We start from the raw sequence: 57,671 nt of genomic DNA, 5'->3' as shown, positions 1-57,671 counted from the left end.
CTGACCGACTCACGGGTCCGCCAGGCAATGGCATGGATGGTCGACATGATGTTGCGCACCCGGTGCTGCAGTTCGGCCAGCAGCACCGATTGGCGCTCGGTGGCACGCTTGAGATCGTCGATGTCCACAGCGATGGCGAATACGCCCGTCACCTCCCCGTCTGCATCGCGCAGCGGCGCGGCGGCCACACGGGTCCAACGCGCGCGCCCGTCGTCATGCTTGAACTGGAACTCCAGCCCGGGCACTACCGTCTCACCACGCAAGGCCCTGGCTATGGCGAAATCCCTGGGTTCGATGCGCGAGCCGTCGGGGTGCCATCCCTGCCAGCGGTGGTGGTTGGGCAGATCCGTGGAGGGCACCTTGCCGGTGGGAAGGTAGGTGCGCATCTGGTCGTTGGAGAGCTGCAGGCACCCCTCGGCATCGACGATGCAGACGCCCACCGGCAGTACCTTGAAGGCCAATGCCAGGCGGCGGTCCGCCTCCCGCCGCTTCTGCTCTTCGCGTTCGCGGGCCGACTGGGCCACATGCGCCGCCGTCGTCTCGAACATGGTAACCAGCACGCCGCTGACGCGCCCCTCCTCGCCACGGATGGGGCTGTAGGTAATGGTGAACCACACATCCTCCAACCGCCCGCGGCGCGCGAGGGGATAGAGTTTGTCCTCGTAAGTGATGGTTTCGCCCTGCCAGACGCGCTGGTAGATCGGCCCGTTGATATGCCACACCTCGGGCCAGCATTCACGGGTCGGCTGGCCGAGTCCGCCGGGATGCTTGTCGGCCAGGATCTCGGCATAGCCATCGTTGTAGAGCTGCACCAGCTGCTCGCCCCACAGCACGATCATCGGGAAACCATGGGCCAGCATCAGGTCGACGGTGGCGCGCAGGTGTGGCGGCCACCGCTCATACGCTCCCAGCGGCGTGGATGACCAGTCATGGCGGGCGATGCGCGCAGCCATGCCATCGTGGCGCCCGTGCGGGTGCGCCGCAGGTGGCATGCCGCCACGAAGCTCGGTGGCGCGGATGCCTTCAGGACGGCGCGACATGCCGCGCGATCAGGCGATGCCCGCAGAGACCTGCGGCGTCGCCACCAGCCCGGCCAGCTGCTGCACCAGGGCTTCAATGTGATACGGCTTGGTACAGCGCGGCGCGCTGGCGAAGCGGCTTGGCAGGTTGTCGTCGTAGCCGGAGGTCAGCAGGAACGGGGTGCCGGCCTCGGCCAGGCGGTCGGCCAATGGATAGACCTGTTCGCCGCCCAGATTGATGTCCAGCAACGCCACATCGATGGGATGGGTATCGACCAACCGCCCCAGCGCCTGCAGGTCGCCAGCAGGGCCCACTACCTGCGCGCCCTTCAGCTCGAGGTAATCGACCAGGAACATCGCGATGGCGAATTCATCCTCTGCCACCAGTACGCGCAGCCCCTTCAAGCCCTCCGTCTTGTTGCCCACTTCCAGCACGCCCTACGCTCCTCGATGCACGCGACCTGCCTGCGGTCGCAACGCGGTCAGAATGCGCGATCCGGCCTGCAAGAACGCGTGACGATCGATGAAGGCCCTGGGTGGGCGGCCGTACCCCGGCCGCCCGACCACATCAGCTGGCCATCAGGTCAGAGCGCGCGTTCCCACTTGAGACTGAGCAGGCTGCGATCGTGGCTGTACAGCCAGCCGACGTTGCTGTCGATGCGCGCGTAGCGCAGGCTCAGGCTGGGTACCAGTCCCACCACGGCCAGGCGCTCGCTGCGGACGATGGCGATCAGGTTCTGTTCGTCGTCCTGCCTGCGCGCCTCCAGCAACGGACTCCAGGCGTCGTAGTCGCGATGGCGCAGCGACACGAACACGGTGGCGGTGGTGCCCGTCCACTGGCGCGCCGCCCCCAGGCGCAGGCCATGCTGGCGGTAACCGTTGGCCGGGTCGGCGGCGCTGCTGTCGGTGGCATCCAGCCCTGCGAAGACCGTCCAGCGCGGGTTGAGCGCGCGGAACCAGGTGGCATACGCCGATGCCAGCTCGCCGTCGTAGTTGCTGGCCAGGCCCTGCTGGCGATAGTGCTGGCGCTTCCAGTCGGCCTCCAGCTTGAGCAGGCTGCGCGCGTCCAGGGCGTACTGCCATTCCGCGTGCACGCCACTGCCGCCCTGCAGCGCGTGATTGCCCAGGCCCTGGTAGTCATGGCTGGGGGCGAGCAGCACGGTCTGCCGCGCACTGCGCCAGCTGTAACCCGCCTGTACGTTGGCATTGAGCTCGTTGTACGCACTGTGCCCGCGCCATGTCTGACCAAAGGCGAGACCGCGCACGTACAGCCCATGATGCCCGCTGAGCACCCAGCGCCGTTCCAGGCTGGCGTCGTAGTCAAGACCCGCCGCGCGCTGGGTGTCGGGCAGCTTCCGTTCGATGATGCAGGCGTCGCCCACGCCGAACAGGCAGGTGCGGCTGGCCGAGCTGCGGTTGATGTTGTCACTCCATGCCGGGCCGGCGGACAGCGCGCCTTTCCAGCGCTGGCGCGCCTGCAGGGCACCCAGGTAGCCGTCCACGCGCGCGCGGACGCCGGCCGTGGCCGGATCATCGGCATTGATGCCTGCAGCGATGGCCGTGAACAGCGCGACCGCATCGCGATCGCGCTGGTCTTCTGCATAGACACGCGCCAGCTCGAGGCGGGCCGGCAGAAAATCCGGCTGCGCAGCCAGCAGGGCTTCGTACTCCTTCGCCGCGCGACGATGGTTGCCGGCCACCCGTGCCAGCGCTCCCTGCGCATGGTGGCGCAGCAGGGGATCATGCCCCGGCAGTTCGATGTACTCGTCGAGAAACGCAGCGGCGGCCTGCCATTGCTGATGCTGCAGAGACAGGTAGAGAGCCTGGCCGAGATCATCGACGGTGCGCTCCACGCGCAGCGTCTGGCCGTCGATGGTGATGGTCGGCCGAACCGACTCGGCCTGCTGCAGGCGCTGCTGGTCCTGCTGCTGGTGGCGCAGCTCAGTGCCCTGTTCAAGCACGCGTCGAAGATCGTCCTGCTGGGCGCGCACCTCGGTGGCAGCCAACAGCAGTACGACAAGGAAGATGGAATGGCGCATGGTCGATCCGTGGTGGTGCATGCAGCGGGCCGAAGCAGGGACTGGCGGATCGCGGCTTGTCCCTGCCCTGCCCCGTCAGGGGCGTGGCGATCAGTTCTTGCTGCCGCCGAAGGCGGTGTCGTACTGGCTGTTGCCGGTGAACGTGGCGATACCGGCCAGGGTGGCGGCGTTGGCGCCGAAGAACTGGCCCTGGGTGGAGCCGGCAACGCTGCCGTTGGCGGTGGCGGTACCCGCGAACGAGGCGTTGGCGCTGTTGATGTTGGCGTTGACGTTGATCGCCAGGCCACCACCGGTCAGGCCGCCGAGCAGCTTGCCGCTGCCGAAGTCCGCACGGAAGGTGCCCGACAGCAGGTTGCTGCCGTTGAACTTGTTCAGGCCCGCGACGCTGTAGGTGGCCACACCGGCCGGCAACGTGGTACCGGCACGGTCACCGACGAAGTAGACCTGGCGGTTGTTGAAGCCACCCGCGGCGCCATCCTTGGACCACTCACCGAACCACACATCGCCGCTGCCGACCTTGACGAAGTTGAAGTGGCCCATGCCGGCATGGCTGCCTGGTGCGCCGGTGATCGGCATGGCGAGCGTGCGCACCGCGGTGCCATTGACAGTGGTGGTGCCCGAGTACAGGCTCAGGCCCTGGAAATCGACGGGCTTGGCGTTGGAGACGGTGCCGACGCCGATACCGGCCTTGCCTGCCTGGTGCGGGCCACCGTTGACCTGCGATTCGCCGACGGCGACGTACAGCTCGGCATTGGTTACCGGGCTGGCCGCACCGACGATGTCAGCGGCATGCGCGGCGCCGGCCAGGGCAAAGGTGGCAGCAACAGCGAGCACCGAACGGGAGATCATCTTCATGGTATTGCTCCTTGGGTTGTGGGAACTACGGGTACAACGCTTGAAAGCGGAAGGTCAGAAGCGCGCGGTGATGCCGAGCTTGAGGGTGCGGCCCGGCGCCGGCAGCGTGGAGCGCGTGGCCGGGTCGACGTAGTAGCGGTTGCCGAGGTTGCTGCCCACCAGCTCGACGCTGGCGTGCTCGTTGAAGCGCCAGCGCGCGTATGCATCGACGGTGGTGATGTTGCCCCAGGTGAACGGCACGTTCTGCCACAGCATGCTGCTGCCACCGGCCAGCAACCGGTCGCGGTAGGCCTGTAGATCGGGGTTTTCGTGGCGCTGGTAGTGCACGATGCGGCTGCCCAGTTCCAACCGCTCATCGAACAGGCGCGTACCGAGCGACAGGTTCACCGACAACTTCGGAATCGCCTGGGTCAGCAGGTAGCCACTGACGAAACCGTCCTGCACGCAGTTCGGCACCAGGCCACGGTTGGCATCCAGCAGCACGGCCGTGCTTTCGTCGCACACCTCGTTTTCGAGGATGCGGCTGATGCCCAGATCGGTGAAGAACCGCCGGTTGTCGAAGCGTGCCTGCAGCTCGATGCCGCGGATGGTCTGCTTGTCGATATTGTCGAACAGGAAGGAGGCGTCGCGCTCGATCACGTTGCGGGTCTTGTGCACGTAGTAGGCCAGCTTGACGTCGGCATCGGCGGTGTTGCCGAACAGGCCCGACAGGTTGTGCACGTAGCCCAGCTCGTAGTTGTAGGCATGCTCGGGCTTGAGCGTGTACAGCGGGTTGAGGCTGCTGGAGAAAGCGATGGTGCTTTCGAACATGCTGGGGAAGCGCACTGCTTCGCTGTAGCGCAGGTAGACGCGCGCAGCCTTGGACAGGTTCACCGTGGCCGAGAAAGTGGGCAACCACGCGTGATCGCGGCGGCGGCCATTGCGCCCGTCCACCGGCCGCGACTGCATGGTGTTGCCGATGTTGCAGACCAGGTCGCTGCCGGGGTAGACCGGCAGCACACCGGGTATGGCCGCCACCCGGCCGTTGAGACAGGGGTTGGTCGCACGGGCATAGTTGCCGTTGGCATCGGGCAACCACGGAAGCCGATGTTCCACCGCCTGCGGCGTCTCGTAGTACGCCAGCAGGCCATGCAGTGCATCGTCAACCACCGAACCCATGCCGATGCTGTCCCAGAACTCGCGTTCGGCCTCCAGTGCGTCGATCTCCGCCTGCAGGCTGGCCGGCCGCTCGGGCAGTTCATTCGTCCGGTAGGTCGCCTCCTTGCTGCCCACGCCCTTGGTCAGCAGCTCCGGATGCGCCTGCAGGAAATCGTCGAAGGCCCAGTAGCGGCTGTAGCGCACCCCTGCATTGAGGGTGAGGAAGTCGACCGGCCGCCACTCCAGGGTGAGGTAGCCTTCACCCTCCTGGCGGCGCCCGGCACGCGGGAACATGCGCCAGCCATCGGTGATGCCGAAGTACGGGTCACGCGAGCCGATCTTTTCGTATTGCCAGTTGCCACCCACGGTCAGGTCGAGGGTGGAATGCAGCGCGAAGCGGTTGCTCAGGGTCAGGCCGGTGCGGTCGTTGCGCGCATTGGCCAACGCGGTGTTGCGCAGGATCGGGCTGGCGTCCGGGTTCCATGCCGGGTTGCCTGGCGCGAAGTTCGGGAAGCCGCCTGCGGTGTAGGTATCGCTGTCCGTCTCGGTGCGCCACAGGTTGGCGTAGAGGTTCAGCCAACGGCTGCCGGCCGGCTGGAAGCGGTACTCCAGGTTCCAGGCATCGGACGCAACCCGGCTGAGCGGCCACTGGATGCGCCCATAGTCCGGCGCGGACAGGATGCGCGACGGCATGATCTCGCCGTAGTGCGACAGCGTGCGCCGCCAGGTCGCCTTCAACTGCTGGTCATCGTTGATCTGCCAGCTGCCCTTGACCAGCCAGGATTCCTGTTCGCTGGAAGTATTGGGTACTTCATCGCCTGGCTTGAAGTAGCGCGCCAGCGTGGTGATGTAGTCGATGCCCTGGTACTCGAACTGCTCGCGCCGGTCCTGGTCGTAGTAGGCGCTACCGTTGGACCCGGAGAAGTAGTTGCCGCGCTTGCGCCAGGCATAGGCGGCCATCAGGTCGACGTTGTTGCCACGCACGCCCAGCGCCAGGCGCCAGGCCTGGTCCTCGCCATCGAAGGGGGTGTTGCCACTACGCGATTTCACCGGCACCACCAGGGTGCGGTCGTCATAGGGCGAGTTCGGCGAGCCCTGCGGGAACCCCGGCACGGTGCGGTAATCCTCGCCGGTGTGCAGCCGCGGCAGGCGCGGCGCCACCGCATTGCTGCTGCCTTCGATCTTCAGCTCCCCGCCGAAGCGCTCACCCGCTTCCACGATGTCATCGACATCAATGGTCTTGATCACCAGCGCGCCACCGATCCCGCTGTGCACATCACGCACCAGCCCTGGCCCCTTGATGACCTGGATGCCACCCATCAGGTTGGGATCGATGTAATTGCGGTTGCTGACGCCGTTGTAGCCGCGCCAGACCGTGAGCGCCTGCTCACCACCGTCGATGCTGACCGGCACCCGCCCCGGCCCCTGGATGCCGCGGATGTTGATGTCCAGCGCGCCGCTGTTGCGCGCATCGCCACTGAACACACCGACCAGATCCTTGACCACGTCGGCCGGATTGGAGCCACGGTAGCGCTCCACCCGGTCGCGCCCTGAATACGCCGTCGTCAGGTCCAGCGCGAACACATCATCGTAGCCGCGCCGATCACGCGCCTCGCCCCCTTCCGACTGCAGGCGACCGGCCACGTCCAGTGTTTCGGTCACCCGTACCCCTTCCCCTTCACCCGCCTCCGCTGCGGCCCGCAGGCTCCAGGTGCCGTCCATGCCGCGCTGTGCGCGCACGCCACTCCCGCGCAACAGCTGCTGCAGCGCCTGCATCTGGCTGTACTCGCCGTTCACTGCACTGGAACGGCGGCCCTCCACCAGGTCACTGCGGAACACCACCTGCACATCGGCCTGGCGGCCAAAGGCACGCACGGCGTCGGCCAGGGGCTGTTCCGGAATCGTGTACTGGCGCGACGGCGCGACGACCGCCGGTTGCGCCTGCACACCCGGCGCCCAGGCCAGCGGCAGCAATGCAGTCGAGATGGCCAGGGCCAGGGCGGTGACGCGACGATGACAGGCGGATGCCGTGGACGGCATGGACAGGAACTCCTCAAGCGTGGCGGAACCACGGGCACATCCGGTGCCGGTGGCATGTCTGGCTTGAGGAGAAACGGTGTTTCGCTCTGGCTACACCTCTATAGACAGCGCGATGTGGCGATTGCCCACGGTTTTTTCATGTTTTTTTCATGCGACCGGTTCATCCGGGCATTGCGCGAGCCTCACCACAACACCAGCGCGCCGCCGGGCAAGCGCTGCACACGCAGCCTAGCCTGCGCGGCCACCGCATCGATGGCGGCCTCCCGTTGCTGCAGATGGAACAGGCCACTGACCCGTACGTCCGCGCCCTGCCCGCCCAGTACCCAGACCGGCGCACGACGGTAGCGCGCGAGATCGGCGATGGCCTGCGCGGCCGGCTGGTCGTCGATCACTACCTCGCCACGCCGCCACGGCGCCACGGCATCCGGATCGGCCTGCCGCAGCGGCTGCAGCCAGCGACCGTCACGGAACACACGTGCCTGCCCGGCATGCAGGCGCTGTACGCTGCCATCGCCGGGGCGCACATCGACCACGCCCTCGCTGACCTGGGTCACGACCGTGGTGTCCTGCATCGACACGCTGAAGGCGGTGCCGATGTCACGGATCTGGCCACCGCCGGCCTCGACCTGGAACGGTCGCTGTTCATGCACCACCTGGAACCAGGCCTGGCCGCGCAGCAGGCGCAGGTGGCGCCGCTGGCCATCGAACTCAACCGCCAATGCGGTGCCCGCATCGAGCACGGCGGTGCTGCCGTCCTCCAGCTGCACCACGCGCGGTGCATCGCTGCTGCGCAGGTCGCTGCGTGCCAGCAGCAGCGCGTGTGGCGCAGCGGCAACCATCAGCACCACCGCGGCTGCGCTGGCCAGCAGCCACGGCAGGCGACGACGCGGTGCGATCGGGCGCAGCCCTTGGCGATCAGCCGTCAGCCCGGGCAGCGCGGCCAGCACCTCCGGCCCGGCGGCATCCAAGCCTTGCCAGAAGGCCTGCTGCTGGCGCCAGGCCAGCGCATGGCAAGGGTCGGCCTGCAGCCAGCGCTGCAGGGTTCGTTGCTGGCGTTCCGGCAGCGGGCCTGCACTGCACCGGATCACCCAGCGCAACGCCTGCCTGGCCTGACGCGGCGAGGGTTCGGACGTGTTCATGGTTGTGGCCTGCCGCACCACGAACGGGTGCGCCTTCCTGTTGTGACAACGGCGGGCGCGATCTGCCCACGGCAATCGCAGCTCATCAATGGATTCCCTGCTGATGCTGCTGGATCAACAGCGCCGCGCGCAGCACATGCTTGCCGACCAGGCTCTTGGAAATACCCAGCCTGGCGGCGATCTCGCGCTCGCTCAGGCCCAGGTAGCGGTTGAGCACGAAGCACTCACGCACCTGGGCCGGCAGCGCGAGGATGGTCTGGGTGATCTCGCGCAGCTGCGCCTGGTCCAGCGCCTGCGCCTCGCCATCGCGGCTGGCCTCGGCCATGTCGAGGGCATACTCGGCCATCGCACGCCGCTCGCGGGCGTCGGACTGGCTGCGGTTGAGCGCGTGGTGGTAGGCCATCCGGTACAGATAGCCGCGCGGCTCGAGGATGGGCGGGTCGCCGGGCACGCTGCTGGCCTTCAGGTACAGGTTCTGCAGGGTGTCCTCGGTACTGGCCGGGTCGAGATAGCGCGCGATGAAGCGAGACAACGCACGGCGCTCGCGGATCAGCAGTTCGACCAGCGCCAGGGCATTGGGAGACATAGGTGCCAAGGCCGGACCGGGGAATGATGGGCGTGATGGCGACGGTCCGGACGTGGATTGTGGGCTGCGCGGCCGCAGGCGGCAAGCAGAGGCCCCGACGTCATCCACGCATGGTGTGGATGGAAGACCTAGGGTTCCTCCAGCGCCCCGAAGCGCTCGGCGAGGTAATCGATCAGCGCACGCACCGCGGGCAGCAAGCCACGTCGCGACGGGAACACCGCGTGCACGATGCCATGCTTTGGCACCCACTCCGGCAGTACCGGCACCAGCGCACCGCTGGCCAGTTCGTCGCTGATCATCATCCGCGGCAGCATCAGCAGACCCACCCCGGCCACCGCGGCGGTGCGCAGCGCGATCATGTCATCGCTGACCAGCCGCGGGCGATGGTGCACGCTGGCCAGCACATCGTCCGGCCCGGTGTATTCCCAGACATGCTGCTGGCTGGGCGATGCCAGATCGACGGTCGGCATCATCGCCAGATCGGCCGGCACCTGCGGCGTGCCCAGCCGCTTCAGCAGCGCCGGACTGGCACTGGTGCACCAGACCCGGCGCGCCAGCACGCGTACCACCAGGTCACTGTCCTCCAGCGGCGGCGGTCGCACGCGGATCGCCACGTCCACACCCTCACCCACCACGTCGACGCGCCGGTTGGTGGCATCCAGCTGCACCGTCACCTGCGGGTGCAGGGCGAGGAAATCGGCCAGCATCGTGCCGATGCGTGCATGCAGGATCGCGATCGGGCACGCGAGGCGGATCGTGCCGCGCGGCTCGGCGCGTGACATTGCAATGGCTTCTTCGGCCGCTTCGGCCTCGACCAGCATGGCCTTGCAATGGCGGTAGTAGTCCTGGCCGACCTCGGTGACCGAGAAGCGCCGGGTCGAACGCTGGATCAGGCGCACGCCCAACCGTTCCTCCAGCAGCGCGATGCGCCGGCTCAGTTTCGACTTCGGCATGGCCAGCGCACGACCGGCCTGCGAGAAGCCGCCATGCTCGACCACCATGGCGAAGTAGAACAGGTCGTTGAGGTCACAACGGCGGATATCTGCGATGAACACGGGGCGATCTCCTGCGGCCCATGGCCTGCGACCATTGTTCACCAGATAGGACTATGACGGCAAATATTGGCGTCTACCGGCCCCATTGTCGCGGCGATATCGTCTTCGCAACGAAGAACAGCGGCCGGCAGCCCCGGCCAGGAGATCGCCATGAAGCGTGTCACCGGTACCTACAGCGCCCCCCGCCCGCACTGGGTGGGCGATGGATTCCCCGCCCGCTCGATGTTTTCCTACAACACCCACGGCCAGCATCTGAGTCCGTTCCTGCTGCTGGACTATGCCGGGCCCTACACCTTCGCCCCCAGCGATACCCCGCGTGGCGTGGGCCAGCATCCGCATCGCGGTTTCGAGACCGTCACCATCGTCTATGAGGGCGAGGTGGCCCACCGCGATTCGACCGGGGCCGGCGGCACCATCGGCCCGGGTGACGTGCAGTGGATGACCGCGGCCTCCGGCATCCTCCACGAGGAGTTCCACACGCCGGAGTTCAGCAAGCGCGGCGGCACCCTGGACATGGTCCAGCTGTGGGTCAACCTGCCGGCACGCGACAAGATGGGCGCGCCGGGCTACCAGACCCTGCTCGACGCCGACATTCCCTCGTTGGATCTGCCTGAGGGCGCCGGCCGCGTGCGGGTCATCGCCGGCCGTTTCGACGGCCATGCCGGCCCGGCCCGCACCCACACGCCGATGGATGTCTGGGACATCCGCCTGCGGCAGGGGCACCACGCCGAACTGCCGGTGGCCGATGGCCGCACGCTGGCGCTGGTGGTGCTGAAGGGCACGGTGCGGATCAACGGTGGCCAGCCGGTCGGCGAGGCACAACTGGTCACCTTCGATCGCAGCGGCGAGGACGTGTTCGTCGACGCCGACAGTGACGCCACCCTGCTGCTGCTCAGCGGTGAGCCGATCGACGAGCCGGTGGTGGGCTATGGCCCGTTCGTGATGAACAGCCAGGCCGAGATCGCGCAGGCGGTCAACGACTTCAACAGCGGCCGCTTCGGCCAGATCGCGCACTGATCGTTTCAATGCGGCGGGCACCGGCCCGCCGCACCTTCCGGGCCACCGCCCACCTTCTCCAGGAGACTGACCATGAGTACCCCCGCCAACTTCAACGGTGCCCGCCCGGTGATCGATCCGGACAACGCTGCGATGCTGCTGATCGACCATCAGAGCGGCCTGTTCCAGACCATCGGTGACATGCCGTTCACCAGTGTGCGCGCCCACGCCACCGCGCTGGCGAAGATGGCCACGCTGGCAAAGATGCCGGTGATCACCACCGCCTCGGCTCCGCAGGGCCCGAATGGCCCCCTGATCCCGGAGATCCACGACGCCGCCCCGCATGCCCAGTACGTGGCGCGCAAGGGTGAGATCAACGCCTGGGACAACCCGGAATTCGTTGCCGCGGTGAAGGCCACCGGCCGCAGGCAGCTGATCATTGCCGGCACCATCACCAGCGTGTGCATGGCCTTCCCGTCGATCGCCGCCGTTGCCGATGGCTACCAGGTGTTCGCGGTCATCGACGCGTCGGGTACCTACTCGAAGATGGCCGAAGAGATCACCCTGGCCCGCGTGGTGCAGGCCGGCGTAGTGCCGATGGACACCGCCGCGGTGGCCTCGGAGATCCAGCGCACCTGGAACCGCGACGATGCACAGCAATGGGCCGAGGTCTACACGAAGATCTTCCCGAACTACCAGCTGCTGATCGAAAGCTACCTGAAGGCGCAGGACGTGCAGAAGAACCACGAACAACTGGATTCGCAGCGCAGCTGAGCTGCCCCGGTTGACAGCCGATCCTCGGCACTCCCCCGAACAGGAGATCCACCATGTCCAGTGAACCGATCCGCGACCCGGCCAGCGATCATCTGCTGACACCGCAGAATGCCGCCTTCATCATCATCGACTACCAGCCGGTGCAGGTGAACTCCATCGCCTCGATGGACCGCCAGCTGCTGGTCAACAACATCGTCGGCACCGCCAAAGCCGCCGTCGCCTACGGTTTGCCGATCGTGCATTCGACGGTGAACGTCAAGACCGGCCTGAACAAGCCGCCGATTCCGCAGCTGCGCAAGGTACTGGGTGACTACCCCACCTACGACCGCACCACCATCAATTCCTGGGAGGACGTCGAGTTCCGCAAGGCGGTGGAGGCCACCGGCCGCCGTAAGCTGATCATGACCGCGCTGTGGACCGAGGCGTGCCTGACTTTCCCGGCCCTGGATGCGTTGAAGGAAGGCTATGAGGTGTATGTGGTGGTCGACGCCGTCGGCGGCACCTCGCTGGCCGCGCACGATGCGGCACTGCGCCGCATCGAACAGGCCGGTGGCCAGCTGATCAGCGTGCCGCAGCTGTTCTGCGAGCTGCAGCGCGACTGGGCCCGGTCGGCAATGGTTCCGGATTTCATGAACCTTTTCATTGAAACCGGTGGTACGGCGGGCATCCAGTTCTCGTACGATCGTACCGAGTGATTGGGTGGTGGCGCCGGTCCTGGCTGGCGCCGCTTTTTGCAGCAGTCGAGCATGGCTCGACTCTACAGTGGGTTGGTTCGAGCATGGCTTGACGCTACCGACAGATGGAGAACGTGATGGCCTACGCACGCATTGTTTCAAGCGCCGACAACTACCTGCACCACATCAGCAATGGCAGCTTCGATGTGGACGCGGACGAGCCCACCTCGTTGGGTGGCCAGGGCAAGGGCTTCGCACCGTTCGACCTGTACCTGGCCTCGCTGGCAGCGTGCACCGCCATCACCCTGCGCATGTATGCGCAGCGCAAGGGCTGGGACCTGGGCGAGTTCCATGCCGAGCTGCGCTCGGAACGTGACGCGGATGGTCGCTTCCACGTGCACCGCGTACTGCATGCCAGCGCCGAGCTGAGCGATGCGCAGTGGCAGCGGTTGCTGGAGGTGGTGGAAAAGACCCCAGTGACCCTGGTGATGCGCGAAGGTGCACGCATCACCAGTGAGCGTGGGAGCGCAGCGTAACCCCATCCACGCGTGGCGTGGATCTGCTTCAGCGCCGTGAATGCAGCACGGTGCGCTGGCGCATCGCGTTGAATTCCTGCTCCACCTGCTGGATGTCTTCGGCCTGGAACCCGGCCGCGTCCAACAGCTGATCTGCGGCAGCCGCTGCCAGCGGATCATCGTCACGCTGGCGCCAGCAGCGCGCCGGCAGGAAATAGCCCACTTCGCTGCGCCCGCGCATGATCACCACCGGCCGGCCCGCATACAGCAGGAATTCGGCCAGGTGCTGGCGCAGGCCCTCGACGGAAACATAGGCCGGTCCAACACCCAGCATCTGGCTGGACGGTTCGGGACTCTCGAACAGCTTGCGACGGCTCATCCACTCCTCCTTTTGAACAACGCGTGGTCTCCTTTCCTTAGACGGGCGCATCGCTGCACCCCCGCCACGCACTACGTGATCCGCATCACGCCGCCACTCAGAAGCCGGTATTGAACTCCAGCTGGAACACGTCGATCGACAGCGGCGCGCCGGACACTTCCTTGGCCGCCATCCACTTGCCGCTGATCCAGCTGCGCGCGTCCAGCGCGTAGGCACCGCCCACGTAGTAGCCGCGGGCGTTGGTGCCGCCGAGGTGGAAGTTCGGATCGTTGTAGGCGTCGGGCAGCGCATCGGCCTCGATGTGCTTGTAGCCCAGCAACGCCTGCCACTGGCCCTTCTCCTTCAGCTCGGTGGCACCGAAGGTGGCCTGCACCATCCACGCCGTGGCACCGCTGCGGAAGGTATCGATGCTGGCGGTGCCGCCGGCGCCGTAGTTGTTGACGATGCCGTTGTTGGCGCGGCTGAACATGGCCTGCTTGTCGTAGGCCAGGTTGCGGATGTAGTCGCCGTCCAGGCGCAGGCCGATGCCCTGTGCCAGCTGCGTATCCCAGCGCAGGTTCAGCGTGGCCAGGCGGAAGGCAGAGGCCAGGGCGACGTACTGCGGGGTGGGCGTATTGGCCGGATCCAGCGGGTTGCGCGCGATGTCGCGGATCAGCATCAGGGTGTTGCCCTTCTGCATGAACGCCGGGCGCGACCAGTCGGTGTCGCAGCCAACCGCGCCCGCATACAGCGCGCACGGCGAGGACAGGCGGCCGCTGATGTTCTTGAAGTCGTAGTAGCCCAATGCAGCGCGCAACGCATTCTCGTTGTTGAAGCGCCAGTTCACGCCCACCTGGGCACCGGACAGCCACTTGTTCTCGTTCGGAGTCTTGACCGTGCTCTGGCTCGGCGAGCTGTCGGAGGTGTACTCCAGCGGCACCACCGCAAGGTTGCCGAACAGGTCGAGATCTCCCCCGTTGAAGTCGTATTTCAGGTTGGCGGCCAGGCCGTCGAAGTTCAGGTCATTGGAGAACAGCGTATCGCTGGTCCAGAACGGATTGCCGAAGCGGCCGCCACGCACCGTCACCCAGTCGGCCGGGCTGTAGGCCAGCCAGGCCTGGTCCAGCCACACGTCCTTCTTGCTCAGGCCGCCACCCAGCTGCTCGGTGGTCGACACCGGGCCATTGCTGCTGCCGCTGGCCAGGCGCACGCCGGCCGTGGTGTGCTGGCCGATGGTGGCCTCGATACCCAGGCGCGCGCGGATGCGCCACAGGTTGCGGCGGTCCTGGCGGGAGTTCAGCAGCGGCGGCAGCTGCAGGTTGGTGTTGGTGTTGGTGTCGAAGCCGTTGCCGGAATTGATCGACGACCAGTTGCTCACGATGTCGCTGTTGCGTTCGGAGAAGAAGCGCGACTCGCTGCGCACGCGCATGTCACCGGTGACCTTGATGCGCTTGGTCCACTCAGCCACTTCGTTCGGTGCCGCCCAGCCCTCGGACTTGGCCTGCGCCATCACATCCTGGCGCACTTCGTCACGAATGCCATCGCGCACGCTCTGCGGCACGTAGGGCACGCGCACGTCGCCGGCTTCCAGGGCCACGCCACCACTGGCGGCCGAAGGTACGGTGGTCGCGGTGCGCGATGCGGCCGCTGCTTCAGCCTCGGCCTGCACCAGCAATGCCTGGCCGTCTTCGGGCTTCAGCGCGCCACTGGCGATCAGGCCCTTGATCAGCTTGACCATGGTGGTTTCTGCGGCCATCGCACCGGCCGGGGCGGCCAGGCTGAGCAGCACAGCGCAGCACAGCAGCGCCCGTCGGGCCGGCCGCGGGCGGCGGGAGTCGGTTCGTGCGCGGACGTGGTCGTTCATCACGGTTCTCATCGAAAGAAGGGAAATCACGGAGGTCGGGAATCAGGCCCCGGGCCGGCGGCCCTGGATCAGCACGCGGGCGGGGAAATCGAGCGACGGCGGCGGTGCCTGGTCGACCTTGCCGATGCGTCGCAGCGCATCGAGCACGGCCGCGTCGGCCTCCTCGTTGCCACTGCCGCGCACCAGCTCGACCTTTTCCAGGCGGCCATCGTTGGACAGCCACACGTTCACCTGCAGCTGGAACGCCAGGCGCTTGACCTTGTCGTCGCGCGAGATCGCCTGCTGCATCAGATAGCCGAGGTAGCGCCCATAGGTGGCATTGCCGGCGCCGCCACGGCCGACGCCGGACGAACCGCCACCACTGCCGGACTGGATGCCGAAGTTGTCACCACCGGCCTGCGCATCGGCGTTCATCGTTACCGGGTCGGCGTTGTCCGGGGTCGGCGTCGGCTCTTCTGCCGGCGTCGGCTGATCCAGCGGATCCGGCTCGGGAATGGTCTCTTCCGGCGGCGTTTCCGGTTCCGGCGGCTTTTCCGGTGGCGGCGGGGGCGGCGGAGGGGGCGGTGGCAGCGCCAGCATCGGCGGCTGCACCACCGGCCGGCGGGTGCTGGCGGTGTCCTTGAACAGCATCCACCACACGGCGATGCCGAGCACCAGCAACGCGGCCAGCACCAGCGCGACGGTCACCAGCAACGGGCGACCGCGCATGCCGGGCTCCGGCCGAGGGGGTTGATGGGCCGTCATGCCTCAGCCCTGCGCCTTGCCGGTAACCAGGCCGACCTGGGCCAGCTCCAGCCGCCGCAGCAGGTCCAGCACCTCGACCACGCGGGCGTACTGCACCTGCGCATCACCGCGCACGATCACCGGGAAATCCGGCGTGGTCGCGCGCTCGGTGCGCAGGCGGTCTTCCAGCTCGGCCATCGTCACCGGGTAGGCATCCAGGAACACCTGGCCACTGGGGTCGATGGTGATCGCCTTGGTCTTCGGCTTCTCCAGCGCGACGCTGTTGCTGGCCTTCGGCAGGTTGACCTCGATGCCGGGTATGGAGGCGTTGCTGGTCAGGATGAAGATCACCAGCACCACCAGCAGCACATCGACGAAAGGCGTCACGTTGATGCCCTTCTCGCGCTTCTTGATGCCGAACTTCGCCTTCTGGCCCATGGCGCGCCCCTCAGCCCTGGACCGCGGCCGGGCCGCGCCCGTCCTGCTCTTCGGCCAGGCGTGCGGCGAACTCGTCGATGAACACCGCCATGTCCGCGCCGATCGCCTCGGCACGCGCGCCCAGGTAGTTGTAGCCGAACAGCGCCGGGATCGCGACACCAAGGCCGGCGGCGGTACACAGCAGCGCCGCGGCCATCCCCGGTGCCACCGAATTGATGTCCACCGCGCCGGCCATCGCCGCCACCACGAACACCAGCATGATGCCGATCACGGTACCGAACAGGCCCACGTATGGCGCGCCTTCGATGGTGGTCGACAGCCAGTTCATGCGCCGCGCCATCGCCTCCTGCTCGCGCACCATCACCGCGTCCATCGAGGCGCGGATCGCCGCAATGGTGGCGCCACTGAGGTAACCACTGCTGCCGTCGCGCTGGTGGCGCTGCTGCATTTCATCGATGGCCACCTGGTAGATGCGCCACAGCGAACCGTCATGCATCGCGGTCGGTGCCTTGCCCTGGCGGTCCATGTCGGACAGGGTGCGCAGCGGCACGCCGGACAGCTTGCCGAAGCTCTCGGTGAACACCGCATTGGCCTTGCTGGTACGACCGAAGTGGCGCCCCTTGGCAATCATGATCGCCCACGACAGCAGCATCATCAGGCCGAGGATGGCAACCACCACCCAGGCATCGAACGGCATTGCCTTGAGGATGAAGGCGAAGTGGCTCTGCCCGGCCGACTGCTCGTCGGCGCCGTAGCTGATCAGGCGCGAATCGGCGCCCTGCGCGGTGGCGTCGGCGAGCAGCAGTGCCGCCGGGCGTGCCACGCGCGAGATGCGCAGTTCATCCAGCGCACCTTCGAAATTGGCCAGCGGCTGCACCGCGCCCGGCGCATCGGCGCCCACCACCGGCGCGGTGGTCAGCGCCGGCAGCTCGCCGCTCAGCTGGGCGACCACGCGCCCATTGAGGTACAGCTGCAGAGCGCCCTTCTCCGCAGTCAGCGCAACGTGGGCCCACTGCCCTTCCGGAATCGGCTGCGCCGGCGTGCTGCGCTGGCCATTGAGCTGCACGAACGGCACACGGTTCTCGATGCCCAGCACCAGCTCGGACGCGCCGTCGCGACGCGCGTAGACCGCCTGAGCCGCATTGTTGCTGCCCGGCTTGATCCAGGCCGAAACGGTGAGCGGCGCGCCCCCCTCCTGTGCGAGCGATGCGCTGGCCGGCAGCGGCAGCGGGCCTGCGCCCAGCTGAACGCCGCGGCCGATCACCGAGCCTTCGGACGGCGGCGCCACGGCACCGGCGTTGTTGCCATAGGCGGTGGTGTCGCGTGCCGGCGCGTTGGCCTCGGCAAAGTGGTAGACCAGCGTGTAGTCCGGGTCGAACACCTGCTGGCCATTGCCGCTGGCCGGGGCCTTCTCGTTGCCGTAGTACATCCAGATCGTCTGCGGTGCGGCGGAGCTGACTGCCGGCACGTCCACCCAGACCAGGGCCAGCCCCAGCTTGGGATCGAACTGTTCGATCTGGTGGGCCAGCACGGTACGCCCATCACCCGAGACAAAGCGCAGGTCGTTGCCCGCGTCCTGGGTGCCGTCAAAACCGAAGTTGCCGGTATGCAGGCGCAGCAGCAGCGGCGTGCGCCCCGGGTCACCGGCAAGGCCCGCGCCCTGCGGGCCGGCGTCGACGGTGATCGGCTTGCGGTACTTCCATTCGGCCTGCCACCAATTGGCATCGGCCGCAGCAGCAGGCAACGCAACCAGCGCGGCCAGCAGCAGCAACACTCGGGAAAGCAAACGGTCCATGCGAAGGGTCTCCGGAGAACGCATGTTCAAGGGAAGGGTCAGTAACTGGTGCTGATGTTGAAATGCAGGCGCGGATCGTCCTTGCGCGTGACCGGGCCATCGGCGTAGGGCCAGGCATAGTCCAGGCGCAGTTGCAGGTGTTCGCCCAGGCGCAGCTGTGCGCCCAGGCCGACCGAGGCCAGGTTGTACTTGTCACGCTGTTCGGGCAGCGGCTGGCGCAGACGCAGGTAGGCCGCGTCGGCAAAGCTGTAGACGCGCAGATCGGTACCGCTCCACAGCGACCATGCCGGGGTACGCCATTCCAGGCTGGCCAGGCCGCCGTAATCACCGATCGCTTCGGCCGACAGGTAGCCACGCACGGTGTACATGCCACCGGCGGCGAACTGCTCGGCCGACACCAGCGGCGCATCGGTCACCTGCAACGACCCGCGTGCATACCACTGCCAGTCGCTGCCGAAGGTATGCGTGTTGGCGACGTCCGCCTTGAACGCGACGAAGCTGGGGTCCGCCCAGTAGCGCTTCTGCCCGAACCCGATGGCATCGCTGCCATAGCCGAACAGGCGGCGGGTACCGGCCACCAGCTGGGTGTTGATGCTCAACTGATCCTGCTCGCCCTGGCGCACGCCGACAAACCCCAAGGTGATCGGCGCGTACTTCAGCGGTGTCTTCAGGCTGTCCTTGCCCATCTGCGTGTCTTCCTCGGTGTCCTTGAAATCCACACCGAGGCTGAGCTGGCGCCACCACTGGCTGCTGCCGGCAAGGCGGTAGTTGAGCTTGAGGCCGATCGAATGGCCGTTACCGATCACATTGGTACCGGTGCCGGTACCGACCTGCCCGCCGGCATTCAACACGCGGCTGTCGGACGTGTAGCCGGACGCTTCCAGGCTCCACGGCGTGCCTTCGAACGGCATCGTGTACGAGGCCGAGAACACCTTGGCCTGCTTTGTATCTTCCGGCGCAAGGTACACGCTGAGGGTGGCGCTGTGCCCGCGCTTCCACAGGTTGTCGTAGGCCAGCGATGCACTCAGGCGCAGCTTCTCGGTGTCGGCGCTGTGGTCGTTGTTGAGTGACGCACTGGCACGCCACGGCGACTTCTCTTCGACCTGCAGGTCCACATCCATCGTGCCCGGCACCTGGCCCTCGCGCACCAGCGGCATCACCTGGCGGCGCCCGCCCTCGTTCAGCGCAGTCAGTTCCTTCTGCGCCTGGTCGAAGTCCGGCACCTTGCCTTCCGCCAGCGCCGGCACGCGTTCGCGGATGCGCTCGGGCGATTCGTGCTTCGTCCCCACAACCCGCAGCTGGCCGATCGGCGTCTGCTGCACTTTCAGCAGCACCACGCCGCCACTGACCTGCTGCTCAGGCAGCTCCACGTAGACCGACTGGTAGCCCGCCTGCTGGTACAGCGCATTGACAGCGTCGCGTGCCTTCTCGACATCGGCCAGAGTCTTTGCCGGGCCGAGGAACGGCTCCACCGCGCGCTCGATCTGGCGCGGATCGAGCACGGTGTTGCCGCGCACGATGTATTCATTGATGTTCACGCTGGGGGCAGGCGCCGCCTCCTGCGCTAACAATGGCAGCGGGATCGCCGCCAGGGCCAGCACCAGTGGATGCAGGCGCAAGGGAAGACGGACGGCTCGGCACGGAACAGGATTCATCGAAGGCATCGCGTCGTATCGAAGGGAGTGGCCAGGGAGCGGCGCGTGGGTCTACCAACAGGACGTGTACGTCGCGTCAAAGCCGCCAACAGTTTTGTGACAGCACTGTCATCTTTTGAAAGCGCCAGAACGCTCGCTGGCGGACCCCGCCTTCGCCACACGTCTTCATTGCAGAACGTCGATTGCTGCGGGAGATCCGAGATGCGTGAACCGTTGATGGCGGGCCTGCGCGCTGCCCTCACCCTTGCGCTGCTGCTGGTGTTGCCCCCGGTGCGCGCTGACGAGACGAAGAAGCAGGAAGACGCCGCGCCCTGCATCGAAGTACAGGTCAATGGCGAGCGCATTCCGGCGTGGGACTGCCTGCAGCGCAAACTTGCGCCGGCATCGAAAGCGGCGAAATCACCGGCGCTACCCGAGGCCGAACGGCTGATGCGGCAGCCCGGCAACCAGCTGATGCAGTACAACCTGGAAGGCACACGACAGCGCATGGGCGATGCCTTTGGTCGTTCGGTGGTACCGCAGCGTCCGGCCCGCTGAGCCCATGCCTCTGTAGAGCCGAGCCCACGCTCGGCTGCTCCTGCACACCTTTCAACAGCCATGCAAAGGCAGCCGAGCGCGGGCTCGGCTCTACAGAGCGCCGCCCTGCCGAGCGGCCGGCACGATGCCATCGCCTGGCAACGGCGGCAGCTCAGGCACCGGCAGGCTGCGCGATTGCCCGGCCTGGTTCAATTCGACCGCGCTGGCACTGATGCTGGTCAGCACCGTGCAGGGTCCGAGTCGTTGGCCGGGCGCATACGCTTCCGCCGGGCGTCCATCTACCGAAAGCAGGGCCAAAGGCGCGTGGTCACCGGCCAGCACGCCCAGCACCACCACCTCGGTCTGCACCGCACCGGGGGACAGCAACCGCACCAGCGGCAGGCTGGCCACCGCATCGAACATCGGCCGTATCGGCACCTCGGCTTTCGCTTCGCTGGCTGTAGCCGCTGGCGCCACCGCAGACAGGGTGACGCTCCAATAGGCCACCACGGCCAGCAGCAGCGTCGCCGCCAGCAGGGTCAACATTCGATTGCGATCCCAGCGCCTGCCATCCATGTTCCACACCATCGCCACGTTCGTGTCCGCCTACGCTAGCAGCTGCGGCTGACGCTTTTGTTTCATCATGCCGGCCTACGCTGGCAGGTATCGACCCGGACAGGAGGCAACGTCGATGCAGCGCGTGCCGCGTGGCTTCACCCTGCTGGAACTGATGGTGGTGCTGGTGATCATCGGCATCTGCACGGCCGGGATCGGGCTGGGCCTGGGCAGCCTGCTCGACCCGGGCCGGCAGCTCCGACAGGAAGCCGAGCGGTTGGCGCAGCGCCTGCAGGTGGCGCGCGATGAGGCGCGCATCGATGGCCGCCCGCTGCGTTGGCAGGCCGACGCCAACGGCTATCGTTTCAGCCGCCGCGAAGGCAGCCGCTGGGTGACCGTTGAACGCGATGATCTGCTGCGCCCGCAGAGGTGGCAGGCGACGGGCATCGCGGTGCAGCCCGCCAACCCCATTGAGCTGAGCCCGGAGTGGATCGGTATCGCCTGGGAGCTTGGACTGTCGCTGGACGGCCGCAGACTGCGTCTTCGTGATGATGGCAGCGGTCAGTTGCAGGTCGTGCAATGAAACAGGCGGCGCGCGGATTCACCCTCATCGAAGTGCTGATTGCATTGGCGATCGTATCGATTGCGCTGGCAGCGGTGATGCGCTCGGTGGCAGTGGCGACCGACGATCAGTCACGGCTGCGGGATCGCCGCCTGGCACTGATGTGCGCGCAGGATCGCTGGCAGGAACTGCGCCTGAGCGGACAGGAACCGCGGGATGCCCGGCAGCGCTGCGTGCAGGGGCGCGGCAGCTTCCTGGTGCTTCAGCATCTGGGCAGGGGTAGCGACGGCCAGCCGCAGCTGGAACTGAGTGTGGTTGCCGAGGATGCTCCGCGGCAGTCGCTGGCGCGAATGCAGTTGCCGTGGACGGCGGCGCAATGAACCGTTCCGTGCGCGGTTTCACCCTGATCGAGGTGATGATTGCGATCACCATCATGGGTGTACTGGCACTGATCTGCTGGCGGGCGCTCGACAGCGTGGCCAGCAGCGACCAGCGACTGCGCCAGGCCGATGCAGAGACCACGACGGCGCTGCGCGTGCTACAGCAGTTCCAGCGCGACATCGAGATGCGTGCGGACGATGCGCTGATGAATGGCGCGGTGCGCCCGGCCGACCAACGGCAGCGGCTGCTGCCTCCTTCGCTGGTGAGCGAGCGGCATCCGGATGGGAGCTTCGCGCTGGAAGTCACCCGCAGTGTCGGCAGCGATGGGCTGCACTGGCAACGTGTGCGCTGGTGGCGGCAAGGCAATACGCTGTGGCGGGCCAGTGGTGCGGCCACGGACCGGTATCCGCTGCCGGCGCCGGATCTGTCGAAGGGAATCGCGGTTGCGCGCGATGTGCAGCGGTTCGAGGTGCGGGCGTGGCAGCCGGGTGCCGGGTGGGCGATGTTGCCCAGCGACGACGAAGTGCTGCCGGCCACCGGGCTGGAACTGCGGTTGGGCCTGCGCGATGGGCGTGGGCCGTTGAGTTACCGGCGGGTGCTGGATCTGTAGGCTTCGTTCGTGGCCCCGCATCCACGCATGGCGTGGATCTACTGCCGAGCGGGTCCTGCTGCCACGCCTGCTCTGGTGGGTGCCGACCTTGGTCGGCACTGAAGCTGGCCAAGCCATCGACGCATGCCGTGGATCTACCGACCAAGGTCGGAATCCACCGTGACACATGCGCGCGTCCCTCCTGCCGCCGGGTGCTCTCCCGCACCCGGCGGCGCCGTGTCGGTGGTCCTCACCGCTGATGGCCGCTCCCTGCCCTCGGTGCCGTCCTGGCTGGGGCCGCCACCGTTCCGTGGCGGCTGGCCCGATTCTGTTCGTTCTTTCGGATCCGTCGCATCCATGCATGGCGTGGATCTACTGCCGACCAAGGTCGGCACCTCCCGGGATCGCGTGATGCCTAGCGGCGCTGCGTGCCCTCGTCGCGACTTGCCTGCGGGAACTGGAAGGCACTGTTGGCGTCATAACCGCTGTTGGCAGTGTTGCCACGCGCCGGCGGGTTGATGCTGCTGGTGCCGCTGCCGAAGCCGAGAATCTGCACGCTGATCACCGACGGCTGGTTGCGCCGTGCGTCGTCCTGGCTCTTGCGCATCACGTCCTGTGCCGCCTGGCTGGCGCTGTTCGCTGCCGCACTGGCCGACGCCAGCGCATTCACGTTCACCGTGGCCAGCACCGGCAGGCCCTTGCTCTCACCCTGCACCTGGATGTTGGCTGCATTGAGTACCTGCAACGCCGCCAGGTTGATGTTACCGGAGACACGGATACCCGCTTCGCCCGCGTCGATGGTGCCCAGCGGCGCGATCAGGTCGACGTCGCCCGGCGGCACTTCGGCAATGGGGTTCAACGTCGCGATGCCTGCGCCACTGGCCGGAGCCTGCGGCGACAGGATCACATTGCCCCAGCCGTCATAGACGCGGCGCGGTGGCGTGTACAGCAGCGTAGTCTGCGAACCGCGTCCAGCATTGATGTCACCCTGCTCCGACCAGGCCAGGATGTCACCGCCGAACGTCGTCATCACCCGCGACAGGCCCAGCAGCACGCTGTCCTGGCTGAACAGCCGGATGTCGCCCTGCCCCTGGGTCACCAGTCCGGCACTGGCCGGCGGCACCACGCCCTGCACACCCACCACGATCTGTCCGCCCGGTGCCATCAGCTCGATGTTGCCGCCGGCTTCGGTACGCACGCCGGAGCCGCCATACATCAGGATATCGCCAGTGCGTTGGATCGTCGCACCCGCTGCATCCTTGTCCGGAATCAGCGTGCCGATGGCCTCGCGGCCGCGCAGGTAGGAACCCGACCGCGGGCCTTCGGCATCGGTGTACTCGCGTCCACCTTCACGCAGTTCGGCGTAGTAGACCTGGCGCAGGAAGATGTGCTGTTGCTCCTTCGGCAACCGGTCGAAGGCCGCCAGGGCCTCGGCGCCGTCGACGGCCAGACCGAAGCGCTGTTGCAGCCACTGTCTCAACTCCTTGTCGTAGATCTTCACCACCTTGCCCGGCTGCGAAGCCAGCGACTGCGAGGAATCGGCGAGGTTGGCCAGATCCAGGTAGCGCGTGCGCAGTGCATCGAAATCAACGCCCTGGTTGCCCGCTGTCAAGGCGATGCTTGCGCCCGGGCGCGTATCGCCCTGCACGATGCCACCCAGGCTGACGATGCTTCCGGCCTCTTCCTGGCGCAGCTGCCGGCCCGCACTCACTTCGACGTTGCCGGGCCCGGCAACCGTCAGGTTGCTGCGGATGATGTCCCGTCCCGCCTCGATCCCGCTGATATCTGTACCGCTGGTGTTGAGCGCGGTGACATCCGCGTTGATTACATCGCGGCCGGCGCGCAGCCGTACCGCCGAACCCGCCTCATACCAGTCAAACACGGTACGCCCGTCATTCTGGCCATTGCGCACGAGCTGCCGCCTGCCGCCGCTGCCCAGCCCGATGATATCGCCGGCTACGGCATAGAACCGGCTTGTCGCGGTCGGGGTGGCCGGCAACAGCGCGCCAAGTGCTGTATTGGGACCGAACGCGAAATACGGCAGCACGGTGTCAGGGCTGGCGCTGTTCCCATCGGCGGGTACATTGCTGCGCACGGTTCCCGCGTTTCCGGGACCCTGTGCGATGAAGCCGGGATCGAACGGGCCGGGCACGCGGACATCACTGCTGGAGCGCACGATCTGAGTGGCCCGGTTGGCGGCCAGGATCGACCCTCCCGCCACTACTTCCAGCCGACCGGTCGCCGAGGGCGCCAGCAGGATCACGTCCTGTGCGTCTGGCACACTGCCGCTGCGCAGATTGGCAAGATTAATGTTGCCGGAGGCTGCAATGGCCGAGAACCGGGAGGGATACAACCAGTAGTTGAGATAGACGTCGCCATTGCTGGCGTTGGTCGAGATCACTTCCCTGGCCTGGTTGCTGCCGCTCACATGTTGCGTGCCTACCAGGCCCGGCGACAGATTCCCACCAGCGGAGAACAGATCCAGCGCGGTGCGCGGCGTCCACAGCGAGAACCAGCTTGTACCAGACGCGCGGCTGCCGTCATCCAGAACGATATGGTTGAAATTGGCCACGGGAACCCGGCCTGGATCGGCGGCACTACCCAGCACCACATCGCCGCGTGCCTGCAACTGCGCGGTTGAATCGCCAAGCACCAGTACCGGTCCGGCCATCGCAACCGGGCTGTCCGCCACCAGCGGATCCTTCAGGCCCAGCTGCCCATAGCTGGCCTGGATCGCACTGAGGCCGCCGATGCGCGCAGCGTCGATGCGGGTATTGCCACGAACGTTGGTCACCACGCCATTGACGTCCAGGTCCTGCTGAACCGATGTGCCACCGCGATCGCTGGCACGCAGGCCCGGGTTCAGAGCACCACCGCTGCGAAGGCCCAGGTCACCGCCGCCGGTGACATGCAACTGGCCATCGACCACGCGCCCAGTCGACCCGACCGCAACCGTAAGCGCACTCGAATGAGGCGAGGTCTCGTAGCCCAGCGCGTTGCCCATGCTGTCCAGCATGCCCATATGACGGCCTGCGTCCAGGCTCAGATTGCCGCCACCCAGCGTTCCGAACCCGGTGAAGCCAACCAGGCGGGGGGTTGCATCCAGTTCGGGCCGTACCGTGCTGTAGGTTCCGAAGTTGATCCACCAGCTGGTCGGCGTCTGCACTACACCGCTGGTGGTGCCCGATCCCTGCCGCCACAACCAGTTGCCCACCGCCGCGCTTGAGTGGCCAGCCTGGTCGCGCTGGACCGTGCCCGCTTCCGCGCGGAAGCTCCATGTATCGCCGATGATGTCGCGCCCCGCCTCAATGCGCAGATTGCCACCCTGGTCCGGATACCACGCCTGGTAGCCGGCGAGGGCCGCGTCATAGGCCCCGGAGACCTGGGTCGAACCGAGCACCGCGTTGTTTTCCGGCTTCGGCGCACGCGGCGCGTTGAAGCGCGAATCGTTGCCATCCCCCAAGTGGGTTGGCGTACCCGCAGTGTAGACACCGAAGCCGGACTTCATGCGCACGTCCTGCGCCGCCAGCAGCGCCAGATCTCCCTTGCCGGTACGCAACACGCTCCAGGCCGGCGAGCCCAGGCGCTTGCCGTAGGTGGTGACTTCGGTAAGCGTACCGCCGCCGTAGCAGTAGCCGGTGACTGCACAGATATCTTCCTCCGACATGCCCATCTCGGCGCCAAGTTCCGATGCAGGCCTGCCGACCCAGGACTCGTCCCCCCACCACATCAGCGAACCTTCCTTGTCCACCAGACGCGGCGCCGCTCCGCAGAACGGCCCCAGTTCGCAGATATCGCCTTCGGCGACACCCAGCATTTCAGCCGCCTCCCGGGGCGACTTGCCGACCAGACTGTCGTCCCCCCACCAGAACAGCGAACCTTCCAGGTTGACAACACGATCGCCTTTCCATTCCGTCGTGGTGGTCACCGTACCGATGGTGCTGTAGTGGCTGTCGGCGAGCACGATGCTGCCGTCACTGCCCAAGCGGCGCGTGCGCGGATCGGCAGACGCCGTATCTGCACCGGCCACCGCAGTTAGGTCCCATGACGTGGTCCCTTCGGGCAACATTGGGGCCAACGCCCAATTGCGCCCCTGTCGGCCGCTGGCGTCGGCCACCCGCAGCTTCACCGGAGCGTCGCCGGCCAGTTCCACCTTGGTCATCGAGGGGATGATGGCACCGGCGTGCAGATCCAACGCGCCGGAGAGCCGCATCACCATCGGCAACGCCACGCCGGCAGGCCATACCTGGGCCGCCACCGGTGCCGGATTGCGCAGCCGGAAGCCGGCGCCCAGCCGTGCGCCTGCCTGCAGGGTGAGCGCCTGGGCCAGCACGGTGCCTGCTGCCAGCACCTGGCCGCCATCGGTGGTCACCGCCGCCCCGAGCACACTGCCGGCGGGCAGCGTGAGCTCTGCCGACAGCGTCATGGCCACCGGCAGCACCGTACCGGAAGGCAAGGTCAGCGCCTGGAACGGCAGAGCGTAATTCAGTGTCACGCCGGCGCGGAACTCAGTGCCGATCTGGAGCTTGACGCCCTCGCCAGGCACGATCAGATCGCCACCAAATGCGGTGTTCGGCGAGCCCGCGCTCCGCCCTTCCAGCAGCACCCAGCCATCTTCATCCGGGTTGGCAGGCGGCGGCGCGAATCCATCGTTGATGCTGCCGTAGACGTTGATATCGCCCTCGGCACGCAGCACCAGCGCTGCCGATTCACCGAAGCCACGGCGCGCTGGATCGGTCCGGTTCGACTGCGGTCCGTAGCGGTAGCCGGACAGATCGATATCGCCGGCCACGACCAGATCGCCACGCGGGTTGTCACTGCTGGTCCGCGCCACGATCTGCACGCCGGGGCGCAGGCGGAAGCTGCCCAATGCGGCAGTGCGTTGCTGCAAGCCCGCATTGGTCAGCGCGGCGTTCATCCACTGGCTGTTGTCCGGGTCCACCACCGTGTCCAGCCAATGTTGGTTGATCACCTGCGGACGATGGCCATGCACGTCCGGAGCGCTGGCCAGCGGCGCCGAATCATAGCTGCGGAAGGCGTTGACCTGGAGATCGCCGGCACCGGCGATGCGGAGTCCGCTGGCCACGTCAATCGCAGCGTCGTTGCTGCCCACGCGTGGCACGTTGAGCTTGACGCTGCCGCGTGCGCGGCCATCGTTCTGGCCAGGGCTGCTACCCGTGGCCACCGAGGTGCCGGCGCGCAGGTCCATCGATGAGGTCGCGCCCAGCTGCAGGCTGCCACTGGCCGAGGTCAGTTCGATCATCGCCCGGTTCGGGCTGTCGATGATCTTGCTGTAACTGTCGACGCGCAAGGCGCTGCCATGCGCGTCCAATGTGCCATCGATACGCAACAGATCGCGGGCGGACAGGCGGATGCTGCCGACCTGTTCGCCACTGGCATCAATGCGGCCATTGACGAGCAGGCTGCCGCCATCGACGCTGATATCAACGTTGCGTGCCTTGACTTCATCGCCGATCACCAGGTCGCCTTCGCTCAACTGGAAGGTCCGGCCACCGGTAATGCCACCGGCGGTAAGCCGTGTATTGAGCCCGGAGAAGTCCTGCAGCTGACCTGCGCGCACCACCACTTCGCCACCGTCATAGGGCACCACGGTGCCACCGGCGTCGTAGCGGCCGCTGGCACCGCCAAGCAACGTACCTGCCAGATCCACACTCCCGCCCTGCGGGCCCTGCGCAGAGACCGTCAAGCGGCCGCCGCGGTTGTTGCGGGCGGAAAGATCGATGCGCGACGCCGCATCGGCAACGATGTCACCTTCGCGGCTCGACAGCGCCACGTCACCGCCCCAGCTGTACTTGTCTACGTCGAACAGGCTGACCTTGCGGCCGGCCATATCCAGCACCGCATTGCTGCCAAGCGCGACGTCCTGACGGGCGTTGGCTTCGAAGCGGCCGGACGCCAGCGCCACCCGGCTGTCGATCACAACGCGCTCGGCCGTGATGGACAACTCCGCACCCAACGCATCGCTGCCCGCAGTCGCCGCGGCGCCACGCAGCTGCACCGTTCCGCCATTGCGGATGGCCAGCTGCGCACCCGCGTTACCCGTAAGCAGCGGGGTGACGATATCCAGCGCGCCGCCGCTGAACTGCCAGCCGCTGCCTGCCACGTAGTCGCCCTGGCGCTGGAAGACATCCAGGCTGCCCTTGCCGGAGAACAACATGCGATCCGACGCTGCCAGGGTAACGCCGGCGAAGCCAAGCAACTGGCGATCCGCGGCCACCGACGAACTGGGCCGGGTGAAGGGCGCACGCCCCAATTCCAGCACCCGCGTATTGATTTCCAGCTGCCCTTGGCCAAGCCGACCCACCATCGCCTCGCCGGCCGGCTGGGTCTGCTCACCGCCGGGCAACGTGGTGCCGGCCAGCGTACCGTCCCAGATCAGCGTATCGGCGAAGATGCGGGCGCGGTCGGTCGCAGTGCCGTAACCATGAATGGCAGGGGCACCCAGCACCAGACTGCGTAGACTGCTGCGGCCGGTCGCACTGTCACGCGTATCCAGGTCCACGCTGCCGAACACATTGATGGCATCGCGCGCGGTCAGGCTCAGCGCCTCCAGCGCCGGCGCGCCGGTGGCGGTGTTTCCACGCAGCAATCGCTGCAGGACCTCCTGGTTCATGGTCATGCCCGCCGGCAGGCCGCCGGCTGCCGCTGCCGCCGCAATGGCTTCGGCGCTGCCGAGATTGAGCGCCGACATGCCCAGGCCGAGCTGGCGCGTGCCGTAGCTCACCGCGTCGCCAATGCTCAGAGCGCCGTCGGTGACCACGTTGATGCTGCCTGCCGACAGCAACCGGGTCTGGCCATTGCAGTCCACCACGCATCCGCCGATGTCGATCGCCACCGGACCGCCGGCACTGCCGCCCTGCGCACTGAGCGCCGTCAAGCGCTGGTTGGACACGGCAAGCAGGCCGCCCGACACCAGGTAGGGCGCCGTGGGCTGCGCCACGTGCGAGGGATCGGCCTCGGCCAAGGTATCGATCGAAGCGCCCTGCTCGACCAGGATCCCCTTGCCCCCGAACGCAGCCGACAGCAGCACTTCCTGCGCCGTCAGGTTGACGCCGTTGCGCACCACGATGTGCTGCGCGCTGCCCTCCAACGAATAGGTCGTCGCGTCAGGTCGCAGCACGCCGCCGATCAGCATCGTTTCCGGGCGGAACGCATTGAGCGCCGAATCGAAGAGGGTGGCGCCGCTGCCGCTGCCGGCACTACCGCCCTGGGTGGCAATCTCCAGCGTTGCCTCATTGGAGGCGAGCAGATTGACTGAAAGCGTGCCCCCGCGTCCGTCATTGCTGCCGGCGTTGAAGCGTGACACGCCCTGGAAGATCGCGGCTGGCGCGCTCGAACGTCCGGCGCCATCGCCCAACACCAGGTTGAGGTTGCCGGCGTCGGTTGGCCGCCAGCGCAGCGCTTCACCACGCCGCTCAGCCACGCCCTGTACGAAAGCGCTGTAGGAGGTCTCGTTGTAGCTGGCATGGCGGCGCACCACATCCGCCGGCGTCAGCACCAGATCGGTGAGCAGCGATGAGACTCCACCGCCCAGGCTCTGCGCCTGGTGTCCACTGACGCGCCAGGAACCCGTGCCGGTCGCCACTGCCTGGCGGCTGCCGACGGCGCTTTCGGCGCCGACTTCGACGCGGAATGCGCCCTTCTGCAGTGCGTAGCTGGCCGGCAGCAGCGTGTAGGTTCCGGCCGGGAGGCCGGGAACCCCGGCAGGAATGACAATCTGCTGGCCGATGCGCGGATCGGCGCTGCCGTCAGCGACCGCCTGCGGCGCCTGCGTGCCCGAGCGTCCCGGCATGATCGCGTAGACCGCATTGTCACCGCCGCTGAAGCGGTAGCGCGGGTTCGCATCCGCCAGCGCGTGCCTCAGGATGTCCACCGAGCCGCCGCGCCCCGCCACGAATGCGGCACCGGACAGCTCGCCTCCGCCGGAGACGTCCAGCACGCTGCCCGCCACGCCATTGAAAGCGTTGGCGACGATGTCGATACCGATCGGGATGTTGGTCGAGCCGGGGCCCAGCACATCGAAGTCGGCACCGTTACGGCGCCAGCCCACACCATCCACGGTACCGCCAAACGGCAGCTGCAGGCCGGCACCGCTCACCGACGTCACGCTGCCCGCAAGCAGGTCGACGCGGCTGGCCGCATCGGCGTTGAATTCCCTGCCACCCAGCTGTACATGGCCCCACGGCGCCTGCACATTGCCGCCCTGCACCACCGTCGCCGCCACCAGCTCCAGGCTTCCGAACGCAGAGTCCGGTGCCGGTTGCGCGCCGCCTGCAATGCCATGGATGCGCAGTACGGCGTCGGGGTTATGCCAGGACAGGCCTGAAGGACCGATGTCGGGGACGCCCGCCACGATGCGTCCCTTGGCCCGGGCCGCCGGATACATACGTGCGGCGCTGATATCGATCGAACCCGGGCTTGCCAGCGTGGAGACGAGTGAACTGCTGGCGACCGGGGCCAGCATGCGGATGTCACCGCGGCTGCGCAGCGCGACCTGGTCAAATCCCGCCAGCCAGGTGACGTCTCGCAGGTCGATCAGATCGGCGCTCACGTCCAGGCGATGCTGCCGGCCGCTGTCGAACGCTGCCTCCAGTGGGCGCAACGTGCCTTCCCCGGCCGGCTGCCACCAGCGCCCCTGCGCAAGGCGCACATACGGCGCGTCCAGTTGCAGGCGGCCGCCCTCGCTGTTGCCCGGGACGAGGCCGAGGTAACGCTCATTCAAGCCCTGGATGCGCAGGCTCTGGTCCATGCGCAGATTGATATCTCCCTGGGCGCGGATGTCGCCGAACAGGGCAAGATGATCGAAACCACCGGCCTCGATCTGCCCCACCGACAGTGCCGCATGGCCGTACTCAAGGCGTGCAGGCAGGTCCGCCGTCTGCGCGGCGTGCTGGGTCAACGAGATCACCCGCGGTGCCAGCACCTCCTTGCCGTCTGCCGTTCTGCCGTAGGTGCCACCACCGAAGGCAACCCCCAAGGTGCCGCCGCGCGCGCCGTCGCCGCCCGCTGCTGCGTCCAGTTCGCCGTGCAGGTACAGCGCATTGCCCGCGCGCAGTACGATGCTGCCGCCGTCGCTGTCCACCCGGGTGCGTCCGCTGCCATCAATGTCCAGCAGCGCCGAAGCACCGGACGCGTCCAGCCGCGCACCGCGCTCCACCACCACGAAGGTATCGGGCGGCAGGTGGCGTACGTTGTCCTGGTCTTCCCAGTCCAGCGCCCCCCCGATCTCGATCGTTCCACCCTTGCGCACCTGTCCGCGCAATGTCCGGCGCGCGTCGGGCAGGGAAATGCTATCGCCACTCACGTCAAGCAGTGCGCCATCAGCGATTGTCCACTGGCGCTCGCGGCGTGCATCGCCGCGCACACCGGTCGGGTCGAATGCCTCGTCCAGGCGGATGCGGCCGCCGGCCGCCTTCAGACTGCCAGCCACGTCCAGGTTGCCGGCGCTGAACAGTTCGATCGACTGGCCGGCGTCGACCTCGATCCTTGCACCCTTGCCAACGCGCAGATCGGCCGTGGACAGCAGATGCCCTGCGCGCAGTGCCAGGCTCGCGCCGCCGCGCTGCGATACACGCCCGCTGGCCGGATCCTCCTCATACAGCGACGGCGTCCAGGCCTGAACGCCCTGCTCGCGGGCCAGTGCCTGCTGTGCGCCCTCGGCTAGGCGCAGCGCCGGTCGTTCCACCTGCAGCTGGGTACCTTCTTCAACCATCAAACCGTTGTGACCAGCGATGTCATAGCCGGCGAAGCCACTCCTGAACAGTGCTGACTGCAATCGCAACGACGCCGCCGATGCATCCGTGCCAGGCGCGCCGATGGACACCGCACCGCCAGTTGCCAACGTGAAGTTGCCGCTGCCATTGCCGAGCGCGCTGAAGCGTGCGCCATCGCCGATACGGATCCGCCCGCTGCCGTCGGTGGCAACCTCGGTGCTGGCCGCGAGCAGGCTGACACTGCCGCCCTTGCCTACGCGCCCTTTGCCACTGGCATCGATCGCCCCGCCGGCATCGACAAGAATCGCTGCCCCTTCACCCACACGGATGTCGTGGCTGCTGTTGAAGCGCATCTGTCCACCGTCGATCCACGCCTGCGCGGTGTCGCCATCCGGCGCAGCAAGCGCGTTGCTCCAACTGCCGCCAAGATCGATCCGTGCGCCCGCCGCAACATCCACCGCGCCGCGTCCTGACCTCAGCAGGGCCGTGGGCCCGCCGAGCGCCGGAAGCAGGTTGCCGGCCTCCACCTGCCCGCCGGCAATCTGCACCGTTCCACCGAAGCTGACGCGGCTTGCAGTGAGCCCAAGCCGGCCGCCCTCCTGCAACCTGAGCGTGCCATCCAGGTCGATACGGCCCGCCGAAGCGAGGTCCACCCGCCCCCAACGCTGGGCGCTCAGGACCTCACTGTCCAACCACACGGTATTGCGCTGTGTTTCCCCGATCGGAGCCTGCAACGTCCATGACCGGGAGTCGGCCTGCAGCGCTCCGATGCGGATCTGCGAATCGAACACTGCACTTCGGCCGTTGTTGTCGAAACGCCCCAGCCAGAGCTGTGCGTTGCGGGCCGCCGCCGTCTGTGCCTGCGCGTACCCGTCCTGCCCCTGGTCGGGGCGGCGCGTCTGCTGCAGGCCCTGAAAGGCCACGGTATCCACCTGGCCCTGCAGGACAGCCGTGGGCGCCGAGATCAGCAGACGGCCAGCATCGCGTCCCACGGTATAGCCATTGTCGAACCGCTGGATGGGTGCCACCAGCGGATTGCGGAACGATTCGGTCACCCCCCACCGTTCCTGCTTCACTTCATAGCCCTGGTACAGACCGTCGTACAGCATCTCGGCCGGTGCATCATCAAGCCGGTACAACTGCCCGTCGCGGCCACGCAGCCAGCTCTGCTGCACCACGCCGGACTGCACATCCAGGCTGCCACCGGCCAGATTGATGCGCGAACCGGCGTGGCTGACGACTTCCTTGCCTGCCAGCTGGACGGTGCCGCCCTGCGCTGCCCATTCGCTGATCGAATGCCCCTGATTGTCCAGGTAGCCCCCCACTTCCAGCAGGCCGCCGCCGGCATACCAGCGCGTACCTTCATAGCCGCCGGTACCGGCGGCGACTTCGGTCAACTGGCGGCGGTCGATCCACACCTCGCTGCTGATCAGCTTGCCGCTGTCACGGTTGTCCGGCGAGTCGCGCAACTCATTGCCCTGCACCTTCACCTTGACGTTGTTGCTTTCCATCGCCACCTGCACGCCCACCGCACCGGAGACGTCCACGCGTGCGCCATCATCCAGATAGCTGCGCCGGCCGGCGTCGGCGATCACCTGGCCGCCGGTGGCCACCGCCAGCGAGCCGGCCTGGAAGTTCACATCGCCGCCGGAGACGACTTCGATGCGCGATTGCTCGCGGCGGTCCTCCAGGCGCGAAAGATTGTCGAAGGTGCCACTGTTGCTGGAACCGCGCAGCTTGTCCTGCTCGGTGGATTCCCTGATGAGGACGTCGCGCTGGCTGTCCAGCGCCGCGCTCTTGCCATCGTCTTCCAGCAGTACTGCAGTGGTCGAGCCGGAGGCCAGGGTCACACTGCCCGCCGCATCGGACGCCGAGTTCAACAGGTGCACCGTACCGCGCTGATTCAGCGTGGTGGACGCAACTGCAACGCCAGCCTGTTCTACCCGGCGTCCAGCCAGGGTGAGGTCACCTTCGCGCGCCTGGATCAGGCCACTGTTGCGAACGCCGCCCGCCGTGCTGTCAGCGACGAAGCGCGGTGCGATCTCGTTGCCACGGGTGGTCGATGCAGTGTTCTGCGCCGTGCCCACGCCACGGCGGATCACGAAACTGTCGCCGGCGGCAAGCTGGCTCTGGCCTTTGCGCGTCTCGATGTGTCCGGCGTTCTCCACACTGTGGCCGGCCAGCAGTACATAGCCACCGCCGCGGGTGGCCGTGGTCGGTTCGTGCGTGGTGATGCGTGCGCCGCGCTCGACCATGACCTTGCCCACGGCGTCGGTCAGAGCCGAGGTGTTCGCGTCGGCACTGTACAGGCCATGCTCACGGAACTGCGCATCGCTGATGCGCGCGGCCGCTGCCACCAGATTGCGGACATTGACCTGGCTGTTGTTGCCGAACACCACACCGTTGCGGTTGGCCACGAACACCGTGCCATTGGCCTTCAGCTGGCCAAGAATCTGGCTGGGCCGTGCGGCGGGATCATTGACCCGGTTCAACACGGCCCAATCGGCGTTCTGCAGGAAATTCAGCGTGGTGTTGCCACCTATGTTGAAGGTTTCCCAGTTCAGGATCGCCTGGTCGGCGGTCTGCTCAACGTTGACCAGCACCCGCCCGTCGGCCGCCTGCGACTGGATCGCCTCGCGGGCGTTGATCCAGCCGCGGGTCAGCGGATTCTCGTCAACCTTCAGGCCATCCTTGCCCAGGCCATCGGCCACTACGAAACCCGCCTCGCGGCGCGCCTGCCGTGCCTGCTCCTGCAGGCGCTGCTGCAGGGCGATGGCCTGCGCGGCCGTACCAAGGTTGTCGATCGACTGCTGCAGCTTCTGCCGTGCCGCATCCTGCTGCTGCGCGGGCAGCTGGAACTGGATCGGCACGCCATTGGGCATGCGCCCGCTCTGTGCCGCCGCGCCCTGCGCCGCACCGCGCTCGGCGAACCAGCCGGGGCTGAATGCCTGTTGGGCCTGAGTGGCCGGAGCCACCACGCTGCCCAGGGCCACTGCGACGGCCCAGGCCATCGGGTGGCTGCGCCACAGGGCAGCGGGGAAACGGGCGGTGGGCGAATGCGGGTGCGACATCGGGGACCTCGTCAACCTGATGGGCCGCGTCGTCGGCGGCGTGTGTACGGATGGACCTGCTCGAGGCACGCCCTGCACCTCATAGACGGTGGTGGTGGCGTGAAGGCGACAGGCGCATCACTGTCATGCAGCGGACATACGCACAAGGCGCCGGCATTGCTGCCGGCGCCTTGTGCGCTTCCTGCAACTACCAAAGCAATCGCAGTTACAGCGGTCGGCCGATACCCGAGCAGGTGCTCGGATTGTTCACCGCACCAGCGTTGCTGGCGGTGGCAAAGCGGGTACGGACCGCATCACGCCATGCCTTGGTCAGCGGGATGAACTTGTGCGCGCGGACCGCGTCGTCGTTCGGGCCCTTCTCGACGCCGTTGGCGTCCACGACGCTGCCGTAGTGACGGGCCAGGAAGGCACGCACGTTGGCGCCCACAGTGCCGTTCTTGTAGCACTGGCCGAACACAAAGTTGGTGTAGCCGGCGATCGGATAGCCCGCGTTCGGGTTGCCGAACACCGGCACCCAGTTGGCGGGATTCTCTGCAGCGGTGCCGGTCGGCGGCGCAGCGGTTTCCAGCGTGGCCTGCACGCTCACTTCATCCGGCGAGAAGCCCTTGACCTTGGCGACCTTGGTGGCATCGGTCAGGCTCGGGATGACGTCCGGGCCGACGTAGCCGACACGGCCGTCAACGGCATAGACAGCGTTGTACAGCGCGGTGCCACCGGTGGCCGGGGCAGCGACGAAGTTCGACGGCAAGCTGGTGAACAGGTTGGCGAAGGTCGACTGCACCGAGAACGCCGGCACGCCGTTGGCCAGCTTCAGGTTGGTGCCCGACACGTCAGCCGGCTGGCAGGCGCTGGTCAGGAAGCGGGTCAGCAGTTCGCTGGTGCCGCTGCTCTCGCCACGGTAGACAACCTGGATGGCACCGGTACGGCCCAGGCCCGCCAGCTGGCTCCAGTTGTTGATCTTGCCGGAGAAGATGCCGCAGATCTGGGTCACCGACAGGTCAACGGCCGAACCGGCCTTGTTGAACGGAATCGTGACCGAGGTGGCCACCGACGGGATCTGCACCAGGGCGCCGTAGCGGTTTGCATCGCCGGACACGTTGTAGGTGCTGTTGTAGGTGTTCAGCTCGGTGCTGCTCAGCACCGAATCGCTACCGGCGAAGTGCACGGTGCCGGTGGTGGAGAACAGCGCCGAGTTGTTTTCCAGGAAGGCCTTCTTGCCGGTACCCGAGCCGGTCACGGCGTAGCTGAAGTTGGCCGGCAGGATGCTGTCAGCCGAACCCTTGTAGAGGTCGGCCGGCAGCGAGGCACCGCCACCGGTGACGGCAGTCTGCGCCGAAGCGGCACCGGCGGTGGCCAGCAGCGCGGTGGCAACCAGCGCGGCCAGGGTCTTGTACTTGTTCATGATCTTCTCCTGAAGGGTTTACTGCGAAGGGAAACACCAAGGGAGGAACGGTCATTACACGCCTGCTGCCGCCGAGGGCCTCCCAGCCCACTCTGCGGCGACGTGTCCATGCTGGTCCGCGCCGATGACAGGCCGCTTAAGAAACCTGTGGAAGATCGAAAAAAGGTGTGGAGGATTGTGTGGAGAATCGGCCCATGCCCCATTACAACGACGCCGCTCGATCGACTGGTGAAATCGACTGGGTGGAATCGACCTGATGGAATCGACTGGATGGAACCGACTGGGTAGAGTCGACTGTTAGTCGACTGCTTATCACACTCAGTAGCCGCACGCGCTCCGCGCGCTAGTCGACTGACAGTCGACTCCGCCCGTGATGTGCGTTGCGCATCACTGCACCAGCTGGTTCATTTCCATGATCGGCATCAGCACGGCCAGCACGATCGTCAGTACCACGCCGCCCATCACCAGGATCATGGTCGGTTCCAGCAGCGCGGTGAGTGCCATCGCGCGACGCTCGATCTCGCGCGAGATGGTCTGTGCGGCGCGATCCAGCAGCGGTGCCAGCGAACCGGTCTTCTCGCCACTGGCCACCAGATGCACCAGGATCGGCGGATACACCTTCTGCAGCTTCAGCGCAGAGCCAAGCGCGGCACCTTCGCGCACGCGCTCAGATACGTCATCGGCACAGCGCGCCAGCAACGCATTGCCCAGGGTCTGCCGGGCAGCTTCAAGCGCACGCAGCAGCGGCACGCCAGCATCCAGCAGGATCGCCAGTGTCGAGGCGAAGCGCGCACTGTTCACACCCAGCACGAAGCGCCCGACCATCGGCACCCGCAGCAGCATCGCGTCCCAGCGCAGGCGCAGTTCCGGCCGGCGCAACGCCAACCGCCAGGCCACCACCAGCGCAGCGATGCCGAGCCCCACCCACATACCCCAGCTGCGCACGAACGCGCTGGCGGCCAGCATCACCTGGGTCAACATCGGTAGCGTCTGCCGCGCCTGCACGAACGCGGTCACCACCTGCGGCACCACGTAGCTGAGCAGAAAGATCACGATCGCCACCGACACCAGGCTGATTGCCGCCGGGTAGATGAAGGCGGTCAGCACCTTGGCCTGCAGCGCATTGCGCTCTTCGATGTAGTCGGCCAAGCGCTCCATAACCCGTGCGAGGTCGCCGGAGTCTTCACCTGCACCCACCAGCGCCCGATAGATCGGTGGAAAATCGCGCGGGCGCGCTGCCAGTGCCATGGTCAGGCGCTGGCCGGCGCGCACGTCGGCGCGTACCGCGGTGAGTGCCTGGGCCACGTGCGGACGTTCTGCCTGTTCAATCACCGCACTCAATGCACTTTCCAACGGCAGGCTGGCGGCCAGCAGACTGGCCAGCTGCCGAGTAGCCCAGGCCAGCTCGCTGGCAGACAGCCGGCGGGCGCGCCAGCCATTGCCCGCAGTGCGCGCCGCACTCACCTGCACCGGTGTCAGCCCACGACCGCGCAGTAACTGGCGCGCACCGCGCGGGCTGTCGGCATCCAATTGGCCCTTCTCGATGCGGCCCTGCGCATTGGCCGCCTGGTAGTCGAACAGTGCCATGCAGGCCTCAATCGTCGCCGGTGACGCGCAGGATCTCTTCCAGCGTGGTCACCCCGCTGTCGACCCAGCGCTGGCCATCCTGCCGCAACGTCCGCATGCCCGCGCGCCGTGCTGCCTCGCGCAGCGCGGGCTCACCCCGCCCTTCATGGATCAACGCGCGCACGCGGTCGTCGACCACGAACAGCTCATGGATGCCGGTGCGTCCGCGATAGCCGCTGTGGGCGCAGGCCGCGCAGCCCCCCGCACGCCATACGGTGCGGCCCTCGCCATCCACCTCGGCGCGCCGGCAGTGCGTGCATAGCCGCCGCACCAGACGCTGCGCCAGCACGCCGCGCAACGAGGACGCCAGCAGAAAAGGCTCCACACCCATATCGGCCAAGCGGGTCACCGCCGAGATCGCATCGTTGGTGTGCAGCGAGGCCAGCACGCCATGCCCGGTCAGCGACGACTGCACGGCGATCTGCGCGGTTTCCAGGTCGCGGATCTCACCGATCATGATGGTGTCCGGGTCCTGGCGCAGGATCGCGCGAAGCGCGGTGCCAAAGCTCATGCCGATGCGCGCGTTGACCTGGATCTGGCCGATGCCGGCGAAGTCGTACTCCACCGGATCTTCCACGGTGAGGATGTTGCTGGTGGTGCTGTCGAGCTGGCCAAGCGCGGCGTACAGCGAGGTGGTCTTGCCGCTGCCGGTCGGGCCGGTGACCAGCACGATGCCATGCGGCTGCCGGATCAATCCGGTGAAGGTGGCCAGGGTGTCATCGGCCATGCCGAGGCGCTGCAGCTGCAGCCGGCCAGCGTCCTTTTCCAACAATCGCAGCACGGCGCGTTCGCCATGCCCGGTCGGCACCGTGGAGACACGGATATCCAGCGGCCGCCCGCCCACGCGGATCGCGATGCGCCCGTCCTGTGGCAGGCGCTTCTCGGCAATGTCCAGGTGGGCCATGATCTTGATGCGCGACACCAGCGCTGCATGCAAGGCGCGCCGTGGCTGCACCATGTCGCGCAGCGTGCCGTCCACGCGGTAACGCACTACCGAATGGGTCTCGAACGGCTCGATATGCAGATCGCTGGCGCCATCGCGTGCAGCCTGTGCCAGCAGTGCATTGATCATGCGGATCACCGGTGCATCGTCCTGCGCATCCAGCAGATCGGTGACCTCCGGCATGTCCTGCATCAACCGGTCCAGATCGACTTCGCTTTCAGCGGCACCGACCACGGCAGCGGCATCGCCGCCGTCACGGTACTGCTCTCCCAGCCGCTGCTGCCAGGTCGCCGGATCCAGTGCCTGGAACGGCAGCGGACCATGCCGGCGGCGCAGTTCGGCCACGGCCCACGCCGCGGTGTCGGCGGTGCCCAGCAACACGGGCTCGCCGCCCGCCTCGGACAGCATCACGCCATGGCTGCGCACCCAGGCGTACGGCAGCGGCGCGGCGGCACTCACGGCCCGATCACCAGTTCCGGCGTGTAGCCGAGTCCGCGCAGCTGCTGCAGCGCCGGGTCCAGCGTCGCCGGATCGCGCGGCAATCGCACGCGCAGGCGCTGCCCGTTCTCGCCCGGCGTCGCTTCGGCATAGGCCTGCAGGCCCAGTGCCCGCACCTGTGCCACGCCCTGGCTTGCACGCGCCGGGTCCAGCCCCTGTGCGAACTGCACCAGCTGGGCATCGCCCTCTCCGGCCGCATACAACGCCGCCAGACTGGTGTTCTGCAGTGGCTGGCCCTGGCCATCGCGCGCATTGCCCTGGCCGAGTACAGACAGGTCCTGCGGCGGCAGCTGCGGTGCGGACAGCGCCGGCAATGCCCAGCTCTGGACCGGCTGCGCGCTGGCCTGCGCGTTGCGCATGTAGTCGTAGCGGTCGCGGGTCAGGCGCTGGCCGGCGGCCGGGTCACGCACCACGTGCGGGCGCAGGAAGACCATCAGGTTGGTCTTGGCGCGCTTGCGTGTGTCGCTGCGGAACAAGGCACCCAGCACCGGGATCCTGCCCAGCCCCGGCACCGCATCACGGCCATGGCTGACGCTGTCTTCCAGCAGGCCACCGAGCACCATGATCTGGCCATCGTCCAGCAGCACGCTGGTATCCAGCGCACGCTTGTTGGTGATGATGCCGGCCGTGCTGCTGGCACTCTGCGCGTCGATGCTGCTGACTTCCTGGTAGATGTCCAGCTTCACCGTACCGCCCTCGGAAATCTGCGGGCGCACCCGCAGCTTCAGGCCGACGTCCTCGCGCACGATGGTCTGGAACGGGTTGTTGCTGCCGCCGCCACCGTCGGTCACGTAGCGGCCGCTGACGAACGGCACGGTCTGGCCGACCATGATGCTGGCCGCCTCGTTGTCCAGCGTCATCAGGTTCGGCGTCGACAGGATGTTGGCGCCGCCCTTGCTCTGCAGCGCGTTGGCGAGCGCTTTCATGTTGAGGATCTGGCCAACACCGGGCAGGTTGATGGTGCCGTCGATCACGCCGATCTTCAGGCCGTCCCTGGGCAGCACGTCCAGCGTGGTGCGCGCACCGGTATTGAGCCCGCTACCGCCGGTGGCACCACCGAAGTGGGTGCCACCAAAGGTGCGTCCATTGCCCAGCATCCACTGCACGCCCAGCTCGGCCGCATCGGTCTGGTTGACCTCCACGATCAGGCTCTCGACCAGCACCTGTGCACGGCGCTGGTCGAGCTGGTCGATCACCCGCCGCAGGTTGCGGTACACCGGCTCCGGTGCCGAGATCAGCAGCGTGTTGGTGGCCACGTCCGCCTGCACCGAGATGCCGTTCTGGCTGAAGCCGGTGCTTCCCGCATCGATCGGGTCACGGCGGCTCGGGTCGAGCCGCTGCGATTCCAGTGCATTGCCTCCGGTCTTGGCCTGCTGCGGTTGCGAAAGCTGCGCGGGCGTGGAACGGTTGGCGTCACCCGGCAGTGGTGTGATGCCTTCATTGCTGCCCATCGCGGGAGCATCGCTTTGCCCGGCCACCACGCCCCGCAGCACACCGGCCAGCTGGTTGGCCTGGGCATTGCGCAGGTAGACCACATGCAGGTTGCCGGACTCGTCCTGGGCGCGGTCCAGCTTCTCCACCAGCTGCCGCGCCAGACGGGTGCGGCCGGGACTGCTGGAACGCAGCAGCACGCTGTTGCTGCGCGGGTCGGCCATGACCACCACCTTCTGGGTGGGCTCGGCGCCCTGCGCGTCCAGCAGCGGCGCGACCATTGCCGCTACGTCAACGGCAATGCCCTGCTGCAGCTTAACCACATCGGTGTCCATGCCGGCCGGTGTATCGACGCTGGCGATCACCCGCGCGATGCGCTCCAGGTTGTCGGCATAGTCGGTGATCACCAGGGTGTTGTTGCCCGGGTTGGCGGTGATCGGATTGTCCGGGCTGATCATCGGCCGCAGCACCGCCACCAGCGCGGCCGCGTTCTCGTAGCGCAGCGCGAAGGTGCGCGTGGTCACCTCACCGCCAGCACCACCAGCGCCGACGCGCCCTCCCAACAGCTTGGCATCGGCCTGCGGCACCACCCGGCTCACGCCGCCGTTCTCGACCACCGCGAAGCCACGCATGCGCAGTGCGCCGAGCAGCAACTGGTAGGCCTGGGTCCGGCTGACCGGGCCGTCGGAAACCACCGTCATCTTGCCGGTCACCCGCGGATCGACCAGGAACTGGCGCCCGGTAAAGCGCGCCGCCATGCGCAGCACGCCTCCAATATCGGTATCCACCAGGTTCAACTGCACCGGCTCGTCGCGGGTGTCCTGCGCCAGCACCGATGCCGGCACGTGGGCCATGCCCACGATCAGGGCCAATGCAGCACTGCAGGCAAGGCTGCGCGTCGCCCTCATGGATGGGCACCCGCGTTGAGCGCCATCACGATGTTTCCGGAAATCCGTGCCGCCGGCATGTTCGCATCCCCTGTGCGTGTCAGTTGCAGCTGCTGCAGTTCGATGGCCGGATCGGCCAGCACGGGCAGCAGCCAGTTCCACAGCGCGTCAGCGGGCACCGCCTGCACCTGCAAGTGCCAACGCCCGCCGCGCGCTTCGATGTGCAGTCGGTCGGCGAGGCCGGCCGACGTGATTCCGTTACGCAGCCTGGCCGTCGTCGGGCGCTGCCCCTGTGTCTGCTGCTGGCGCTCGCGTGCCTGCAGCAGGGGTGCCAGTACGCGCGCCTGCGCCTGCAGCCGCGGCAGCTCGGCCTGCCAGTGCGTGCGCTGCTTCAGCAGTGGCTCCAACCACAACATCCACAGGCCCGCCGCCAGCAGCGCCACCACCATCACCCACAGCATCAGCCGGTCGCGCGGTGGCAGGCGTTGCCAGCGCTGCTGCAGGCCCGCCAGTTCCCCGCCCAGCCGCAAGGTACGGATCGTCACCGTCCCGCTCCGCTCACCCGCAGGCGTCCACCCGCTTCGCGCGCCAACAGCAAGCCCTGCGCCTGCAGCGCCTGCTGCCAGCGCTCAAGCCGCTGTGGATCATCGGCCAATGCTTGGGCGTCGGCATCCAGCTCCATGTCCAGTTGCCCGGGTTGGTAATGCAGGCTGCGCACTTGTCCCGCGAGCTCCGGAACCGCCTGCAGCGTGCCGGCCACCTGACGCTGCAGCGGCGGCAACGGCGGCGCCGGCGGTGGCACTGCAAGTGCTCGCCTTGCCTGCAACACCGGGTCCACCACATCGGTGATCTCCGGGAAGCGCGCGCTGAACTGCCGTGCCATGTCCTGCTGCAGCGCTTCACCCTCGATCCGCCAACGCGAGACCTGCAGCTGCAGGCCGAGTGCAGCCAGCAGTACTGCCGCCAGTGCCAGCCCTATCGCAAGCCGCGGCGTTTTCTGGCCCGTGCCGGGCAGCGGCAATGACCAGCCTGGCAGCGGGCCACAGACCTGCCGTTCATGCGTGACGGCGGTGGCCGGCAGGCTGTCCGGCCACGCCGGCGGCACGCTGTCGATCCATTGCACGGCCTGCACGCCGGCCTGTTGCAGGCGCACGGCCAGCGCCTGCATCACCGCACAGGCGTCACGTCCGCCGCACCATTGAACGAAGCCCCGATCGCGCCCGCTGCGTACCAGCAGGTGCTCGCCGCTGATCTGCAGCGTGGCATGGCCGTCCTGCCAGGGCAGCAGCAACGGCGTCGGATACAGTGCCTGCAGCCGCAGTGCACACGAAGCCAGCAACTGCTGCGCCTGCAGAAGCGCCTGCTGGCCCAACCAGGTCACAGGAACCGTGCCGTCCGCCGCCTGAGTGCCATGGGCCAGCGCCACCTCCTGCAGGTCATCCAGCAGCATCGCCTCCACCTCGCCCTGCAACGCCGACTGCAGGCGGCGCCCGGACAACGGCGGCAGCTGTAGTTCCAGCAGGATCAGGTCGTTCGGATCGAGGCAGGCATGCACCGCAGCCTGCGGATGCCGCAGGCCCAGCGCCGCCAGCGTGTCGCGGCCATGAACCAGCACCTCGCCCTTGTGCAGCTGCGCCCAGTCCAGCTCACTGTCGCCGCGCAGACGTTCAAGCGCCGGCAGGCGCACCCGAAGCTGCTCGTTCATGCGCCGATCCTCGTCCATACGCGCTGCACACGCACGCCATCATCGCGGTACTCGCGCCAGAGCAGCGCGCGAAAATCAACCGCGCTGCCGTCAGCCTGCACCTGGCCGACGGCCAGGAACCACTCGCTATGGATACCCAGGGGAAGCACGGCCATCTGTTCGTTGCTCAGTTGGAGTCGGTTGGCGATGTCGCCGCGATTGAGCAGCCAATGGCCAGCGTCGCGCTCACCCAGCAACGCCTGAAGCCGTGCCGGCTCGACCGCAGGCGTCACCGCCCGCAGAACGCTCAGGTCGCTGGTGTTGGCATTGACCAGGGTCTGCGCCGGCAACACCACGGTGCGCCGCGCCAGCGCCTGCAACGCCACCGGATCGGCACCGGGCAGCGCCTGTTCGATCAGTGACTCGCGTGGCAGCGGCGCCTGCGCCTGCATGTCGCCATCGCGCAGGCGCGCCTGGATGTGGTCGGCGGCGGATGCGCAGGCGCCCTGACCCAGCCCCTGCCCGGCACACAACGCGATGAACGCGCGCCGCGCCTCGGGGTCCGGCCTGCCATGCGCAAGAAGGTTGCGCAGGTTGAACATCGACTGCGCATCCACAAGCTGCAGCTGCACCGGCAACGGTGCCTGCAGTTCCAACGGGCGCGCCCAGCGCCCGCTGCGCACCGTGGTCAGCTGTTCCTTTACATCCTCACGCAGCTGCTGCGCCGCACGCTCCAGCGTTGCGTCCACCGCCATGCGTACCTGCGCGCGCAGCTGGTCGCCGCGCAGCGCACGCAGCTGTGCCGACTGCCGGGTCAGCAGTGCCGTGGCAATCACCGCCACCAGCGCCACCACCAGCAGGGCGACGATCACCGCCATGCCACGTTGACGGACACTCGAAACAGAACGCATCCGGGCTGACATCGGCCTGCCTCACAGCTGCCAGGAGCCGATGTCCGCGTTCCCGGCGTCGCCACCGGGCTTGCTGTCCGCACCCAGCGAGAACACATCGATGTCGCCGTGGGTGCCTGGTATCTGATACTGGTACGGTTGGCCCCACGGGTCATTGGGCAGGCGATCCAGATACGGCGTTACCGGCAATCCACCGCTGCCCTGCGGCGGCTTCACCAGCGCCTGCAGGCCCTGCTCGGCACTGGGATAGCGACCGTTGTCCAGCTTGAACAGTTTCAACGCCTGCATCAATGCAGCAATGTCCTGGCGCGCTGCCACCACGCGCGCCTGGTCGGGACGGTCCATCAACCGCGGCACGATCAATGCGGCGAGGATGCCGATGATCACCACTACCACCATGATTTCGATCAGGCTGAAACCCTGCTGCCGAGCTTTGCGACCACGAACCTGCCTTGCCATTGTTCCGCCCTCGTCATCCTGGAAGAGACCGCTGCACCATGGTCAGCGGTGCATGTGTCAGTACGATAAACATCCGCCGGCAATTCGCTGCGCGTGTGCCTGCGCTGGCGCCGTGCGTGCAGCCGGTGCACATGCCGCCTCGAACAGGTGCCGCGGCACCCTTGCCAGCGTTTCGTCGATGCAGCCGCGCAGCAACGGGTGCGCGCAGGCCTGCAGCAGGCGCACGCACTGCATCGGCGACCACGCTGTCCCATGATCGAGGCCGATGAACATCCGATAGGCCTGGTGATAGCGCAGGTCGTCGTACACCCGCTGGGCACTGCTCAGATCGCGCACGACCAGCAGCAGGGCCGCGCGCTGCAGCAGCCGCGCGTCGCCTGCATCAAGCGGCAGCGGGCTCATGGCCGTTTCGGGCCAGGGCCGCAGCTGCAGGTCGAGGGCTCTTCGCAGCGCCATCAGTGGGTGCGCGCTACCATCCAGTGCCGCCCAACGCGCCGCATCCGCCCACGCGTCACTGGACAGTACCCATACCCAGGAGTGTCCATAGCGCTGCACGTTCAATGGCGCATGTCGTGCCTGCTCCAGTGACTGGCTCAGGTGACGATCCAGCTCCAGCATGCTGATCCTGCGACTGTCTGCCATCGGCGCCGCCCGTGTTCCGCGACGCGTGGTGCGCCGTACTCTGGAGAAGACGTCAGCACGGCAGGTGAAGCGACAGCGCGCATGCAGCTCTGTGCGCTGCGTGGCGCTTCATCAGCAACGTCATCGCAGCGTCATTCGCCTGCAGGCTTCGCGCTCCAGTCGCGGTGCTTCACCACCACAACGACGTGCCAGTACCGCTACGTCGCTGCGCGCGGCGAACGCGACCAGTGCGTCGGTCATGTCCACGTCATCACACCATGACGCCATCGCGATGCGCAACGCGGGCAGCTGCCAGCCGTCCATCACGCCATGGCTACCCGCCACGAACCAATGCCACAGCCGATGGTGCAGCACCTGCTCGTGCAGCTGCACCAGATCGTCAATGCCATGCACCCCCGTCAACAGCAGAGCGCGCGCGAGCACCGCGGGTGACAACGCCCCGGCTTCAGACAGCGGAAGCGCCTGCTGCTGCAGGCGCAGCAGCATCGCCAGCGGATGCGACTGCGGATCGAAATCCAGCAGCACCGCCTGTTGCTGCCACTGCGCATCGGACACCACGCACACCCACGGCGAGCCATAGCGGTGCACCATCAGGGGCCGACGCTGGGTGGTTTCCAGCAGCGCCGACAGATTGCGTCGCAGATCCAGCACACCGATGGTCTCGTTGCGCATCCTTGGCCTCTCCTTGCTTGCAACAGCCCTGCGCGGTGCGCACGGCCAGCGTCTTCATCTATCCAAGGACGGCAATGCCACCCGGAAAGCGACGCAGATCCAGCGACATCGTCAGTCGCAGCTGCTCCAGTGCCGCATCCGGATCATCAATGCGGAAGCGACCGCTGACCGGAGCACGCGCCAACGCCGATTCTCCCAGCAGCACCTTGCCGCGGCGGTAACGGTTGATCTCGTCCACCACCTCGCGCAGCGGTGCGCGGCGGAACACCAGCATGCCTTCGGTCCAGGCGCTCACGTCCGAAGCCATGGCCTCGGCCACCACGCCGCTGAGGCGCTCGTCGTACCGGGTCTGCTGGCCGGCCTGCAGCTGCAGCCGGCCCTGCGCATGCTCGATACGGGCACTGCCATGCAGGCAGGTCACCCGAACCTGGCCGTGGGTGTTGCGCACATCCAGGCGCACTGCGCCTTCATCGGCAATCACGCAACCCGGGCCGGCGAACAACGCCAGACGCAGGCCGGCCTGGGTCTCGATCGCGGCCTGGCCCTGCACCAGCTCGAAGCCTTCGCCCTGCGCGTCCGCGCGACGACGCAGGCTGCTTTGCGTATCCAGTTCGATCTTCAGCTGCGGCGAGGGCGTGATCTGCAGTCGCTCACCGGTGCCGGTATGGAAATCGGCTGTCATCGCCGTTACCGAGGGCCACAGCCCCAGCGGCGGGCGGATCGCCGCCACCACTACCAGGCTGGCCGGGGCTGCAATCGCGGCACCCAGAAAGGCGCGTCGGCTCCAGCGCTGGGCCGGAGCCGGCGCGACCGGTTGACGCGCGGTGGCGGGCAGCTGCTCGCCGGCCAGCCGCACCTGCTCCCACTGCCTGCGCGCACGTCCGAACGCTTCACGATGACGCGGGTCAGCCTCGCACCAATCACGGAACCGGCGCCCGTCGGCGGCGGTCGCCTCGCCCGAGGTCAGCCGCACCACCCACGCGTGGGCCTGACGCTCGACGGCATCCAAGGGGCGTTGCGGGCGATCGTCAGGATCCATGGGGGCTCATGCCGCTCCCGCACGCTGCGGGGTTGTGCTCGGCGTCAAAGTGTAGACGGATACGGCCGTTCAGAACCGCACCTGGCGCCCCTGCCCGCTGCGCTCGGCCAGATAGTCCTGGGCCGCCTTCAGCTCACGCTGCACCAGCCGCAGCGACACGCCAAGGTGATCGGCGACGTCCCGCTGCTGCAGGCCATCGACGCGGATCGCCAGCAGGATGCGGCGACGGCGCTCGGGCATGCGCTGCAGGAGGCCGACCATGTCTTCCAGCGCGAAGTCCAGTTCGGCCGCCTGCGCCGGGCCGGGTGCAGGGTCGGCCATGTCCATCAGCGTATCCACCTCCTCCAGGCTCAGCAGGCGGTGGTCTGCACGTTGGCGGTCGATCACGGTATTCATTGCCATGCGCAGCAGGTAGGCCGCGGGGTTCTGTACGGCGTCCAGGCGGTCACGCCGCACGCTCAGGCGCATCCAGGTGTCCTGCAGCGCGTCGCCGGCCAACTCTTCCGAGCCCAGCTTGCGCACCAGCCGGCGCTTCAGCTCATCGTAGGCACCCAGAAGGTGGTCCATCAGGTCAACTGCCGCAGCCGTACCGTTGCTCATGTTCGAATCCTTGAAGTCATGGAAGGGGCGCGCGCCGGCCACAGTCGTGGTCGGTGCCGGAAGGTCGGATCTGCAGCGTTACCGGCTGCGGCAGCGCGGCGGCCTCCGCCGCCAGCACCAGGCCCTGCATCGCCTGCAGCAGGCGTGCATCGCGGCGTGCGCTGCCACTGCCTGACAGCAGCTCGGGCGCATGCACCTGGCCTTCGCTGTCGACATGGAAACGGAGCGTCGCGGCATAGCGGCCGGGCGCAATCTCGGGGTCGTCACAGAATGCCGCACGAAGCCGCTGCTGCAGCCCGCCGTAGCGACGCCGACGTTCGGCCTCGGGAAGTTCGGCGCCAACACCGGGTTCGGCAGCCAGGCGCGTGCTCCGGCGCAGCACCACACGCTGCTCGCCGATCACCTCGGCCTCGATGCCGGAGTCCTGCAACAGCACCTGTAACGCAGGCAGCGGCGCGAGGCTGGCGCGCAGCGCATGGCTGCTGCGGCCTGAGGCCAGGTCGCCCGGGTACATCACCGACCACCCGCTGATGACGCTGAAGCGCTCGACCGCCTGTTCCAGCGGCAGCGCGGGGATGTCGTAGGCATGAACAGCGTCCTGCGCGGCAGCGGAAAAGGACAGCAGCAGCCATGCGGCGATGGCCACCTTCCAAGTTCTGACCGCGTGGTGTCCATTCAGCCCCCTGACGTAGAACACATGACCCTCGGCAGCGACAGCAGCTGCAGTGGACGCGCACCACGACCGGCACCCCGGCCCGCGCGCGACCCGCAAGCGGGCTCAAACCGTACCGGTGCCAGATGTCATTGCGATGACCGCCGCCACGGCTGACGCCGAGGCAGACTCCGTGGAGCCAGTCATGCATCAGGAATCAATGAACCGAGCAGATTCATCTGCGCACGGGATCCGACCCCGACAGATCGCAGGAAGCTGTCAGGCGGCGGGGCGGTATGGCCAGGCAGGACCGTTGGCGCCATGGATGGCGCCATTGAGCCCCCAAGGAAGGGTTTACGGCGTGTCCTGCCTGGCCATACCGTCCCGCCGCCCCACGGAGAATCGCTGTTGCTGTTGCTGTTGCTGTTGCTGTTGCTGTTGCTCCTGAGGTTGCCGGCCAGCGGCCGGCACTACCCGCGGGTGCCGGGTGCAACCCGGCCGCCCCCCCCCCATCCCTCAAAGCGGCAGCTGGGTCGTCTGCTTGATCCGCTGCATCGGAATCTCGGTCTTGGTGTTCTGCACCCCGGCGATCCGGTTCAGGTGCTGCATCTGGAACTGCCGGTAGGCATCAAGGTCAGCCACCGCCACCCGCAGCAGGAAATCGCAGTCACCGGCCATCAGATGGCATTCAAGCACTTCCGGGAAAGACTTGATGCTGTTGATGAAGTGGTTGGTGGTGTCCTCGTCCTGCCCGCGCAGCCAGACCCGCACGAACACCGTGAAGCCACGGCCCACCTTGGCCTCGTTCAACAAGGCCACATAGCGGTCGATGTAGCCGCCCTCCTCCAGCAACCGCACCCGGCGCAGGCAGGCCGACGGTGACAGCCCGACCAGACGGGCCAGCTCCAGGTTCTGCAGGCGGCCATCGCGCTGCAGGGCGTCGAGGATGCGCCGATCGAGGTTGTCGAGCTGATACTGCATGAGATTTCGCCCTTGTCACTTCTGACCGCATTGAATATCAATCATCCAGAATCCAGTAGCATCAACGCAACCCGATTTCGCGATCGGACCGCTAGCATGGGCCACCCCCATCTCGTTGTGCCGTTCCATGGACGCCCGTACCACCCTCCCCCTGCCTGACACCTGCGATACCACGCCACGTGCCGAGTTCCTGCGCGGCCTGCGCGCCGCCGTGCCGGTGATGATCGGCTTCATTCCCTTCGCCCTGGTGCTCGGCGCGCAGGCGGCCCAGAAAGGCCTGAGCGCACTGGAAGTGCCGCTGATGACCGGCCTCAACTTCGCTGGCGGCTCGGAGTTCGCCGCCGTCGAACTGTGGACCTCGCCGCCACACATCGCCCTGATCGTGGCGATCACCGCGCTGGTCAACAGCCGCCACCTGCTGATGGGCGCCAGCCTGGCCCCGCTGCTGCAGCACCTGCCACGCCGCCGGGTGCTGCCGGCGCTGTTCTTCATGTGCGACGAAAGCTGGGCGATGGGCGTGGCCGATGCGCGCCGCCGTGCGCTCGGCTTCAGCCTGGCCTACTACCTTGGCGTGTCGGCAGGCCTGTACGCGGTCTGGGTGGCCTGTACCGCGCTGGGCGCGATCGTCGGGCCGATGCTGGGCGACATCCACGCCTACGGTTTCGACATGGCCTTCCCCGCCGTGTTCCTGGTGCTGCTGCGCGGCATGTGGCAGGGCATGAAGGCGGCGCGGCCGTGGCTGGTCAGCCTGGTCGTGGCCGCCGCCACCTACCTGCTGATTCCGGGTGCCTGGTACGTAGCCAGCGGCGCATTGGCCGGCCTGGCGGCCGCCTGGCTGCTGGCGGAGGACGCAGCATGATCTTCAATGAACTGATCCACTGGACCTCGGTGCTGACCATCGTGCTGATGGCCGCCGCCACCTACCTGACCCGCATCGTCGGCTTCCTCGCGCTGCGCAACCGCAGGTTGAGCAAACGCGCAGTGACGGTGATGGAGGCCGCGCCGGGCTGCGTGCTGATCTCGGTGATCGCCCCGGACTTCGTCGCCGACAAGCCGGCCGACCTGGCCGCGCTGGCCATCACCCTGCTGGCCGCCACGCGGCTGTCGATGCTGCCGACCGTGCTGATCGGCGTGGTCTCGGCGGGTGTGTTGCGCTATCTGATGGGGTAGCTACCGGTACGCCGGGCAACGCCCGGCGTACCGTAGTGGCGCAGCAGTGCAATCACGCGCCGCTGCTCGCCGCCAGCAGGCACAGGCTGCGCGGCGGCAGCGTCCAGGCGCCTTCCTCATCCGGCTCCACTGGCGCTTCGTCGGTCTGCAGCAGTACGCGCCGGAACGACAGGGCGTCGTCTGACACACAGAATCGCTGCGGCTGCTCCCCGGCGTTGAGCAGCAGTGCAAGGCTGACATGCCGCCCGGGCTCGCGCAGGCCACTGTCCGGACTTCGACCATCCAGCACAATCAGCAGTGCCCGCAGCGCCGGATCATGCCAGTCCGCCTCCTCCATCGTGCGGCCATCGGGATGCCGCCAGTCGATATCGCGCAGGCCCAGTGCTTCATCGTATTCACCGCGCAGGAACCGGTTCCTGCGCAACAGGCCATAACGCCGGCGCAGTGACAGCGCGCGGCGCACGAAGGCGACCTGGGCCTGCGCGGCGGGCCCAGCAGCACGCTCCCAATCGATCCAGCTCAGCGGGTTGTCCTGGCAGTAGGCGTTGTTGTTGCCCTGCTGCGAATGGCCGAACTCGTCGCCGGCCAGCAACATCGGCGTCCCCTGCGCCAGCAGCAGCGTGGCCAGCAGGTTGCGCATCTGCCGCGCGCGAACGGAGAGGATCGCCGGATCATCGGTGTCGCCCTCCACACCGTGGTTGCTGGAGAGGTTGTGCGAGTGGCCATCACGGTTGTCTTCGCCGTTGGCCTCGTTGTGGCGATCGTTGTAGCTGACCAGATCGTGCAGCGTGAACCCATCGTGCGCCGTCACCAGGTTGATGCTGGCCGAGGGTCGCCTGCCATGGTGTTCGAACAGGTCGGCCGAGCCGGTGAAACGCGTGGCGAATTCCGGCAGCTGGCCGCCATCGCCGCGCCACAGCGCGCGCACCGTATCACGGAAGCGGTCATTCCATTCCGCCCAGCCCGGCGGGAACTGCCCCAGTTGATAGCCGCCCGGACCGATGTCCCATGGCTCGGCAATCAGCTTCACCTGGCTCAGGATAGGATCCTGGCGTACCGCATCAAGGAAGCTGCCCGAGGCGTCGAAGCCATGCCGCTCGCGGCCGAGGATGGTGGCCAGGTCGAAACGGAACCCATCCACCCGCATCTCGGTCACCCAGTAGCGCAGCGAGTCCATCACCATGCGCAGCGCGCCGGCATTGGTCAGATCGAACGTGTTGCCGGTACCGGTATCGTTGATGTAATAGCGGCGATCATCGGCCAAGCGGTAGTAGCTGGCATTGTCGATGCCCTTGAACGACAGCGTGGGCCCCAGTTCGTTGCCCTCGGCGGTGTGGTTGTAGACCACGTCCAGGATGACCTCGATCCCAGCATTGTGCAGCCGCGCGACCATCTGCTTGAACTCGGCCACCGTATCCAGCGACAGATAGCGTGGTTGCGGCGCGAAAAAGCCAATGGTGTTGTACCCCCAGTAGTTGCGCAGGCCACGCTCGAGCAGCTGCTGGTCATCCACATAGGCATGTACCGGCAGCAGCTCGATGGCGGTCACGCCCAGGCCGCTGAGATGGTCGACTAGCGCATCATGGCGCAGCGCGGAGAATGTGCCACGCTCGCCCTGCGGAACACCGGGGTGTTGCATGGTCAACCCGCGCACGTGCGCTTCGTAGATCACGGTGCGGTCCCAAGGCGTGGCAGGCGCACGCTCGGCGCCCCAGCTGAAGGCGGGATCGATCACGGCGCAACGGGGCATGTAGCTGGCGCTGTCGCGACGGTCGAAGCTGAGGTCGCCATCGCGGTGACCCAGGGTGTAGCCGAACAGGTGTGGGGCCCACTTCAGTTCGCCGACGATCTGCTTGGCGTAGGGATCCAGCAACAACTTGTTGGGATTGAAGCGATGGCCTTCCTCCGGCGCATACGGGCCATGCACCCGGTAGCCGTAGCGCTGCCCGGGCCGCACGTCGGGCAGGTAGCCGTGCCAGATTTCGTTGGTGTACTCAGGCAGGGCGATCCGCTCGACTTCCCGGTTGCGCGCGTCGAACAGGCAGAGCTCCACCCGGGTGGCATGGCGCGAGTACAGCGCAAAGTTCACGCCCAGCCCGTCCCAGGTTGCACCCAGCGGGAAGGGCCGCCCTTCGCGCACGCGCGAGGTCTGTGCCCATTTACGGCTGGCCATCGCTTCCCTCCTCGCCGCGCGCCGCAGCAATCTCGGCTTCCACCAGCCGCTCGGCCATGTGCCAGTGCCGCTGCTGCTGGTCATCCGGGCGCCCTTCTGCTTCCCAGATCTGGTGGGCCAGTGCCTCAATCCGCTGCCGTCGTTCCCTGCTGTCCATCCCTACCTGTCTCCTCGTTGATCCATATCGCCAGCGGGCTGTCAGCCAGAAGCCTGCCCACATCCGCGGTCGCGTTGAAATGATCGATGCGCCCGTCCAGCAGGTTGCGCATGGGGCCTGCTGGCAGCCCGCGCAGCGTCACGCCGGTACCGACGTCGTGCGCCGTGTGCAGGCCGGGACCGCGCATGGCGGTGGGCGAACCACGCCGCACGATCACCAGCAGCACCTGCGCCTCATGCCTGCGCGTGAACGCCAGCCAGGGCGAGCGCGCAGGCAGGGACAGTGACTGCAGTTGGCCGCGCAGGAACAGCTGCGGGTGCCTGCGGCGGCAATCCAGCAACTGCCGGAGCAGAAATGCCTTGATACCACCGTCCCGCCAGTCCTCCAGCAGGGCGGGCCAACCGCGCGTATCGCGCAGCCACGCCTGCCGCACTGGATAGTCCACGGCACGCCGGTTGTCCGGGTCCACCAGGCTCAGGTCCCAGCCTTCTCCGCCCTGGTAGAGGTCGGGCACGCCGGGCAGGCAGTGCTGCAGGCACAGCTGTGCCAGGCCGTTGCAGGCGCCCGCCGGCGCAATGCGCGCCACGAACGTCGCCAGCGCCTCCCGCACCGGCTGCAATGCCGCTCCATCCAGCAGCGCGTGCAGCCACTGCGCGGCGGTCTCCTCCACCGCCACGTTGGGATCGGACCAGCTGCTGACCCGTTTGCCCTCGCGCAACGCCTTGGTCAGCCATTGCACCATCCTCGATGCGAAGTCGGCGCCCGGGTTACCGTGCATCGGCCACGCGGCCACGAGCGCCTGCCACAGCGCATAGGCCTCGGCGCCAGGCAACGGCATCGGCGCGCCCGCGCGGGTCGACACCCGGCTCCAGCGCCGCACAGCCTCCCGCCACTCGACCGTGCAGGTGCTGAGAACCGCCAGCCGCGCCCGGCTGTCGGCCCCGCGCTTGTGATCGTGGGTCGCCAGCGCAAGCAATGCCTGCGGATGGCGCTGCAGGCGTCCCACTGCGTGTTCCAGCAGCTCGCGTCCCTCCATGCCCAGCCGCTGCGGATCACTTCCGACTTCGTTGCGCGACAGCAGCCTGAAATAGCGATAGAACCCGGTATCTTCCACCGACTTGGCATTCAACGGCGCGGCCAGTTGACCGAAGCGCACGCGCAGCGCGCTATCGGCCAGCGCGTCGCCCGGAAGTGCCCGCAGCAGCAGATCCAGCGCCACACGTGCCGCACCGTCCAGTGCCTCGCGTACCGACGCGGCGGCGTCCACCAGCGCCTTTCGTTCACCCGCACCCTGCAGCGAATAGGGGCGGTAGGTACGGTAGTGCCGCAGCAGCGCAGCCAATGCACGGGCCAGCGCAGCGGCTCCGATATCGGCTTCGGCCAGCCGGGGCTGCAGCACCTGCTGCGCGCTGCGCAGCAGTCGCTGGAAGTCGGCGTGAAGCGACGTGCGCAACAGCATGCCGCGGGCATCCTGCTGCAAGTCGTCAAAGCTGCGCACGTCGCCACTCGCCGCTTGCCAGGCGCGGGAGAGCGCGGGGGCAGCTGCCGGATCATGCAGCCACGCGCCGACCTGGTCCATGAAGTCATAGCCGGTCGTGCCGTCGCAGGCCCAGCCATCGGGCAGCTGTTCGTCCTCCGCCAGTATCTTCTCCACATGCACGCTCACTGCCTGTGCGTCACGACCGCCGGCCGCGCAGGCCGCGTCGAGCGACGCCCGCAGGCGTTGCAGATAGGCACCGGGTGACGACAGGCCATCCACATGGTCAATGCGCAGGCCGTCCACCCAGCCCTCGCGTACCAGCCGCAGGGGCAGTGCATGCACCGCCTCGAACACATCGTCGCGCTCCACCCGCAACGCGGCCAGCTCGTTGATGTCGAAGAAGCGCCGGTAGTTCACCCGGTCACCCGCCGTGCGCCACCAGGCCAGCCGGTAATGCTGCCGCTGCAGCAGCGCGTGCAACCGTTCCACGCTGCGGTTGCAGCGCTCGGCCCAGGCTGGCCACTGCGCGGGTGCCAGCGGATGGCTGCGCGGCGACAAGGGCAATGCCAGCCCATGGTGGCGCAGCACGGGCCGCGCGTTGTCCACCACCACGTGCACCACCCCATCGCGCACGGCGTCGTGCAATGGCCGGTCCAGTACGGGCAGCCAGAGCCGACCCTCGCAGTCCGGCGCCTCCCATTCGATGTCGAACCACCCTGCGTGGGGGCTTCGACGCCCGTGCAGCAGCACATCGCTCCACCACGGCGTATGCGGGGACGCCGCCAGGTGGTTGGGCACGATGTCCAGGATCAGGCCCATGCCATGCGCGCGCGCCGTTGTCGCCAGCTGCAGGAAGCCCGCTTCGCCGCCCAGGTCCGGATTGATGCTGGCCGGATCGATGCCATCGTAGCCATGCGTGGACCCCGGCATCGCAGCAGCGATCGGTGACAGGTAAAGGTGACTGACGCCCAGCGCGGCGTAGTACGGAAGCTGCGCCGAGGCGGCCTCGAAGTTGAAGCCTGCCTGCAACTGCAGGCGGGCAGTGGCACGCAACCCGGTCATCGCCTCACCTTCCGCCGCGTGGCGCTGAATCGGGCAATACGCGCGTCGGCCGCGTCCTTGTCCCACGCCAGCGGCAACCGACGGCGCCAGTTGGGGTGGCCGTTGACGGTACCGGGCAGGTTCACCTGCGCGCGGCTGCCCAGCGCATCTTCCAGCGGCAGCAACGCCAACCGTGAAGGTGCGTGCGCCACCAGTGACAGCGCACGCGCTTCCAGCGTCGCGCCCTCGCCCCGGGCGACTGCGGACAGCGCCTGCACTTCACTGGCACGCGCGTGCAGCGCCGCGGGAAGCTCCGTCAGCTCACCCAGGCGTGCACGCCAGCGCAGGTCGCGCCCGCGCAGCCAGCCGGCCAGCGGCGGCAGATCATGGGTGGAGGGCATGGCCACCGCATCGCGGCGCCAACGTGGCGCCGGCAGGAAGTGCTCGCCGTTGCGGGCGAACGGGAGCACCTCAAGCCCCAGCACGCCACGGGCGGCCAGTCGCTGGCGGATACCCGGAGGAACCACGCCAAGGTCCTCACCGATCAGCACACAGCGATGGCGCCACGATTCCAGAACCAGCAGGTTGATCAGATCATCGAACGGGTAGCGCAGGTATACGCCCTGCCCGGCGCCTGCGCCGCGGGGAAGTACCCACAGCCGCTGCAGGCCCAGGACGTGATCGATGCGCAGCCCGCCACGGCCAGCCATCACGGCGCGCAGCACGCGGATGAACGGTTCAAACCCCTCGCGCTGCAGCGCAGAAGGTGACCAGCTGGTGATACCCCAGGCCTGGCCCAGCGGATTGAATGCGTCCGGCGGCGCGCCCAGTTCAAGGTCCTGCAGCAGATGGTCGCCGCCGGTCCGGGCTTCGACGCCCTGCGGCGCGCAGCCTACCGCCAGATCCGCGATCAGTCCGATCGACGCGCCATCGTTGCGTAGCGCATCCTGCACCTGTGCCCAGCCCTGCTGTGCCAGCCACTGCGCAAACGCATGGTCGTCCGCGCCGCCGGTGAACCGGTCGGCGGCATGCTGGCAATAGTTCCGCAGCGGATCGCCCTGCGCGGCACGCCAGCTTTCGATCTGCGCGTACTGCGCTGGCACCTGCAGCCGAAGCCATTGGTGTACCTGCCGCAGCCAGCGCCACTTCACTGCCGCCGAGTTCGGCCAGTCGATGCGGCGTGCTGCGGTACCCGCTTCGACGGCCGTCGCCAGTGCTTCGTCCTCGCGCAACACGCTGCTGGCAGCCTCCGGCAATACCTGCGGCAGCGACACCTGCAGCGGATCGAGCCAGCGCCGGTCGCTGGGCGAGTAAGGACTGTAGCCCGGGCCCGGTGGCAGGCCGGCGTGCAGCGGACTCAATGCCAGTGCATCGCCCCCGTGACGGTGCAACAGCTCGCTCCATCGCGCACAGCCGGCGCTGTCACCGATGCCGGCATCACCGGGCGCGCGCAGGCTGTAGACCTGCGCCGACAGGCCCCAGCCGCGCAGCATGCCCTGCGGCCACCAGGCACGCTGCGGTGCTACCGCAACCGCCTGTTGCTGACCGCCCTGGCGCCACTGCCAATAGCCTGGTTGATCCGGCACGCGCCAGCGCCCTTGCGCATCCGCACGTGCAGGCAACTCTGTGCCCTGCTCATCCACCCAGCACGCCGCTCCCGTTGCCGCAGGCAGGGCCAGGAGCTGACCACAGCAGGCGGTGAGCAACGGGTGGTCCACCGGCGCACCGTCGCACGCGAACTCCGCCAGCACGGCGCGCAGGACGTCCGGCGCAACCTCGCGCTCGGCACCAGCCACGTCGGTCCAGCGAACCAGAAGGCCCGCACGGCGTGCCGCGTCCCGCACCGTCGCATCCGTATTCATGCGGCGACCCAGCAGGCAAGCACACCGCCGCCTGCCGGCAGCACCCCGGCCGCGTCCGGCCCCACAACGCACTCGCCGGCCGGCATCGCGTGCCCCACTGGCGATGGGCCCACATTGATCGCAATCCACCACTGGCCTGACGGCAGCTGCCAGCCCGCCTGCACCGCGCCCTCGCCCAGCACGCGTGCACCCAGCGACCGCGCCTGCAGCAGGCCACGCTGCAGATAGCGCCTGCGCAGGCCGAGGAACTCACCCGTGCAGTGCAGCCAGTGCTGCGACCAGGGATCATCG

At 67.5% G+C, this 57,671-nt stretch carries 45 protein-coding genes (2 of these 45 running past the window's edge); 10 read left to right on the top strand and 35 right to left on the bottom strand.

The features are described from left to right. The 8 genes from R1H25_RS08455 to R1H25_RS08420 form a co-directional block, all read right to left on the bottom strand. Window positions 1–1,040 carry the 5' portion of a PAS domain-containing protein gene (locus R1H25_RS08455; RefSeq protein ID WP_317223339.1) on the bottom strand. It extends 547 nt beyond the left edge of the window, so 1,040 of the gene's 1,587 nt are visible here — the first part of the coding sequence; the start codon lies at window positions 1,038–1,040; its stop codon lies beyond the left edge, outside the window. 9 nt (window positions 1,041–1,049) lie between these two features. Further along, window positions 1,050–1,454, bottom strand: coding sequence for a response regulator (locus tag R1H25_RS08450; protein WP_057501565.1), 405 nt, complete (start codon window positions 1,452–1,454; stop codon window positions 1,050–1,052). Window positions 1,455–1,603: 149 nt separating this feature from the next. After that, window positions 1,604–3,058, bottom strand: a complete 1,455-nt coding sequence (locus R1H25_RS08445) for a porin family protein (RefSeq protein ID WP_317223338.1) — start codon at window positions 3,056–3,058, stop codon at window positions 1,604–1,606. A gap of 90 nt (window positions 3,059–3,148) precedes the next feature. Continuing rightward, the gene (locus R1H25_RS08440) at window positions 3,149–3,913 is read right to left on the bottom strand and encodes a Slam-dependent surface lipoprotein (protein WP_057501563.1); all 765 of its coding nucleotides are present in this window, start codon (window positions 3,911–3,913) and stop codon (window positions 3,149–3,151) included. Window positions 3,914–3,967: 54 nt separating this feature from the next. Continuing rightward, window positions 3,968–7,090 carry a TonB-dependent receptor domain-containing protein gene (locus R1H25_RS08435; protein ID WP_317223337.1) on the bottom strand — a complete coding sequence of 1,041 codons (3,123 nt, stop codon included), beginning with the start codon at window positions 7,088–7,090 and terminating at the stop codon, window positions 3,968–3,970. A gap of 182 nt (window positions 7,091–7,272) precedes the next feature. Further along, window positions 7,273–8,229 (bottom strand): FecR domain-containing protein, encoded by a 957-nt coding sequence (locus tag R1H25_RS08430; protein WP_317223336.1) that lies wholly within the window; start codon window positions 8,227–8,229, stop codon window positions 7,273–7,275. Window positions 8,230–8,314: 85 nt separating this feature from the next. Beyond that, window positions 8,315–8,815 carry an RNA polymerase sigma factor gene (locus tag R1H25_RS08425; RefSeq protein ID WP_317223335.1) on the bottom strand — a complete coding sequence of 167 codons (501 nt, stop codon included), beginning with the start codon at window positions 8,813–8,815 and terminating at the stop codon, window positions 8,315–8,317. Between the two features lie 128 nt (window positions 8,816–8,943). Further along, window positions 8,944–9,870 carry a LysR family transcriptional regulator gene (locus tag R1H25_RS08420; RefSeq protein WP_317223334.1) on the bottom strand — a complete coding sequence of 309 codons (927 nt, stop codon included), beginning with the start codon at window positions 9,868–9,870 and terminating at the stop codon, window positions 8,944–8,946. 150 nt (window positions 9,871–10,020) lie between these two features. On the opposite strand from R1H25_RS08420, the gene R1H25_RS08415 reads away from it, so the two are divergent. The 4 genes from R1H25_RS08415 (at window position 10,021) to R1H25_RS08400 (ending at window position 12,850) form a co-directional block, all read left to right on the top strand. Further along, the gene (locus tag R1H25_RS08415; protein WP_317223333.1) at window positions 10,021–10,887 is read left to right on the top strand and encodes a pirin family protein; all 867 of its coding nucleotides are present in this window, start codon (window positions 10,021–10,023) and stop codon (window positions 10,885–10,887) included. Between the two features lie 72 nt (window positions 10,888–10,959). Then, a complete protein-coding gene (locus tag R1H25_RS08410) occupies window positions 10,960–11,640 on the top strand; it encodes a hydrolase (RefSeq protein ID WP_317223332.1) in 681 nt (226 codons plus the stop codon). Window positions 11,641–11,693: 53 nt separating this feature from the next. Next, window positions 11,694–12,335 (top strand): hydrolase, encoded by a 642-nt coding sequence (locus R1H25_RS08405; RefSeq protein ID WP_317223331.1) that lies wholly within the window; start codon window positions 11,694–11,696, stop codon window positions 12,333–12,335. A gap of 116 nt (window positions 12,336–12,451) precedes the next feature. Next, a complete protein-coding gene (locus R1H25_RS08400) occupies window positions 12,452–12,850 on the top strand; it encodes an OsmC family protein (RefSeq protein WP_049448031.1) in 399 nt (132 codons plus the stop codon). 28 nt (window positions 12,851–12,878) lie between these two features. On the opposite strand, the gene R1H25_RS08395 is transcribed toward R1H25_RS08400, so the two are convergent. The 6 genes from R1H25_RS08395 to R1H25_RS08370 form a co-directional block, all read right to left on the bottom strand. Then, on the bottom strand, window positions 12,879–13,208 hold the full coding sequence (locus R1H25_RS08395; RefSeq protein WP_005409871.1) for a hypothetical protein: 330 nt from the start codon (window positions 13,206–13,208) through the stop codon (window positions 12,879–12,881). Between the two features lie 97 nt (window positions 13,209–13,305). Beyond that, on the bottom strand, window positions 13,306–15,051 hold the full coding sequence (locus tag R1H25_RS08390) for a putative porin (RefSeq protein ID WP_317223330.1): 1,746 nt from the start codon (window positions 15,049–15,051) through the stop codon (window positions 13,306–13,308). Between the two features lie 42 nt (window positions 15,052–15,093). After that, window positions 15,094–15,759, bottom strand: a complete 666-nt coding sequence (locus R1H25_RS08385) for a cell envelope integrity protein TolA (RefSeq protein WP_317223329.1) — start codon at window positions 15,757–15,759, stop codon at window positions 15,094–15,096. 39 nt (window positions 15,760–15,798) lie between these two features. Continuing rightward, on the bottom strand, window positions 15,799–16,212 hold the full coding sequence (locus R1H25_RS08380; protein WP_005409874.1) for a biopolymer transporter ExbD: 414 nt from the start codon (window positions 16,210–16,212) through the stop codon (window positions 15,799–15,801). 10 nt (window positions 16,213–16,222) lie between these two features. Next, window positions 16,223–18,007, bottom strand: a complete 1,785-nt coding sequence (locus R1H25_RS08375) for a DUF2341 domain-containing protein (protein WP_317223328.1) — start codon at window positions 18,005–18,007, stop codon at window positions 16,223–16,225. A 38-nt stretch (window positions 18,008–18,045) separates the two neighbouring features. Beyond that, entirely contained in the window at window positions 18,046–19,662 is a 1,617-nt protein-coding gene (locus R1H25_RS08370; protein ID WP_317223327.1) for a ShlB/FhaC/HecB family hemolysin secretion/activation protein, read from the bottom strand. Window positions 19,663–19,863: 201 nt separating this feature from the next. Between R1H25_RS08370 and R1H25_RS08365 the strand changes: the two genes are divergently transcribed. After that, on the top strand, window positions 19,864–20,199 hold the full coding sequence (locus R1H25_RS08365; RefSeq protein ID WP_317223326.1) for a hypothetical protein: 336 nt from the start codon (window positions 19,864–19,866) through the stop codon (window positions 20,197–20,199). Window positions 20,200–20,289: 90 nt separating this feature from the next. On the opposite strand, the gene R1H25_RS08360 is transcribed toward R1H25_RS08365, so the two are convergent. After that, window positions 20,290–20,766: a hypothetical protein gene (locus R1H25_RS08360; protein ID WP_317223325.1), complete on the bottom strand. Its 477-nt coding sequence runs from the start codon at window positions 20,764–20,766 to the stop codon at window positions 20,290–20,292. Between the two features lie 103 nt (window positions 20,767–20,869). Here R1H25_RS08360 and gspH point away from each other — a divergent pair, with 103 nt between their 5' ends. From gspH to R1H25_RS08345, 3 genes are read left to right on the top strand one after another with little or no spacing between them, the layout of a single operon-like run. Continuing rightward, window positions 20,870–21,316 carry a type II secretion system minor pseudopilin GspH gene (gene gspH / locus R1H25_RS08355; RefSeq protein ID WP_057500750.1) on the top strand — a complete coding sequence of 149 codons (447 nt, stop codon included), beginning with the start codon at window positions 20,870–20,872 and terminating at the stop codon, window positions 21,314–21,316. Then, a complete protein-coding gene (gene gspI, locus R1H25_RS08350; RefSeq protein WP_317223324.1) occupies window positions 21,313–21,675 on the top strand; it encodes a type II secretion system minor pseudopilin GspI in 363 nt (120 codons plus the stop codon). The genes gspH and gspI overlap by 4 nt, the downstream gene beginning before the upstream one ends. Next, the gene (locus R1H25_RS08345; protein WP_317223323.1) at window positions 21,672–22,286 is read left to right on the top strand and encodes a prepilin-type N-terminal cleavage/methylation domain-containing protein; all 615 of its coding nucleotides are present in this window, start codon (window positions 21,672–21,674) and stop codon (window positions 22,284–22,286) included. Before gspI ends, R1H25_RS08345 begins: the two co-directional genes overlap by 4 nt. Window positions 22,287–22,680: 394 nt before the next feature. Here the strand turns inward: R1H25_RS08345 and R1H25_RS08340 are convergent, their stop codons facing one another. The 15 genes from R1H25_RS08340 to R1H25_RS08270 all read right to left on the bottom strand — a co-directional run bounded on the left by R1H25_RS08340 (window position 22,681) and on the right by R1H25_RS08270 (window position 49,497). After that, on the bottom strand, window positions 22,681–35,070 hold the full coding sequence (locus tag R1H25_RS08340) for a filamentous haemagglutinin family protein (protein WP_317223322.1): 12,390 nt from the start codon (window positions 35,068–35,070) through the stop codon (window positions 22,681–22,683). A 205-nt stretch (window positions 35,071–35,275) separates the two neighbouring features. Continuing rightward, a complete protein-coding gene (locus R1H25_RS08335) occupies window positions 35,276–36,472 on the bottom strand; it encodes a substrate-binding domain-containing protein (protein WP_317223321.1) in 1,197 nt (398 codons plus the stop codon). Between the two features lie 387 nt (window positions 36,473–36,859). Beyond that, complete coding sequence (gene gspF / locus R1H25_RS08330) at window positions 36,860–38,059, bottom strand: type II secretion system inner membrane protein GspF (RefSeq protein ID WP_317223320.1); 1,200 nt, start codon at window positions 38,057–38,059, stop codon at window positions 36,860–36,862. 7 nt (window positions 38,060–38,066) lie between these two features. Continuing rightward, window positions 38,067–39,500 (bottom strand): type II secretion system ATPase GspE, encoded by a 1,434-nt coding sequence (gene gspE, locus R1H25_RS08325; protein WP_317223319.1) that lies wholly within the window; start codon window positions 39,498–39,500, stop codon window positions 38,067–38,069. Beyond that, the gene (gene gspD, locus R1H25_RS08320) at window positions 39,497–41,878 is read right to left on the bottom strand and encodes a type II secretion system secretin GspD (protein ID WP_317223318.1); all 2,382 of its coding nucleotides are present in this window, start codon (window positions 41,876–41,878) and stop codon (window positions 39,497–39,499) included. The genes gspE and gspD overlap by 4 nt, the downstream gene beginning before the upstream one ends. Continuing rightward, window positions 41,875–42,402, bottom strand: a complete 528-nt coding sequence (gene gspM, locus R1H25_RS08315; protein ID WP_317223317.1) for a type II secretion system protein GspM — start codon at window positions 42,400–42,402, stop codon at window positions 41,875–41,877. Before gspM ends, gspD begins: the two co-directional genes overlap by 4 nt. Beyond that, complete coding sequence (gene gspL, locus R1H25_RS08310; RefSeq protein WP_317223316.1) at window positions 42,399–43,562, bottom strand: type II secretion system protein GspL; 1,164 nt, start codon at window positions 43,560–43,562, stop codon at window positions 42,399–42,401. Before gspL ends, gspM begins: the two co-directional genes overlap by 4 nt. Continuing rightward, window positions 43,559–44,464, bottom strand: a complete 906-nt coding sequence (gspK, locus tag R1H25_RS08305) for a type II secretion system minor pseudopilin GspK (protein ID WP_317223315.1) — start codon at window positions 44,462–44,464, stop codon at window positions 43,559–43,561. Before gspK ends, gspL begins: the two co-directional genes overlap by 4 nt. Window positions 44,465–44,473: 9 nt before the next feature. Beyond that, on the bottom strand, window positions 44,474–44,911 hold the full coding sequence (gene gspG / locus R1H25_RS08300) for a type II secretion system major pseudopilin GspG (protein WP_317223314.1): 438 nt from the start codon (window positions 44,909–44,911) through the stop codon (window positions 44,474–44,476). A gap of 57 nt (window positions 44,912–44,968) precedes the next feature. Then, on the bottom strand, window positions 44,969–45,529 hold the full coding sequence (locus R1H25_RS08295; RefSeq protein ID WP_317223313.1) for a hypothetical protein: 561 nt from the start codon (window positions 45,527–45,529) through the stop codon (window positions 44,969–44,971). Window positions 45,530–45,673: 144 nt separating this feature from the next. Then, window positions 45,674–46,225 carry a hypothetical protein gene (locus R1H25_RS08290; protein ID WP_317223312.1) on the bottom strand — a complete coding sequence of 184 codons (552 nt, stop codon included), beginning with the start codon at window positions 46,223–46,225 and terminating at the stop codon, window positions 45,674–45,676. Window positions 46,226–46,283: 58 nt separating this feature from the next. Continuing rightward, a complete protein-coding gene (locus tag R1H25_RS08285; protein ID WP_107379719.1) occupies window positions 46,284–47,264 on the bottom strand; it encodes a DUF4880 domain-containing protein in 981 nt (326 codons plus the stop codon). Between the two features lie 69 nt (window positions 47,265–47,333). Continuing rightward, window positions 47,334–47,864 (bottom strand): sigma-70 family RNA polymerase sigma factor, encoded by a 531-nt coding sequence (locus R1H25_RS08280; protein WP_317223311.1) that lies wholly within the window; start codon window positions 47,862–47,864, stop codon window positions 47,334–47,336. Window positions 47,865–47,880: 16 nt separating this feature from the next. After that, the gene (locus R1H25_RS08275) at window positions 47,881–48,561 is read right to left on the bottom strand and encodes an STN domain-containing protein (RefSeq protein ID WP_317223353.1); all 681 of its coding nucleotides are present in this window, start codon (window positions 48,559–48,561) and stop codon (window positions 47,881–47,883) included. 471 nt (window positions 48,562–49,032) lie between these two features. Then, window positions 49,033–49,497, bottom strand: coding sequence for an Lrp/AsnC family transcriptional regulator (locus R1H25_RS08270; protein WP_005413654.1), 465 nt, complete (start codon window positions 49,495–49,497; stop codon window positions 49,033–49,035). 127 nt (window positions 49,498–49,624) lie between these two features. Here R1H25_RS08270 and R1H25_RS08265 point away from each other — a divergent pair, with 127 nt between their 5' ends. Beyond that, window positions 49,625–50,356 carry an AzlC family ABC transporter permease gene (locus R1H25_RS08265; protein ID WP_317223310.1) on the top strand — a complete coding sequence of 244 codons (732 nt, stop codon included), beginning with the start codon at window positions 49,625–49,627 and terminating at the stop codon, window positions 50,354–50,356. Continuing rightward, window positions 50,353–50,667, top strand: a complete 315-nt coding sequence (locus R1H25_RS08260; RefSeq protein ID WP_317223309.1) for an AzlD family protein — start codon at window positions 50,353–50,355, stop codon at window positions 50,665–50,667. The genes R1H25_RS08265 and R1H25_RS08260 overlap by 4 nt, the downstream gene beginning before the upstream one ends. 52 nt (window positions 50,668–50,719) lie before the next feature. Here the strand turns inward: R1H25_RS08260 and glgX are convergent, their stop codons facing one another. The 5 genes in view from glgX to treZ are tightly spaced (each overlapping or abutting the next) and all read right to left on the bottom strand, a layout consistent with a single transcriptional unit that may run on beyond the window. Further along, window positions 50,720–52,840: a glycogen debranching protein GlgX gene (glgX, locus tag R1H25_RS08255; protein WP_317223308.1), complete on the bottom strand. Its 2,121-nt coding sequence runs from the start codon at window positions 52,838–52,840 to the stop codon at window positions 50,720–50,722. Beyond that, a complete protein-coding gene (locus R1H25_RS08250; RefSeq protein WP_080354897.1) occupies window positions 52,827–52,997 on the bottom strand; it encodes a DUF2934 domain-containing protein in 171 nt (56 codons plus the stop codon). The genes glgX and R1H25_RS08250 overlap by 14 nt, the downstream gene beginning before the upstream one ends. Continuing rightward, window positions 52,966–55,539: a malto-oligosyltrehalose synthase gene (treY, locus tag R1H25_RS08245; RefSeq protein ID WP_317223307.1), complete on the bottom strand. Its 2,574-nt coding sequence runs from the start codon at window positions 55,537–55,539 to the stop codon at window positions 52,966–52,968. Before treY ends, R1H25_RS08250 begins: the two co-directional genes overlap by 32 nt. After that, window positions 55,536–57,380: a 4-alpha-glucanotransferase gene (locus tag R1H25_RS08240; RefSeq protein ID WP_317223306.1), complete on the bottom strand. Its 1,845-nt coding sequence runs from the start codon at window positions 57,378–57,380 to the stop codon at window positions 55,536–55,538. Before R1H25_RS08240 ends, treY begins: the two co-directional genes overlap by 4 nt. Further along, window positions 57,377–57,671: the final stretch of a malto-oligosyltrehalose trehalohydrolase gene (gene treZ / locus R1H25_RS08235; RefSeq protein ID WP_317223305.1), read on the bottom strand. Its footprint extends 1,424 nt past the window's final position; the window shows 295 of its 1,719 coding nt (coding positions 1,425–1,719); its start codon lies beyond the right edge, outside the window; the stop codon is at window positions 57,377–57,379. The genes R1H25_RS08240 and treZ overlap by 4 nt, the downstream gene beginning before the upstream one ends.

The sequence above is a fragment of the Stenotrophomonas veracruzanensis genome, from assembly GCF_032911525.1.
Lineage (GTDB): Bacteria > Pseudomonadota > Gammaproteobacteria > Xanthomonadales > Xanthomonadaceae > Stenotrophomonas > Stenotrophomonas africana.
Note: the sequence above shows the minus strand (reverse complement) of the source record. Positions and strands in the feature narration are given on the sequence as shown.

Coding starts and splice junctions, on each gene's coding strand:
- R1H25_RS08240 (WP_317223306.1), bottom strand. CDS start 57,380: ATGAATACGGATGCGACGGTGCGGGACGCGGCACGCCGTGCGGGCCTT.
- R1H25_RS08370 (WP_317223327.1), bottom strand. CDS start 19,662: ATGAATCCTGTTCCGTGCCGAGCCGTCCGTCTTCCCTTGCGCCTGCAT.
- R1H25_RS08375 (WP_317223328.1), bottom strand. CDS start 18,007: ATGGACCGTTTGCTTTCCCGAGTGTTGCTGCTGCTGGCCGCGCTGGTT.
- R1H25_RS08400 (WP_049448031.1), top strand. CDS start 12,452: ATGGCCTACGCACGCATTGTTTCAAGCGCCGACAACTACCTGCACCAC.
- R1H25_RS08335 (WP_317223321.1), bottom strand. CDS start 36,472: ATGAACAAGTACAAGACCCTGGCCGCGCTGGTTGCCACCGCGCTGCTG.
- gspF (WP_317223320.1), bottom strand. CDS start 38,059: ATGGCACTGTTCGACTACCAGGCGGCCAATGCGCAGGGCCGCATCGAG.
- R1H25_RS08290 (WP_317223312.1), bottom strand. CDS start 46,225: ATGCGCAACGAGACCATCGGTGTGCTGGATCTGCGACGCAATCTGTCG.
- R1H25_RS08410 (WP_317223332.1), top strand. CDS start 10,960: ATGAGTACCCCCGCCAACTTCAACGGTGCCCGCCCGGTGATCGATCCG.
- R1H25_RS08430 (WP_317223336.1), bottom strand. CDS start 8,229: ATGAACACGTCCGAACCCTCGCCGCGTCAGGCCAGGCAGGCGTTGCGC.
- R1H25_RS08395 (WP_005409871.1), bottom strand. CDS start 13,208: ATGAGCCGTCGCAAGCTGTTCGAGAGTCCCGAACCGTCCAGCCAGATG.
- R1H25_RS08435 (WP_317223337.1), bottom strand. CDS start 7,090: ATGCCGTCCACGGCATCCGCCTGTCATCGTCGCGTCACCGCCCTGGCC.
- R1H25_RS08380 (WP_005409874.1), bottom strand. CDS start 16,212: ATGGGCCAGAAGGCGAAGTTCGGCATCAAGAAGCGCGAGAAGGGCATC.
- gspK (WP_317223315.1), bottom strand. CDS start 44,464: ATGTCAGCCCGGATGCGTTCTGTTTCGAGTGTCCGTCAACGTGGCATG.
- R1H25_RS08445 (WP_317223338.1), bottom strand. CDS start 3,058: ATGCGCCATTCCATCTTCCTTGTCGTACTGCTGTTGGCTGCCACCGAG.
- gspD (WP_317223318.1), bottom strand. CDS start 41,878: ATGAGGGCGACGCGCAGCCTTGCCTGCAGTGCTGCATTGGCCCTGATC.
- R1H25_RS08345 (WP_317223323.1), top strand. CDS start 21,672: ATGAACCGTTCCGTGCGCGGTTTCACCCTGATCGAGGTGATGATTGCG.
- R1H25_RS08415 (WP_317223333.1), top strand. CDS start 10,021: ATGAAGCGTGTCACCGGTACCTACAGCGCCCCCCGCCCGCACTGGGTG.
- R1H25_RS08265 (WP_317223310.1), top strand. CDS start 49,625: ATGGACGCCCGTACCACCCTCCCCCTGCCTGACACCTGCGATACCACG.
- R1H25_RS08250 (WP_080354897.1), bottom strand. CDS start 52,997: ATGGACAGCAGGGAACGACGGCAGCGGATTGAGGCACTGGCCCACCAG.
- R1H25_RS08285 (WP_107379719.1), bottom strand. CDS start 47,264: ATGGATCCTGACGATCGCCCGCAACGCCCCTTGGATGCCGTCGAGCGT.
- R1H25_RS08405 (WP_317223331.1), top strand. CDS start 11,694: ATGTCCAGTGAACCGATCCGCGACCCGGCCAGCGATCATCTGCTGACA.
- gspI (WP_317223324.1), top strand. CDS start 21,313: ATGAAACAGGCGGCGCGCGGATTCACCCTCATCGAAGTGCTGATTGCA.
- R1H25_RS08295 (WP_317223313.1), bottom strand. CDS start 45,529: ATGCTGGAGCTGGATCGTCACCTGAGCCAGTCACTGGAGCAGGCACGA.
- R1H25_RS08365 (WP_317223326.1), top strand. CDS start 19,864: ATGCGTGAACCGTTGATGGCGGGCCTGCGCGCTGCCCTCACCCTTGCG.
- gspH (WP_057500750.1), top strand. CDS start 20,870: ATGCAGCGCGTGCCGCGTGGCTTCACCCTGCTGGAACTGATGGTGGTG.
- glgX (WP_317223308.1), bottom strand. CDS start 52,840: ATGGCCAGCCGTAAATGGGCACAGACCTCGCGCGTGCGCGAAGGGCGG.
- R1H25_RS08280 (WP_317223311.1), bottom strand. CDS start 47,864: ATGAGCAACGGTACGGCTGCGGCAGTTGACCTGATGGACCACCTTCTG.
- gspG (WP_317223314.1), bottom strand. CDS start 44,911: ATGGCAAGGCAGGTTCGTGGTCGCAAAGCTCGGCAGCAGGGTTTCAGC.
- gspL (WP_317223316.1), bottom strand. CDS start 43,562: ATGAACGAGCAGCTTCGGGTGCGCCTGCCGGCGCTTGAACGTCTGCGC.
- R1H25_RS08270 (WP_005413654.1), bottom strand. CDS start 49,497: ATGCAGTATCAGCTCGACAACCTCGATCGGCGCATCCTCGACGCCCTG.
- R1H25_RS08440 (WP_057501563.1), bottom strand. CDS start 3,913: ATGAAGATGATCTCCCGTTCGGTGCTCGCTGTTGCTGCCACCTTTGCC.
- treY (WP_317223307.1), bottom strand. CDS start 55,539: ATGACCGGGTTGCGTGCCACTGCCCGCCTGCAGTTGCAGGCAGGCTTC.
- R1H25_RS08390 (WP_317223330.1), bottom strand. CDS start 15,051: ATGAACGACCACGTCCGCGCACGAACCGACTCCCGCCGCCCGCGGCCG.
- R1H25_RS08360 (WP_317223325.1), bottom strand. CDS start 20,766: ATGGTGTGGAACATGGATGGCAGGCGCTGGGATCGCAATCGAATGTTG.
- R1H25_RS08260 (WP_317223309.1), top strand. CDS start 50,353: ATGATCTTCAATGAACTGATCCACTGGACCTCGGTGCTGACCATCGTG.
- R1H25_RS08385 (WP_317223329.1), bottom strand. CDS start 15,759: ATGCGCGGTCGCCCGTTGCTGGTGACCGTCGCGCTGGTGCTGGCCGCG.
- R1H25_RS08340 (WP_317223322.1), bottom strand. CDS start 35,070: ATGTCGCACCCGCATTCGCCCACCGCCCGTTTCCCCGCTGCCCTGTGG.
- R1H25_RS08425 (WP_317223335.1), bottom strand. CDS start 8,815: ATGTCTCCCAATGCCCTGGCGCTGGTCGAACTGCTGATCCGCGAGCGC.